This is a genomic window from Algoriphagus resistens, from assembly GCF_001442615.1.
Taxonomy (GTDB): Bacteria; Bacteroidota; Bacteroidia; order Cytophagales; family Cyclobacteriaceae; genus Algoriphagus; species Algoriphagus resistens.
Window position 1 is genome coordinate 230,687 of sequence record NZ_LMXN01000005.1, and the last position, 57,671, is coordinate 288,357.

Consider the following 57,671-nt stretch of genomic DNA (forward strand, 5'->3'; position numbering starts at 1 on the left):
TAATACTATTTGTTTAGTGAGCCGGTTTTTTTTCCGGAGGCGGTTTCTTCCAAATAAATGAGTAACTGTTCTATTTTTCCGGATAGGGACCTGGAATATATCTTTGTCCATTTGCCTGATTGTAACTCTAGATTTACTGAGTATAATTTACCCCACCAAAGCATATTTATCCGTTGTATATTCCAACTTTTGAGATCCGATTCAAGATTTATCACTTCTTTTTTTAAGGGATGCCGTATCGTTAACTTATCTGCTTTGATATGGATGTTATTGCTGCTTTTAGAGTTTGACAGCAGCACCATAACAAGAATAAAAATGATAAGAACTGAAAGAAAAAGTAGGATAAGATAATTCATAGTAAGCGTGATTTAGCGGACGGATTTAATTTAAAATCCAAAAACAATGCCACCTGTAGACTGGTTATTAGAACTTGGGAGCTAGTTCAATTTGTTCCTACTAGCAGTTGATAGGTTTCATCTTTTCCTTCTCAATTTGCCTGTCTCCCCATTCCCGTAAGTGATTGATGAAAGGGATAAGCTCCTCAGCGGAAGCGGTCAGTGAATATTCTACCTTGGGCGGTACTTCATGGTATACTTTGCGTACTACCAGGCTGTCCTCTTCCAGTTCACGCAGTGTTTGCGTGAGCATTTTGGGTGTAATATCCGTCAGTGTTTTACGGAGCTCCCCGTACCTCATTATTTTATGGCTGTGTAGGTACCAAATTATCCTCCCTTTATATTTTCCGCCAATCCGTCTAAAGGCGTAATCCACTGAGCATACAGGCTCTGTAGCAAATTTTTTCATATTTATTCAAGATTTTATTGGTGATAATCAGGATAGTATCATTTTGGTCTGTAAGGTACAAAAAAGTATATACTTGATATATGGATACCATGAAGATACTTTTGAACCTGAATCATGAATAAAATCTACCTTATGAAATCGAGCATGACGAAAACGTCACACACCGAGATGATTATAAAGTATGCGAGATTACATATGGCCTTTAAAAGACAAATTATAAACAGATGAAATCAATTCGCTTAAACGGGGGGTATGGCCTTGAAAATATCCACGTAGAAAACATAGAGGTGCCAACCCTCTCGGCGGGCCAGGTACTGGTCAAAGTGCAGGCAGTTTCCCTTAACCGGCTGGATCTAATGATCGCACAAGGTGCGTTCCGTACCTCTCTCCCCCATACCTTGGGCTCAGATGCGACCGGTGAAGTCGTAGCGATAGGTAGCGGGGTTACCCATTTGACTGTCGGTGACCGCGTTGTCACGCATTTTATTCAGGATTGGCAAGCAGGCCAACTGCAGGACAGCTATTTAAAAAACCGACTGGGGACAGACGTACAGGGAGTGTTTTCAGAATACGTTGCACTAGCTGAACGTGCATTGGTAAAAGTGCCTTCAAATCTTACCTCGGCGCAGGTGGCTACACTCCCAATAGCCGGTGTATCTGCATGGGAAGCGTTGATCAATATAGGTAAGTTGCAATCCGGACAGACAGTATTGCTTCAGGGTACCGGAGGGGGTTCCATTCTTGCTTTGCAGTTTGCCAAAGCAATTGGGGCCAAAGTTATTATTACCTCAGGTAAAGATGAAAAACTAGAAAAAGCCAAAGCGCTGGGAGCTGACCAGACAATCAATTACCTAGCCTACCCAAAATGGCAAGAAAAAGTTTTGCAATTGACAGAGGGGAAGGGGGTTGACTTAGCGCTGGAGATGTCATGGGCAAGCCTTGAAAAAACGGTAGAAGCAATGAGGTTGGGGGGTAAGATAATTGTGGTAGGCCTACTGGGTGGTGCCGACACCACACTTTCGGTATTTGGCATAATGCAAAAAGCGCTTTCTATCCATGGCATGCAGGTAGGGTCAAAAGCATCTTTTCAATCAATGAACCACGCGATTGCCTTACATGCTATTTCCCCCGTGGTGGACAGGGTGTTTAGGCTTGATCAGGTCTCAGAAGCATTCAACTACTTAGATAAGGGAGAACATTTTGGAAAGGTGGTGATTACTTTTTAATCCCGAAATCGGCAGCTATCTATACTATCACGGCAGACATCTGACACCTGCCGTGATAAATGTTTTATTTCAGGTAATTTGAGCAAGGGCAAAACAGGGAAGTGTCGCTGTAAACCACCCAGAAAATATGAATTCCTGCTGAGGGTGCCTGTGCTCAGATTTTAAGATTTCTAGTTGCCGGATCACTTGTATGTTGTGAATTTTGAAACTACCACTATCTGAAAGCCGCCCGATTGGATGAATTTCCTTCAGTCTTTTAGACTCTCCCTTTGCATAACTGCAGGATACAACTAAAAAAAATTAACGCCAGCTTCCAGACTAGCTGTGAATGCCTCAGCAATATCTTGTTCGGTATTTTTTTTAACGTAGCCAACGCTTTCTTTTGCCAAGGCCAGTGTTCCTATACCCATGGCAGGGAACCAGCGCAGATATACTTTCCTTACGGCTTTCATACATCCAAAAAAAATCACAAAAATTTGCGCAGTTGATTGACTGCATTATATTTGCAGTCAATCAACTGCATAAAATGGAAGCACGTAGAGATATATTTCAGGCAATAGCAGATCCGACACGTAGGGCAATAATTGGTTTGCTGGCGCTTCAGGCAATGACACCAGGGACAATTGCAGAGAATTTTGATTCTTCAAGACAAACAATTTCAAAGCATATTCAGATTTTGACAGAATGCCAGCTTGTAAGACAAGAGCAAAAAGGACGTGAAATTTACTATCACTTCAATCCGCAAAAAATGAGAGAAGTGTCAGACTGGGTAGACCAATACCGGAAATTCTGGGACAACAAATTTGACTCATTGGAAAACTATCTGGCAAGCATCCAAGAAAAGAAAATCTAGAACGATGAGCAGCTACAATACATTCAGACAAGAAGGTAACACCCTTATTCATACCAGGATTTTTGATGCCCCTAGAGAATTGGTTTGGGAGGTGTGGACAACCCCTGAACATATAAGAGAGTGGTGGGGGCCAGACGGTTTTTCGCTGACTACTAAATCAATGACTGTAGAATCCGGTAAGACATGGGATTTTATAATGCACGGTATGGGACGGGATTGGGATAACAGAATAGAGTATGTAGAGGTTAAAAAACCTTCGCTGTTGACCTATAGACATTCTGGTGCAGAAAGCGAAGAGTATAATTTCACAGTCTCAGTTTTTTTTGAAGAAGTCGAAGGAAAAACATTAGTGACAATGAAGTCAGTATTTAAATCAAAAGCAATTATAGACGAATTAAACAGGAAGGTAAATGCCATTGAAGGTGGTAAGCAGACTTTAAACCGACTTGAAAAATATCTTAAAAATAGTAGTTGGCAGTAAACATTAGACACTATACAAAATAGAAAAGCATGAGAAAAATAATTTCATTTATGCACGTTTCCCTTGACGGGTTTGTAGCTGGGCCGAGCGGAGAAATGGACTGGATTAAAGTTGACCAGGAAATTTTTGATTATGTAGCTCAGCGTATCAACAAAGGTGACACCGCGTTATATGGACGGAGGACTTATCAGATGATGGAAAGTTACTGGCCTACTGCTGGAGACAAGCCGACAGCAACCAAACACGACATTGAGCATTCTAAGTGGTATAACAACGTCCACAAAATTGTTTTATCTAAGACAATTGATCCTGATAGCTATCGGGAAACCAACACCACAATTATCAGTGACAATCTTCCCGACAGCCTTAATGAAATAAAGCAGCAGACGGGCGAGGACATCCTGCTTTTTGGCAGTCCGACGGCAACACACTCACTGATTCGGCAAAACTTAATCGACGGCTACTGGTTATTTGTAAATCCTGTTATTCTTGGACAAGGCATTCCGTTGTTTGTAGACATTAAAGACAAAATTAAACTTAAGCTTTTGCCTGCTACGCAACAATTTACCGCTGGGGTAACTGCATTGAATTATGTAGTGGACAGAAAATAACTCAAGAGTTTCAGCCCGGCTTCAACTTTGCTGCAACCTGCTAGGGACGTACCGGGCGATTGGCCGTTAATCTTACACTCATTGCCAGGGACGGCTGAAAAAAACGGACAAAAGTTAACTATTAAATAAAATGACAAAAATCATCGCAAGTCCCAACTGCGGGAACTCACCCAAAATGGCTTTTCTAAAAGAATTCAACATTGCATTTGCCAAGGGAGACGTGAAATTCCTTGTCGATAGTGTGACCGAAGATATTGTCTGGAATATTGTAGGTGATAGGAAAATTACGGGAAAGGAAAATTTTGCGGATGAATTGGAGAAAATGAAAACAAAGAAAGCGACTGAACTAGCGTTTGACCAGATCTTATCCCACGGAAAAGAAGGAGCCGTAAATGGAACAATGAAAATGCAGACTGGGAAAAAATACGCGTTTTCAGACTTTTACCAGTTCAACGGGGCAAAAGGTGCGAAAATCAAAGCAATTACATCCTATGTGATTGAAATAGAATAACTATCAGGTATGCGTGAAATAGCAACAATAAAAAATAAAAAACTGCTTCCTGGATGGTAAACACCGGTGTGCCGGTGCTTCACCTCTTATCGACCACTGGCTTCCAAACAGATAAACAAAAAAATAAGGCTACTGGAAAAGTAGCGGGTAATCCTATTAAAAATCCATAACTATGAGAAAAGCAAAAGTTACAAGCGGATTGACCGTATCTCTTGACGGGTACGGTGCCGGTACTAATCAAAGCTTTGAAAAGCCATTTGGAGATAATTTCGATGCAAATTTGTTGGATCGTTGGATGTTTTCTGAGCCGGAAAAGCATAAACATAAAAAAGAAATAGATGCCATTCTTGATGCTGGAGCATATATCATGGGCAGTAACATGTTTGGTCCCAAAGACAAAAGAGGGATGTCCGAATGGAAAGGATGGTGGGGAAACAATCCTCCCTACCATGCGCCGGTTTTTGTACTATCCCACCATGAACGCGCGCCAGTGGAAATGGAAGGAGGGACAGTATTTCATTTTGTGACTGATGGTATTCACTCAGCATTTAAAAAGGCAGAGGAGGCTGCGGGAAACAGGAATATAAAGATCATGGGAGGAGCAAACACAATCAATCAGTATTTAAGTGCTGGTCTCATTGATGAATTGTGGCTACATATCGTCCCTGTTACTATCGGTTCTGGCTCAAAGCTTTTTGAAGGGGTGAAAGATCTAAAACTCAAACCGGTTCAGATAAGCGGATCCAGCGTAGTGACACACATTAAATACGAGGTTTTGAAATAAAATAAACCGTCCAAAGGGAATCCGTCACAGGCTTTACTGTCATCTTTTCCGGACTGTATTGCAGCAATTCCACCACCGCCTGTTCCCAAATCGCACAGTCTTTTGTTCCGCCTGAAATTCTGGATAACTTTGTGATATTTAGGAGCACCCTAAGATCGACTGTTAAGAAAATGTCCTGTAGGGCTAATCCTTTCGTGGGCACAGGTAGCCATGAAGAGTGTGCCTGGGGGATGAGTTTTTCAGGTTAGGGTAAAATTCTTTTGAGTGCCATGATTGGTAATAAGGTATATAGTTATAGAAAAACATGATGAAGGAAATTGAAGAATTTTTTAGTGCATACAAAAATGCAGTCTGGCAAAAAAATGCATCCGCTTTACTGAAGCTTTATGATGCTGAGGTAGTTCAATTCGATATGTGGGACAGGGGCTACTATAGTACCTTACAGGAATGGGCACCAGAAATTGGGAACTGGTTAGGCTCTTTGGGGGAGGAAAAAGTGAAAGTTGATTTTGAAATGATAAAAATTCGACAATCTGATTCAATTGGATTTGCAAGCGGATTGATAAAATTTCAGGCAATTTCCTCTCAAGGTACGATACTCAGAAGTATGAAAAATAGGATTACAATCGGATTTTCAAGGTTTGAGGAGGGGTGGAAAGTGGTTCATCAACATATATCGGCCCCGGTGGCTTCTGAGAACCTTACTGCTATACTGGATTTGTAAGAAGACGTTCAAAAGGAAGTAATAAATTATAGTTTAAGGTAAGGTGAAGGGAAAGCAAAAAGTCAGTTTGGTCCTGATATTGTAAAAATAATACCTGGAAATCCAGAAATGCACCAGTTCCGTGTTTCTCCAGAATCTCCCTGCCATCGGCGTTTCTGGTGGGTAGGAGGATATCCTTTTCTGCATTCAGCAGATCCTCCAGAGGCTTAGCATTAACCGATGAATTTGTGAGGAATTTCAAGACAGACAAATCTGAAAATTATACTGGCAAAACAAAATGGATGAAATATAGCCATCGCTTATTACCCAGACTGGTGACAAAAATTTCTATACCCTCTAGTTGAATCATTCCTTGAATTTGTTATTCTGTTTTGGCTTCTCCGCGCATCATCGGCATGTAGTTCACCGACAGTAATTCCTTACTTGCTGTTATTTAATTGTCCTGCTAAAATATTTCCAGAAATTGTTTTTTTATGGAGTGTACTCCATTCTTAATTTTATCACGACAGAAGATATCATGGTAATTAATCCAATACTAAGTATTGAATTATCAACACCAAAAAAGTCAGCTATTAAGCCCGTCAAAATTGCACCTATTGCATAACCCAAATCCCGCCACAATCTGAACACACCGATGCTATTGGCCCGTTGCTCGGGGTGGGTATTATCTGCAATTGCTGCAAGAAATGTTGGATAGACCACCGCTGTACCTATCCCTAATAGTGTACTCAAAATTGCGAATTGGCTAAATGTGGTAGCAAATACCATGGTGATAATGGCTATACCTTGGATTAGCATACCCCAAAACAGCATGGATTTTTTTGCCAAAATATCAGCTAGCTTACCGGTGACCAGTTGGCCTAGGCCCCAGATTACCGGATAAATAGCTGCCATTTTTCCAATTTCAGCCATACTAAAACCTTTACTTGCCAGGAGTATCGGGAAAAGCCCCCAGATCATCCCATCATTCAGATTGTTGACTAATCCCGCCTGAGTAATAGAACCAAGATTCGGATTTGACCAAGTGGTTTCACGAAATACATTTTTTAGCTTTTTGACATGGCTTGATTTGGTCTCCGAATTGACATGATGTACCGTGTCCGTTACAAGAAAATAGCTCGCCAAAAGACCTGTCACTGCAAACCCAATCCCCAAGTAAAACGGATAGGGGCGAATCCCATATTCTGAGGCTATCCACCCAGTGAGAAAAGCAACGATACCCACGGCCAAGTAACCTGCTGATTCATTCAATCCCATGGCCAGACCCCTGTTCCTATCACCCACCAAGTCGATTTTCATCACTACTGTACTTGACCATGTCAATCCCTGGTTGATTCCCAATAAAATATTTGCCGCTATGATCCAGTTCCAGTTTGTAGCATAGATCAGGATAAGCGGAACCGGAAGTCCAATCAGCCAACCAATCACCAATAGGTTCTTTCGCCCAATCCTATTGGCAAAAGCGCCAGTGTAATAGTTGGTAATGGCTTTGGATATTCCGAATACCACAATAAAGGACAGGATTGCAGATTTGCCAGCTATGCCAAAATCGGCTTCTGCAATCTGTGGCAGAATGGTTCGCTCCAAGCCTATCATACCGCCAACGAAGCCATTGATGACGACCAGTAATGTGAACTGCTTCCAGTTCTCTTTTAACCCTAATCTAGCTTCCATGGCCTCTTATGATATGGCACAACGATTGGCCCCTGCTTCAAGATCAACAGGATTTACATCTGTAAAATCTCCTGTTATGTTCTTCTCCACAATCTTCAGGTAGTTTTCGGGTGGGTTAGGAATCCTTTTCAGCAAAGACTGGACGAACTCTTGCTCACTTTCTTTGAGCAATGGTGTGTTTTTCACCACCTCTCTCAGTACGGATTGTATTGGTTGATGATCAAAAGCTATCGGTTGGCTGCTGTGGCCTGGCATTACAATGATTGATTGGTCTAAACGTATAAGTTTTTGAATGGAATGAAAAAGTAAAGATGCTTTCTTCTTTGCTTCTTCCTTGTCCGCTTTCAGATCAGGTCTTCCTACACCGTCGGTAAATAAGGTGTCTCCCGTTAAGATTACTTTGTCATCAATCAAGTAACCGGTGCTCTCCAATGTGTGGCCTGGGGTATGAATGGCTTTAACCTTTATGCCCCCTATCCTAAATTCCTGTCCATCAGCAATAGGGGTGAAGGGGAAACGCTGCTTGTCATTGGATGGAAAAGAAGGTTTTATTCCATATTTTCCGGCCAGTTCTTTTGTTCTACTCAGATGATCTGCATGAATATGTGTGTCTGCGACATAGCTGAGGGAAAGCCCTTTCTGATTTAGAAATTCTTTATAAACCTCTATAGGCAAAGAAGCGTCAATAACCATTGCTTCCTGATCTGAAATGACCATATAGGAAAGACAGCCCTTTCCGGTACGTCTAAATTGGATAATTTCAAAATCCTCAAAAGCTAAGGAAGCTGTGTTCCAGGCAAGGCTCCAACTTTTCATTCCTCCTTGCAGGTTGTAAGTTTCATATCCAGAGGCCTGAAGCATTTCGGCTGCTATGGAACTGGTTTTTCCCCCTGCACAGACAGTGACTACAGGAATGGTTTTATCAAAGTTTACTGACTTTAAAGCATCAGGATTGTTCTTTTTCAGGTCAGTATAAGCGTCTATATGGATGCTGCCCGGGATTTTCCATTCCTCTCTTTCACTGGTTGTCCTGACGTCCAGGACAGTCACTTTTTTGCCTGCATCCAGCCAAGCTCTTAATGTATTGGTATTGATCTCTTGTTGTGCCATTGTATTGTCAATTCCATACAAAGGACGGAGTACCCAAAGCCAATCTCTTTTACATTTGTTAAATAATCAGGAGATTGCCGCTCTGATTCGGCTTAGGCTAACCTGGGTTATTCCCAGATAGGAAGCGATATGCTTTAAGGGGATTTCCCGGACTACTGCAGGTGATTTTTTAATGAGGGCCTGGTATCTTTCTTCTGCAGTATGAAATTGCAGACTTTCAAGTCTGTTGATGGCATCAACATAAGATCGTTCCACTATTTTTCTAAACAGTCTTTCTACCTCATGATGCTTCTCAAATAATTCAAAAAGTGGGGTGGCCGGTATGGCAATAAAAGTTGTATCGCTTATAGCCTGAATGGCTTTGTGGCTTGGTCTCCCTGTAAAGAGACTCTCAGCTCTGATAATCATATCGTTTTCGAAGGCAAAGTACTCAGTGACATCCTTATCTTCTTTAAAATAATTTATTCTTGCAGTTCCTTCTACCACAAAGTAGATAGTCCGGCAAGTCTGACCTATGGATTGAAGATTGTTGTTTTTTTTGATGTGGAGCGTTGAGCACAAATTCTTTATAGCCTCCTTTGCTTTTTCAGAAATAGGGGAGATGGCAGATAAGTAGTTTAGAAATTTATTGAGCTGTTCCATCGGTATAATTTGAAATTACCAAGCATCCGTAATGCTCTTTAAATCTTGGTCCCCTGTCTTTGCTGATGTCTTCTTCTTCTTCTTCTTCAATTCATATCAATTCAAAATAACCATCATACTTATGGGGCTTAGTTCGCTTGATGACTTCCTTAAATTTAGAAAATTCTAAGAGTTGATCCGCCCCCAGTTTATCCTTAACTGCGATTTCATTCAGCCCCATTTTGATTGTTTTGAGGAAAAGATTATAGGTGCAACTTTACAATTTCTTTTTTAATAACAGTGAAGTTTTCCTCATCAATCTAAAATTTTCATGTTGATAAAGGAATAGGTTCTTTCCATAAATCTTGCCTCCTTAGTTGATTTATCTATTTTGGCAGACAGGCAAGCATACATACTTAGCTGTATGATTAGATTGTATAGGGTTGCCTTATCCAGTTATAAAGGAGAATGAAAAATGCGGAGTTTTTTAAAGATGATGATTTGAACAATTCCTGGCAATCAGGTAAAATCCTTTCTGAAAAGACACCCAAAAATTTCGTGTATAATCTTATGGACAGCTAAAGCATATTCTATAAAAAGGGGTTGTTGGTCAAGTTAATTCCCTTGCTGCGGCTCGTATGGAATAGCTGGTTGGCGTATAGTCAAATAGATCTTTTTTCCGTAACCCATTTTTTAATTTTAAAGGGAGCGGTGCTTTTGATTTCACTTTTAAAGAACCTGGCTACCGGGCATTTTCAATTCTATTGATTTTCAAAAAGACCAAAATTCGTTTTTCAAGCAGATTGAAGACAAGTCCTCCCATAATAAAAACAGAAGCCCAAAGTTTCCAGGCTGACAATTCCTCCCCCAAGAAAAACGCTGAACTGATAAAGCCAACAACAGGGATCAGTAATGTAAAAGGAACTACTATCGAAGTTGAATAGGATTTTAGAAGGTAACCCCAGATCCCATATCCAAGATGCGTAGAGAAATAAACTACGTAAGCAATAGCTCCGACAGTTGCCCAGGAAATGTTCTGGGCCGAGCTTACAATCACCGAAGGGCCATCTATTAAAAGGGAAGCTACAGCCATAAAAGGCAGCGCAACGAGATTACCCCACACGACAAGGGCGAGGGGTGATTGGGCGGCCACTTTTTTGGTAAACATATTACCTGAAGCCCAGGCTAAAGCCGCTAACAATGTCAGAATTAAGCCAATAAAAGTAGCATTGCCATTTACATTGCTAACAACAATACCAATACCCATAAAGGAAATCAAGGAGCCGAGAATTTTACCTAAACTGGGTTTTTCCTGAAAGAAAAGGAACGCCAACCCAATTGAGAAAAATACTTGAATCTGGAGAAGGAGTGAGGATAATCCTGGTGATATTCCAAGGTAAATACCACTAAATAGTAATCCAAACTGCAACGCAAAGTTAAAAATGCCAAAACCGATAATATGCTTTAAAGGAGACCTAGGTCTGGGAAGAAGAAAAACAAAAGGAAATGCTGAGAGCGCAAAGCGGATAGTGCAAAAGAGGAATGGAGGAAGATCCTTCAATCCTACATAGATGGCGATGAAATTTAGTCCCCAGACCACAACGGTCAGGAGTGTTAAAAGGAGGTGTTTAAAAGAAAGGCTTTGTGAGATATTCATTCACTGGTGATTGAAAGACGTAGTATTGGTTTTCTAATCAGATTTTCCACTGATTTTTGACGTGCCGGTGGCCCGGTTTGTCGGTTTTGATTTCAGGTAGCAACATAGCAGCTATTGTCATCGTTCCTTCTGCCAAGCCGTAAAGGGTAAACTTCATTATTCAGGACTAAGGCTGCAAATGTCGCAATAATTGGTTCTGAACGGTATGTATTCGCAACTTTAATTAATTCGAAATTTTACCTTTGCCAGCTTAACAGCTGGCCAGGCTATCTCAATTGCGCACAGTTTTTCTTTGATTATATTTTCTTTTTGCCATAATAATCCTAAACCTAAAATCATCGAAAAATAAACTTACCATTAAAACTATAGCTGGAATAATCAATGTATTTAGTTTAAGTCCCATTCTTGAATATAAAAATCCACCAACTAATCCACCAAGAAAGAAGAATGAAATTATGATAATCCTCAGTTTTATAGTAGCTTTAATTTTATCTTTATCCTTGTATGTTTTTGGGAAAAATAGTTGGGATAACTCAATTCCAAGATCGGTGAATAAACCAGTTAAATGTGTTGTTCTAACGATCGCATTAGATATTTTTGTCACAAGCGAATTTTGAAGTCCCATTGCAAATAACAGGGCACTAACAATCAGATTAGGAGATTCTATTTGAAATATGTAAACCGCAATTGGAATTGAAATGAGTATTAGGAACTCAATTATAGTTGGCAGGACGAAAACATTTAATTTTTTATTTTCTTTGAATTTTTCAATTAAAAAACTCGATAAAAATGAGCCAAGGAGAAACGAAAAAATATAAAGAAAATAAATTGTTCCTTTCCAAACATCAAATTCGGCAACATCATTTATAAAGAGTGCAAAATGTCCTGTTACGTTAGTTGTCAGTTGTTTAAATTCCAAAAAACCTGAAACATTCACAATTCCTGCTACAAAGGATAAGATTGTGGCGATGCGCAAATTATGGTTAAATGTTCTGCTTTTCCCTTGATGTCGAAACATTTATTCTCATTTAGAGGTCTTTGAAAAATGCACACAATCACAACGTGAGCCTTCAATGGCGAAGATAAGGTAAAGCGATGGCCGTTCCAACGCGTGAAATGCGAAGCATTCATGAATTCGGTTTGTTGCTAGAATTCTTTTTATGATAAAGCCAATTAAATGCAGGGGTAAGTTACCCGTAAACAGGAATGCCCAAGCAAGGGAGGGTTCATGGAATGCTGTGGCATTTTGTGACCTTCCAGTTTTAAAATGTCGGCGTGCATGCACCTTTGCCGACCAACCAAAAGTAGTCAATGGAAAATACCACTCTTAGGAATCAACCTTTTTTAAAACAGTTCCATGATTGGTTTTTATCCGACAAAGTGCATCTTAATTGTCAAGTAAAAAACATGATTTGATCTAAAAACAGAAAAGTCACTGTAAAAAATCAGGCTTTGGTCGGAGTGGCATCGTTTGAATCTAAGTATTTAATTTGCTGATATACAATAATATATCTTTTGTATTTTTCTTTAGATAATCCTATAGGGAGAAATTAGCTGCAAATGATGTAGCTAATTTATTTTACAGTAATTTAATGATGTTGTCTGGCTTTTTTAGCAATGAAATCAAAAATAGACCAAAACCATTATGTTTATAAGAGTTCTTGAAACAGGGCTGATTTCGAATTTCAATACTAGGGAAAACAAGCACTGGTTTTTTCAATTAAACAAAAGCAAGGCAACCTATTTTAAAGGCGATTTCACTGGGCCCCTAGGTGCTTTATAAATATAATTATAGCCGAAATGCTGTACCTACCTTAAAATGAGAATGCCCAGTTGTGTGTTATTACGCAATCGTTAGGAGTCTTAAAGATTCTTATAGCATTAATTGTACATTATTCTTTCTCTAAGTAAGAAAATAACAGAGGTGTTTGCTATAAACACCCCCGTCTTGTATGAAATCAAGTAGATTGCGATAGTTGATTGATTACCTGTTCAGCGTCATAGTTGGCCGCCGGTGTTGCAAAAGCTATGTTAAGACGATTGGCAACATTAATAAATCCTACGGAAAGAGCTAAATCCAACAGTTCGGTTTCTGAAAAATGTTTAGCAGCTTCATCGTAAACGCTATCGGGAACGTTGTTTTCATGCAGCAAGGTCAACGCTTCCGCCCATGCTAATGCAGCTCTTTCCTTCGCTGAAAAAAGCGGCGTTTCCCGCCAAGCATTCAAAAGGAACAGACGCTGTGAAGACTCACCCTGCGAAATCAGCTCTTTACTGTGCATATCCAGACAAACTGCGCAACCATTAATTTGTGATACCCGGAAGGAAACAAGTTCAATAAGCTCCTTTTTTAGCGGGGATTGGTCTAGATGCTTTTTTACACCAAAAAGTGGCTTCATCATACTGCTTCCCTTTTCAATAAGATTCAATCGTTTTTTCATGTTGATTCGTTTAAAGGTTTTTACTATTTTGATGTATAGGCAAATGAGTGTGCCTGAAGGTGACAGAATAATGGATTTTTTTTGAATAAATTTTCCGTCAGGTTCATGTGCGGCTTTCCTGTAGAAGAGCTTTTATTAATAGAACCTCCCAGATAAGCTTTAGTCGGCGGTAAAAAAACCTAAAGCATTGGATTAGCGTAGTATCGCCGGGACCCGTGTCTGAACGGCATTAATTATTTTAAATAAATGGACATCCTTCAGAATTACCAAAAGAAGCTTTTTCCATTCGCCTATAATATACTTGGCAGTGTGGATGATGCGTTTGACGTAATACAGGACGTTGTCGTGAATTTTTTGGAGGGTAATCGGGATCATATTTCCAATGAGTCGGCCTATCTGATAAAAGGCGTGATAAATAAATCCATAAACCTGAAAAAAAGATCCAGGAAAACAGTGGGTGACTTTAACTGGTTGCCCGAGCCCATAGGCACCGAAAATACAGATCATTCGATTGCCACGAAAGAAATTATCTCATATTCAATGCTGGTACTACTTGAGTATCTTAGCCCAAGGGAAAGGGCGGTCTTTATCTTAAAAAATGTATTCGACTACTCCCACAAGGAAATTGCGGAAGTGTTTTCAATTTCCGTTGACAACTCAAAACAACTGTTACATCGTGCAAAGAAGACGTTGAACAATCAGGGCGGTGATCTAAGCCTGAAAGGTTTTACATCGAATGATTTGTTGTCAAAATATGTCGAAGTGATTAAGAGCGGTGATGTCAAAAAACTTGAGGAAATGTTGTCGGAGAATATTATCACTCATGGCGAAGGTGGTGGAAAACCAGGACAGGCGCTTATATCAATCTTTGGGGCTAGCGACGTTGCCGCCCTGCTAATCCAAACCTTTGAACTGCACCTTAGGAAATTCCGTAATCAGTTTAGTGATGTAAATAATTCACCTGCCATTCTTTATTATGCAGGTTCGAAACTGATAGCCTGCCAGATTTTTGAAATAGAACAAGAGTCAGGTAAAATTACAAACATGTATTTCGTCGCCGGTAGGAAAAAGTTAAAGGGAATATTGGGTAGCGGACATTTGCATGCCGGTGGTAAACCGGTACAAGAATAGAAGGTTGAAAGACCTTTAGTAGGCCAGGTATTTATATTGACAAATTGGGGCTAAACTTCAGTGCCGTTCAATGGTTCAACCATTGAATCTGTATTCTTCTGGCAATTTGATTGGAGGGAGAGGTAAAAGGGAAACATTCCTCTGGAAATTTATTGCTCTCGGATGATTAGAAAATGGAACTATTTGAGTTCTTCATTAACCATTTCGCCAAGTCTTTTAACTTGACTGACATTGCTAAAACAGCACCCGAATGATTTTAAGGAGAATTTGAAGCTTTTGGGGAGGTTATTTAAATCTCGTTAAGGCCTGATTTCACAATGGTTCCGTAAGGATCCGCAATTCATGCTTGGGTGATGGCCGCAGATGACTTATGTATAGCCTAACTATTTGGTGAACCCTAAAAGGAGAATTCAAGGTAATTATCTTATTGAATTCAAACATTTAAAGTGGCTGGTTTAATAGATGGAAGCAATTTGCAGGATAACACCTGAGAGCGGGCGGAGATCGTTGCCCTTCAGGAACTGAATATGGTCAGTTTCAGTCTGGATAGGAACCGTTTGCCAAATTGAGAGGAATGTATATTGCTTTTTAGTAAAGGGATAGATTACATGGGCGAGTATCAATCTGCTATCGAAGTCATTGATCCTTGGGGTATCAATTCGCGGGATAAAACTTAGTGCGTTATAACTATAAAGGCTAGCCCGCAACTGGCTAGCCTTTACTATTTCAGGGTTACGTAGCGTTGTTGAACGCTACGTAACCGGTGAATTTACTTTAAAGTAATCAGTAGGGTTGGACATTTATCGTGGCAGGTTGGCCGGCAACAGTTCCTGAAAGGCCTTGACCACCAGTGGCCCCTTTACCTCCCCCTGCTCCTGTACTTCCATCGCCATTGTGTTTACCTCCGGATCCTTTACCTCCTCCGCTTCCTCCATTTCCTCCAGGACCGCCATTTCCTCCTGAACCGGCAGGGGCTTGAAGCTTTTGGGGGAAAACTTTGGAAATATCTCCTGAAGGAACCAATACAGTAATATTAGCAGCTGCATCTACAGCGTTTCCTCCCTGACCACCCTGGCCGCCCGGTCCTCCCTGTCCACCGGAATTTCCATTGCCTGCTCCCGAGCCCGTACATCCGCAGGTTGCCCCGTTTCCGCCTTTACCTCCGTTTCCACCAGTTCCCCCTTTTCCTCCAATGCCCCCTTGACCTCCGGTGCCCGAACGGGTTAATATGGTTAGGGAAGCAGCATTAAGGGCGGTAGTTATGGTGATTTCTGCCATTTGACTTGGTAGTCCCTGTGATCCCGTATAACCTGTACCGCCAGTACCTCCTTTATTGCCCGGACTTCCATTTTGTCCGGAATCCCCCGCTATTCCGGCGCTGGAACAATTGCCGTTTTTTCCTCCGGAGCCATTTCCTCCGGTTGTTCCTGTTTCCCCTGTATTCCCTACACCACCGGTGGCTCCGAGGATATTGAAGTCTCCATAACCTGAGGGTGCAGAACCATTTCTGACCAAGGTATCACAGGTGAACTGAAGTGGGGTATTCTGTATGGTGATGTAGGCCTGGTCATTCATCGTTACCGTACCATAGTTCAAAATCACGGGACTTTGTGAGGTGCCTAGATCATTTCTTCCGTTAAACGTATGATCCTCAGCTGATACCGCAGTTAATTCCATAGGGAATGCCTGGCTGAGCAAAGCTGTATCCCCCTCATTTAATGGGGTGTCGCCGAATAAGTAATTGTTTACACGTTGTAAAAAATCATCGTTGGCATTCCCTTTCGCTGCTTTCCCAAACAGATTCTGTGTCCTGGAAAGCTTTTCCTCCGGCGTGCCGCCGTTGTCAAAAATTTCTTTTAGACGTTCTATGGAAGGAACGCTTATTTTTGAAGCAATGGACTCACCTTTTTTCAAGGCTGTTGCTGAGTGCCCGAGTTTTTCAGAGCGGGCAAAGAAATCGAGTTTTTTCATTTGTACTTTGTTTAGAGTTAAAAGATTTAATAAAACAATTTTAAACCGGTTGATAATTAATAGTTTCGTTTATAGGGCTGAGATGATTTGATTCCCGTACAGCGGTCCAAATAGGTTTTTCATTGAGAAATACCCATGGCGCATCCCGTTGTTTTCCCGGGCGTCCGTCAGAACCGGCAATACCATTCTTTCCTGAAAGAGGCTGACTTTCGGGATTGCTGAATCTTCCTGGTTTTCCCCCTTCTCCGCCCAGCCCAAAGCGGCCGCCTGTCCCTTTTTTTCCTGGGGGAGAAGGCAGGGAAGTTATTGTACACTGTTTTTCCTGATGAGGCGGTAATGTGATATAAATATTGGATGAAAGTCCGCCATTTGCCCCGTTGCCTCCATGGCCTCCATTGCCACCATTTCCAGGATTCCCTCCTTTGCCACCTTCCAAAACTCCCGTTAACAGTTTATTTCCATCGCTTCCGTTCCCCCCGTTGCCGCCATTTCCGCCATTTCCGCCGTCACCTCCATCTCCGCCTTTGCCTGCCTGGCTGAACAGCTGTAGATTTCCCTCCAGATGTCCTATGGTGATTTCTGCAATCTTTGACATTCCGCCGTTTCTTCCATGGCCTCCATTTTTACCATCAGCACCATTACGGCCATCTTCACCGTCCATTTGATCAGGGGCTATCGGCCCTGCCAGATATAATCCTAACAGGCTGCTCTGGACTATAGGGGATAGGCCGTCTTTCCCGGAATTCCCTGTCGTTCCGGGTTTTCCCTTTTGCCCGTTTTCCAGACCTCTGCGCGTGTCCAGTGAAAAAGGGGTAGGCAGTATTCCAATTTGGTAATCTTCTACCGACTCAGACGCGCTGTTATTGCTGATTACCCGCTCACAAACCAATGAAAATACATTGCCCCTTACCACTATTTTTGCCCCGGGTTCCAGGATCAGTTCACCTACATTGACCGAGGTATAAAGTTCCTCTGATTCATCAATGCCCCAAGTTTCGGCAGTCACTGTGACATCCCATTCCTGACCTGATTTAATGGTTTTCCGGAGTACGCTCATTAACTTGCCATGGGCGGGAAAATGATTACTTAACCCCTGACTGTCGCTTTGATGAACAGGTTCGTCAGCAAATACAAAAGCTTCTCCTCGGTCGTGGATTCCCTGGCCCAATCTGGAGCGTTTTGCTATGGGAGGATTGAAAAATGTCTTCTGTCGCTGTTTTCGTTGCGCTTCAGTTGCTACCGAGAGATGTTTTCGTACATCCTGGATAGTATCAAATAGTACATAGCTTACTAGTTCTTCTCCTTTCTGAAGTGCAGATATGTCATGGTTGAAGAGGGAAGCCCGTCGGAAAAAATCGTGAAATCGGTCCATAGTTTAACCTGTTAAAGTCACACAATAATGTCAGTGAAAGTTTTTGCCCAGATCCGGTTAAGATGTCTGGAAATCATGACTCCTGACTGTTGATGTGGTTTCTTGTGTATAGTTCTGAATTCGTGAAAAAGGTCTTTTGGATGTAACCTTCCAATAGTTCTGGATTTGATCTTCCCTGCTTAGGGTATGGTGGTTGTTCCCACTGACATCATTGTACACATAAAGGATGTCATCGTAAAATCTCACTTTGGCAAAGCCGGCCAGATCAATCAGTGGAAACATGATGGCAGCATCCACTGCGGATTGCAACCAATCCCCCTTTTCATCCTTTAAGCATAGGTATTCCCTGTCAACATTGCCTATGTACTGAAATAGCCCTGCCCTGAATGTTTTTAGGTGTGAGCTTCTCCAATGAGACCGTTGGACCAATAGGTCTTTCGGTGAAGCAAAAGGCTCACAAAAACCCCTGGTGCCATCTTCATATTGGAATTGGCTGTACATTACCCAGCACTCATGCGCATTATAATAGGAATTAACTTTAGCGAGCACCTCATTATCAGGGAGCCAGTCATCCCCGTCTACCAGAAGTACGATGTCTTCAGGCTTGCAATAGGTGGTTATCGCATGATGGATGTTATAGGCACTACCGCATTTTGCCTTGTTTTGGATGACCATGACCTGATCATTGTCATCGGGAAGTATATGCGCACTTCCGTCCTCTGACGCATCATCGATATAAATGATCCTGTAGTTTGAATAGCTTTGATTGACAAGACTTTGAAGATTTCTTTTTAGATAATCTCCAGCGTTGCGAAATGCTGTTATCACGACCAACCTGTTTGAGGTTAGCCCAGGACGGGAAACAGGGGGATAAAGATCATGGGTTGCCATGCTCAGCCCTCTTTGTGCCGAATCTCTGGCAGCCGCGGAGACAGCCGGCTGCTTAAGGACAGCCGTGAATGCCCTGATAGCTTCGGAAATCCTTCCGGTTCCATAGGCACATATGCCATACTCCAGTTGGAGTTGGTAGTCGTAAATTGTCCTTTCTATAAAGAGCGTATCTTCAGTAGGATAATTAATACCGTTACTGACGAATGCGCAGTAGGTGTAGGCAGCCTGAAGCTGTCCGTTTTCTCTGAGGCATCTTACCAATAAATAAAGGGGTTCGTATCTCCAGGGTCGGCTTTCATAGGCATTCAACAGGTCATTTCTTACCTCATCCCAGCCATAATTTGACAAAAGCTTCATCCTTGCAGCCTGAAAGCTGGCATACCAGCGTTCCTCTTCCCAAGCTTCTGATAGCTGCGCCCTTTTGGTGTACCAGATCAGGGCTTCTTCATAGCAGTCAAGATCTTTATAGCTCTGGGCCATATAGAATATAGATCTCGGATTAGCAGGGTCATCTTTTAATGCATCAGAAAGCAATTTAATATCGCGTTCGAATTTATCGCCACGCATGCCGCCATCTTCCAAATGGGTGAGCGAAATCTCAGGGAGCCAGTCCCTGTACTGGAAAGTATCTGCCTGGATATATTCATGGGTCATTCCCACATACTTCCATTCATGTTTTGACGAAACCAGCATCCATTGATAATAATCCAAGTCTCCTTCGTACCTGATTTCATAGGCATCGGCATTCAGTTTATGACGAAATGGATTATATACATTCAATACCATATCCGCATCCATAAGCAGTAGGTAATCGGCACGTGATCTTGCATATGCTATTGCTTCACCGCGGTTATGACCAAAATTCTTCCAGGGTCGGTGGATTAATTCACCAGGGACATCCTGCATGACTTCAGTAATAATTTGAGGCGTATCGTCTGTGGAGCCTGTATCACAGATCACCCAGTGCTGGATCCATGGCTTAGCAGATTCCAATGCCCGCCGGATCACGTGATGTTCATTTTTTACAATCATGCACAGACATAGCGTTTTTTCCCTACCCATATCAATTCACATCTTTTACATACCTGACCGAACACATGTAGTTGTTTGGATTTGAGGCTACTACGGAAACTGTGGATGAATTGGGACTAAAGCCTGCATAGATGGTGTCAGTGGCTGATTTTGGCGTAGAGGTCCAATAAAATCCATAGGTAGAAAGTTGAGTGGATGTCCCCGAATTGTTGATATTGCCTCCCAGCTGGGCATTAAATCCGCTTTCCCCACCCTGGATTAACTTGGCGTAAGCTTCTTGCGGTGTACTTCCGGATGCGCTGATTAGGTTGTTCCAGTCCTCCTGGGTCGGCAGTCTCCAACCGATGGGTATATTGGTTTGGGCACTTTGTAAATCATAGAGGCGACCATACTGCTCTTCATATCCGCTGTTGCCGGCATAGAAGCCTGAACCGGTGGGCGCATTGTAATCCAGATTGGCTGCCATCCATAGTTGATTGCCTGCCTGTATTACAGGATAAACTTTATTGTCCCGGGTATCATAAAAGAAATTTGCCTGGATAAATGCCGTAAACTGTAAGCTGTTCAGGTAAGACCCATTGCCATCGAACGCTTGGATTGTACAGAAAATCCCTGTGCTGTTCGTTGGCCCGGGTATCGTGATTTCGGCAGTGTCATAGGAAAGAGGTTCCGGGTTGGGATAGTTTTTGACTAGCGCGCCCATGCCGGGAAAGTTGGTGATCAGGTGAATGCTGTCCACATCAAACATTCCCCAACGCAAAGGAATTTCAATGTTTTCAGCAGGATCATTAATGATGATTATTGGTTGCTCACCAAAGAAATTGATCATGCCCCGAGTTGGCGGTGGATTTTGTTTAACAATGTCCACTGTAAATACATGATCGTCATAGGCAGTGGAATCGTCCTTCATAAAACCAGTGAACTGAACCGTTAGCTGGGTATGGCCGGGTGGGGTCTGGGATACGATGTGGCTAAAATCAAACGTTACATTTGCGTTTGCCCCGGTTCCCAAGAGAGCCTGGTTGGTAGTTGAGGGCCTAATCAACCATTTGGGATGTGGGTCTACTCCGGTAATTGACGGGTTTGTGATTTGCCATCCCGAAGTTTGATCAATGTATAGGCTTCCCAATATGTTCCAGGCAGAACCAGTGACGGGGGCATTTTTGTCATTGTCGGGAGCGAGTGCACCGCTGGTACTTCCATAGATGAAGGTGACCACTACCTGAGGGCTTCCACTCCACATGGAGGTACCCGTGTATAGATTGGTTGGTCCTGTGTTTTTTATATTGAGGAAAAGTGAGTTCTGAAGGGGGTCGTTGGGTTCTGAAATAAATATGCTTCCTTGATTGTCCAGGGAGATCTGAAGAACATCTTCCAACGATGCATTCCCGGGGACTGGCGGGTTTGACAGACTCAAAGGTACCTGAACCTGTAAAGGGATATTGCTTCCGCTTAAATTACTGAAATTCACTTGTATCGAATCAGTCGTAGGACTAGCCTGTGACAGCACATTTGTAATCTGAAATTTGATATCGGTGCCTTCAGGCCAGGCTGCCCCTGGTCCGTTGTACATAAGCTTAAGGCTCTCTCCGTCAGAACTAAAACTCCAATTGGTCAGCGCAATCTGCATACTCTGAAGTTCCGAAGCTGTGAAATAGAAGGGCATGAAGATTAAAAATGTAGCTGGGTTGCTTCCTGCTTCCAATCCTATACTTCCTCCTGTCCTATTGGTGAGTGTGATTTCAAGCGTCGCATTTTCATTCACATAAATTGTGCTTTCCCCTGTAGTCTGGTTTACTGCAGCCAGATTTATGGTATTACTGTTAGTCGGCATAGCGATAATTGTTATGAAATTAAAGGAATGGTTTTAGTTTTCAGAAGGATCTTTAGCATCGGCAAGTAATTGTATCCAGCCTTCCAGTACGGTTTGGGGGGAATAGGAATAAATAGCATATTCATTTCCGGCATTGGACTTCAATGGGGTAAATAGGCCGTTTCCCGGGGATATCCACGACCAATTGTACCCTGTTTGCATGGGAAGTGGCATGTTTAATTCTGGGTTGGTTTTAAGTACAGGGTGGATACTGAACATCATGGACAATGAATTCATGGCTGTTTGATATTGGTCAGCAGGGATTTGCAGCTCCATAACCGGCAAAATACCTGTGGTCGCATGAACAGGCGCCCTTGGATCTATCAGCAGGGTGTAACTAAGCGGTTGTGCATTCAGTGTCAGCTGTATGTTAGTACTATCCGGCTTTTGCAAGTAATCATTCCCGGATCCCACTACCGCTGGAGAATAGAAGTTACTGTATGGATTAGAACCGGAAGCTTCTGGTAAATAGCCCACCAGCCCATCATTGATAGTTGCAAGATCCCCCAGTCTTACGGGGAATTTTACAGTGCTGAGCTGGGCACTGCTTGATTTTACCCTTTCCGAATATTCGTACCTGTTATTGTTTACATCCTGAGGGAAGGGATCATTTGCACTGGTATCAGCCTGGTTGATTGGCAAAACATTTCCGGAAGTCTCCATGCTAAGTATTGCACGGGTGATTGCAAGTGGCCTTCCCACCAGCACGGCAAGGGAATTATCCTGGGGATAACTGGCCGGGTTGATGTACTGACTGGAATTCTCAATGGTTGCCATAAGGTCACCAAGGAATAAAGCGTCCATCCCGTTCAGGTACCACATGAGATTGGCAGTGTGTTGGTTGACTGTAGGCTGGCCTGGTTCCCCTATATCAAATTGCAGGCTGTCAGTCTGATTGGCTATATTTCCGGGACGCGTCCTGTAGGCCAGGGAATTATGTTCGATTCCAAAGGAACCGATGGGAATTCCATCAGAATCGTAAAAAAACAAAAGTCCATCCAGGTGATTTGGAAGAATCCACCCACAGATGGGGGAAGTGGCCGGATGGCTGTTCATTTCCACAAAGTCGGAGGAATAGCCGGGCACACTGTTGTCAAAATCTGCTGACAACCATTTGAACCACAGTCGGGTAGGGGTTAGGAGTCTTGGGGGTAAAAATATTTTTTCCTTGTTGGCTTGGTCCTCGCTCATCGGTAACAAGGGGATGGATGGCGTAATCCGGAGCGAGCCGCCTTTGTTGAGCGTTGCGGTTGAAAGGGCCATCTGCTGTCCGAATACATCGACAATTCCCAGACTCTCCACTTCCATAAAACCAGACCTTAAAGGGCCAAAATTATTTTGGGATAAAGGGCCTGTGGCAATAGGTGATTGGCTGTTGAAACCAAAGTCATACCAGTTGTCCTGTCCATTTTGATTGGCTGCATTGTTTAGTGCAAGGGTAATGGTATCTCTGCTGCCCTTGGTGAGGTCTTCAACTTCCATCTGGGGCAGGTAGGTGCGAAGAGTCTGCTCTAAATTGAATCCGCTGACGGCTTGTGAAAGGATTTTCCGGTTGTTATAAATTTCTTTGATGGATTCAAGAATAGGATCATTAGGGTCAGAAGGATAGTTCTGGATATAGGTATCGATTTGCTGGGTAAGGCTATAGGTCGATTTGGTGGATAGGATCACAGAGCTATCGTAAGGCAAATTTATTCCTTTGGTAAAATCCGGATTATTGTTGTTTATAAGGTATTCATAATCAATTGCATCTGTATTTAGGGTAAAGTAGTCCGTTAAATTTCCCCCATTGTAATCAGCTCCATTGTTCCTTTTTAAAGGATCCAGTTGGACGCTCCAAAGCATGAACGTTGGAAGAAAGGGATCATATCGGTCTGCGCTGAGTTCCGGATAGGCCTGTTGTACACACCAGGCGACTGGATTGGGAAGCCAGCCATTGTTCTGGCCATTGGTGAAAGTAAAACTGATCGCCATGGGGGTGGTCAGCTGAATCTGCGCGTTTGGCTCCGGTAGGTAATTTTTAGCATGAACCAGGCTGAAAACCCCTGCGGAGGTGTCGGACTCCAACGGGCTTAATCCGCCCTGGGCTTCCTGTAGTGTCCGCTCAAAATCGCCGATAGATTCCACTGCCGGATTACCGGATCCTAGTTTGTTTTTTAAGGCAGTTGATACGGTATTGACCAGAGATGGAAAAATAAAATACACCTCATATACGAGATTTTGGACATCAGATTGCATTGGTGTGGCCGCGGTAATCGTGGGCACATTCAAAAGGTTATTGGGGTAAACCGAAAAGCTGCTGCCGTTATATTCCAAGAGTATTCCGAGTATTAATTCAGTGCTTACCCTTACCGGGATACTGCCGTCCTTGGTGTTCCGTACTACAGGTTCAATTTTGTCACCTTCCATGATAATGACAGGATCGGTAGGCATCCAAAAGGAAGGGGCAGGAATACATTGCATTTTCCATTCAGGATAATCTTTCATAGCATTTACGAGCACCTGATAGCTGTTCCAGACTCCGAAGGCAAGGGAATCTGGAGCAGATTGTGAGGGTTCCAGCAGAGCAATGACCTGACCGCTGACCTGATCTTGCCTGTAAAATAAAATTCCGGTCTGGTTTCCTGCATTGATCACCGAATTGATCTCTCCCCCAGTGTTGGTCAAAAGAAAAGAAGCTAGGGTGTTGAGTTCAACGTAGGGGTCTACCACTTCTCCGGTGTACCCTTTGATATAATGAAGCCAATCCATAAATACCTGCTTCCGGCTGGCGTCAAGTGCTGCCCTGGCCTGGTCATAGGTCTTCTGTGCCTGATTGAGATTGTGAAGTAATTCTGCCACCTGAAGAGGCAGGGTTACTTCCTCTTCAGGATTTTGCGGTTGGTTGGGATTTTGTTCTTTTTCTTCTATAATCCAGAGTTTTCCACCGTTAAATTGGGAGAACCCTTGGGTATGAAGGGCTTCTTCCAACGTTATTAGCTTATCAGTTTCATTGTCAATAGAATTCAATAACCCCATTTGCAGCGCGTCCAGTAAGTATTCATAGCTGGTAAGCACCTCTGGATCATTCTCTATCTGACTCATATCATCTTTCAGCAATGCCGAAAGAGCTTCGATTACCGTATTTCCGGCCGCAAGTTTTACAGTAGCGTTCCATAGCGATGGGTTGGAAATGTTTTCTTCGTTTTTAAGGAAATAGCTTGTACCGGGATTGCTGAGCATGTTCCAGACTAGCTCTTGCAGGCTACCTGAGCAAAGGGTCGATCCGGGTGCATTCAGGGTGGCCAGGGTTTTATCCTGATTCAGGGTGTAGGTTATTTCACGGGTATCAAATAGCCATCGGAACTGCTCCTGGCTAACAGCATCAAAAGTATCGGCAGGTGTTTTCTTTATCTCAACCTGTTCCTGTATACACTGGCTTACATACGCATTGTATTGTTCGGCTACCTTAGACGATATATTTTTCAGGGGATCTTTAAGTTGGTCGTTGATCCATCCTGTGACCTGGTAACTGACCTTGAACTGCAGGGGCAGGTTTTCATTGATCGCTTCATACACGTCAGCTGTGTCCTTAAAATGATCCCAAAATCCAAAGACGCTGCAGCAGTCCGGATAATAGGCAGAAAATCCAGGGCCTACAAATCCTATGGAATTCAGGTATAGGGGCTGCCCGTCTTCACCGGAAAATGCAGGAAGGTATTCGCCCGGATTTTCTGCTGTAGGATCCCAGCTGTCATAGTTCAGCACACGCCCCATGTACATAAAAGGCTGCTCGTTGTAGGAGGGAACGGTGGGTAGCGGTACAGAAACAGCGGGGCGTCTGATCCCATATGCATCAGGTTGTATCTCTGCGGATACATAGTCACTTTCAACAATAAAGCTTTTTGGGGTTACATCGCCATAACGTTGGGATGTACTGTCATATATGCTTAGGTAACGCGTTATCAGCCAGCGGTTTGGGGCCTGTGGAAATACTAGGTTGCCTCCCTGGGAAGGTTGGATCCCTCGTTTGAAATAATCAGGCAAGGCCCAATGTAAATGAACGCCGGCTCCCAGTGGGTTGGCCGGAGAAGCGTTGCTGTCCAGTGGCTGTACTAGGGCATCACCTGTGCTGGAGCCCTGGCCGGTGCTTCCATAAGGTAATTTTTCAAAAACAGCAGTTCTGCCCTTGAATTTACCCACGATATTGGTCTGGTCATTTTTGTTGACCCGCAGGGCCGTAATATTAAGAGGAACAATCGCATTCATAGGTTATGGGTTTTTTTTGATAAAACTTACCATTCCTACCCCTTCGGTCATTTCGAATCCCATCTGGGCAGAATCGATAGATTGAACGTTGTTTTCTGATGCTATCTGTTCGGCTAAACCAGTCATTTTTACAACCCTTGGGGAATTGCTTCTGAACATGTTGTCCATGGCCATGATTACGGTGTTTCCACTTAAGGAAACCTGGCTTCCGGAGACCGTAAAGGTGTGAAGTACTTTTGTAGCGGAAACTTTTTGGGAATCTGCGGTATAGGAATAGCTGTCTATCCCGTAGTGTAGCACTTCAGGGGCTTCATGCACGTCTATCCGCTGGCAGTCCCCGTCTATCAGGCATATCATGGTGTCTGAGTTGGGGCCGAGCGCCTCCAACCGTAAGATGTCAAGCAGCTGTATGTTCCCTTCACCGGGTGCTCCGCCGGCAGGGTAGGCATTTACACCCAATCCAGGATATTCTATAACTAATTTTGACCTGAGTAAAAACCCTGTGACTACCTTTAAATCAGAAGCAGGGGCCATCGTACCCAATGCAGCTGATCTGAGGGAATGAGCGGATGATTTTACCTGCTTTTGGGACTTTGGAAGGGCAATTCTATCAAGATTCATACTCAGGGCGTTTTCATTTATAGAAAGATTCCTGCCTATGCTAAAGGCACCGTCGAGTAACGTGTCAACCCAGTTCATGTCCAGATAAAAAAAACGGATGGACTCAGGCGGAAGCATTTTTTCATCCGGGACTAGGTAATTGAATGGAACCCCTTTAAGTAGTAACAGCCTGTTAATCCAGCTGCGTAGGTTCTCGGGGAGGCTTGCATCTCCCATGTTTTCCTCAAGTCTTGCGGCATCGTTCTGGACATCAAACAGCACGTTTTGAAAGGTATTCCTTGAATATAGAGTAGCCATGGTTACTTTTTAAGTTGAATCAATGATTGAATGGTTTTGTGAAGGAGCTTCGCCGACGGCTTGGTAATGGCATTGTTTTTAAGCGCTGCCGGGTCCGTTCCTCTGGATAACATTGCTCCAAAATTTTCAGTGATTATGCTTTCCTCCACGGATTCTATCACTGACTGGGAAACTCCTTTTTTCCAGTTATACAGATCAGTGGAAAATGATTTGTCCTGTAAGGCTACCAGTCGTCCTATTGTCCATGCAGAAGCATAGGAAACATCAAACATACCTGTGGTAGGGTCAAAGATGGTGGCTTGGTCCGGAGATGCTATTGGTAGATTTATACCGGGAGAATCTATACGATAAGGGACCAGGGGACCTCTGTACCAGGAAACCGTTTTTCCTGCTGTGCGCAAATCCTCATTTAGGGGAACGAAACCCATGTCCAGCCCATCGGAAACCACTTGGTTGGAGCCGGAATAGGGGAGTCTAAGATTGGTGTTTAGGGCATCTTTAGTACTGTCTGCAGACCTTTCGTTAAGCTCAAGTAGTTGATTTACAAACGTTGCTGATTGGCCAGTCGAATAAAAAGCCCATTGCTTCAATGCGGCCAACCGGATAAACTTACTTCCGTCAAATGTATTCCCGGAGGGTGCACCGCCATTTTCAGCATCCGGTAAAAAAGGCTCGAGTTCTTCCAGAGACACCAAAAACGCAAATGATTTTTTTTGTGTCTGAGGTAGACGGTTTCCAAACACGATGGAGAATTTTCCCAGGGGTTCGCCCATATCTGATATCCCTGCCATGGTAGGTTTATCGACTAGACTGACCTCCCTTACATGTGCCATAAGCTTTAAGTCATCAACTGTTGGGGCAGTTTTCCAGAAAAGATCCAGCGGGATGTCCACGATCTGTATGATATCCTCCAGTGTTTGTCCTGCATCTAACCGGGTGCTATCAGCGCTGTTGAAGTAAGAATAGTTGTTCCCCAGACTACTTTCGGGCAATAGGGAGGAAGGGAAAAGATCTGCAATTGTGGCATTGACCGGAGTGAGGCTGAGCGAGGGGTATTCAGCCATGTCGTCCTGATCAAATAAAAGGATGGTGAGCCATGTCGGAACATCTTCATCCGTGTCAGAGCCGGGTTGAAGCCCCGTCACGGGTGGATTGGTTGTGGGGTAACGGGACCAGGGTAAGCTGGACTTGGTAAATACCGCATGGGGGAGGACGTTGCTATATTCCCCTGAGGAATTATCTGCGGGGAAAATGGAATATAGGGTTTCAGCCGGTTTGGCGAGGCTGAACCGGTCGCCGGTTACAGCAAATGTATAGGAATTCATAAGTGTGCCGTCGCTTATGGTCTGGCCAGAATTATCCTTGACAGTCTGGGAAATGTCCAGTTGGTACTCCCCATCATCTAGTCCGGGAAGGTCATGCTGTATAAATGTTACCTGTTCATTTGCCGGTGAACTAGCTAGCTGTTTTTTTTGCATAGTGATAGACTTTAAAAATAAAATCAGGGAGCTTATGCCGCATTGCTTCCGAGCATCCCTACGTTGGGCCAGTCGGTCAGGGCTTTTTCGGTAGCCATTGCCGCCACATCCACCTGGTCTGAAGTATAAGTTGAAAATCCATTAGCCGTTAAGTCATCCAGCAGGCTTGCCCGTTGCGAGCTTACCCAACTATCATTTAGAGAGCTGAGGATAAAGTTTTGGTTGGTGAGTGTTTCACTGTGGCTGCCACCAACCGAAATGATCAGTTCCTCCCGGTCATTGATCTGGGAAGAAACAGTATAAGCAGGGTTGACGCTGGCTTTCTGAAACGTGAAGCCGGTCGAAAATCCTTCGGAAAAAATCAGTTGTAACAGTGGCACATCGTTTACCGTGGACGGCTTTCTCAAAACTGGTTTAAGCAGCAGGCCGACTAAGGTAGCGTGAACCATGTTCGGATCATTGGCAGATTTCTGGGGCTTGTTTTTGGCCCACAATGCCGTACATGATCCTGAGAGGAGCGGCTGAACCGATACTTCGGTAATAAAACTGTCGAAGTCTCCGGAACCTGATCGTTTTTTCAGGCTTACCTGATGATATGACTGTATATTATCCTGGTCCATCGGGCCAATATTCAGCTCAGGGTTCCACACCTGAGAGCCACTAAATGGCTGCACAGTTGCAGGAAGACTTAAGTATGGGGAGCTGGAATAATCAGTTTCTGCAGGATTGTATGCATCTACGCTGTTGGGAAGATCTACCAGGGATGATGTACTCAGACCCCATTGAGCATTATTAGCTGGGATGGTACTGTTGGTGGTGAGCTCGAAACGGTTCGGATCCACAACCCAGTCCAATCCGCTCACATCGGTACTTTGTAATCCCCTGGATACACTGGCCTTGATGATATTTGTCACTGGCCCAGCATTCGCCTGAAGAGCAGCTGCATTCATTGCCTGCTGGCCTGCGGGTACTGAATTCTGTGGTAAAAAGTTGGTTTTAAATGATTCCCATCCAACAGGGGCCACCGGGGTTTGTGAAGCTCCGAATTCAATGGTGAATGATACAACGTCGAGATCAACATGCGCCTGGCCCCCAAACTCAGGTCCCCACACATACAGATCAGCTCCCACATGGACATTCAGCGTAACTAAGCCCAAGTCTACCGAGCAGCCGATATTCACATAGGCACTTGCCTCATAATGGAAAGGTGCCCAGGCCAGCAAAAAGTCTATACCGGCATTCATCCATGCTTTAATGGGACCTGAATCCCATACCGCGCTCATGGAGATGCCGGCCATCATCATTGCCGGGGTAAGCGCAAAATATGCCTGACCAGTGACCTGGAACGGTCCCAGTCCGAATGCCATTCCCAGACGTGGGACGCTTGGATAATAGTCCGGTTTGGAAAAAGCCGGGTGGTATCCTCCAATGGTCACTACAAACTGTCCTGCATGCTCACCGCTGAACCAGATGTAAAAAGCAAAACCCCCGGAGAGTTTACAGAATCCGCCATAGATAAAGGAGGCCGGTGATAGTTTGCCCGCAACTGCAAGCAGCCCGGTGGACGGGGTAAAGGAAGCTACCATATCAATCTCCACGTATGCCACTGGGTAAGGGGAGCCTTTTGGGAAAGTCATGGCACAGGAGCCCAATATGCCTACCTGCAGATCTACGCCGAAGGAGACCACCACCAGGGCAAATGCCTCGATCATTTCAAAGGAAGTGAACTGTATCCCCGCAGCTACCCAATATTCTCCGGGCTGGTATACAAATATGCTTTGAAGCTGGGGCAATACATTGTTGATTGTGGAGAGGGCTGATCCTTGTTCTGGTGGTGCATTCCTGGGAAGTAATAAATATCCAGGCAGGGTTTCGATGGTGGGCAGTTTCAGCGAGTTGTTTATTCCGAATCCTCCTGCCAATCCTGTAATGAACAGGTAAGGTGGGCCGCCTATGGGGACATTGATGTTCATATATAGGAAAAAGGAAGCCGGATCTGCATCGGTGTATCCCCCAAGGGCTTTGAAGCCAAAGTTGGAAAACTTTAAAATTGCCTGTCCATAGTAATTGGTAAGGTTATCCTGCACAACCTTCATAAATGCCCCGCCTATTTCAAAATTGCCTTTATGGTAATCCAGCGCCATACCCTGAAGGTCAAAACTCACCTGGTTGCCTGCCGGCTGTCCCGGCAGGGGCAACGGGAAAGTTATGGTGAGCCCATCGAGTTCCATAGCGAACCCTCCAACAGTAAAACCGGCCGTAAAACCAAAGGTGGCTTCTCCCTCGCTATAGTTGAGGCCTATTTTTTTTAGGTCCACCGGCCCGAATGTTTTGTTGATGTCTACCCAATGTACTGGCCCCGAGGGCGGACTGGTCTTGCCCGGAGAATAGCTTGCCGGAGGTGTGTTTTCAGTTGGAGGAGTGGTAGAGGGCAAAGAGAGGGGCAGTGCCCAGTTGTCCAATACTTCCCCTGAACTCTTCTTGTTGAATCCGGCAGTGAGTGCAAACCCTTTGCTGTTTAATTTGAAGGACTGCTGGTTTCCGCTCTTAACGATTTGGTATGATTTACTGCTTTTTGCGTCTGGTTCATCCCGGGTGTAGAGTGGGTTGGCGGAAGTTGCGACAGTAGGTATGGTAAAAGGCGTTTTTCCATTATCATTGGTATATGAAAATCCGACATTTGTAAGGGTAAGGTCATTAAATCCAGGGATTTTTCCCACCAGTGGAAGTTTGGCAAAATCCAGATTGAGCGCTATCGAAGCGCCAACAACATATGGGTTTCCGGTTTCAGGTGATCCGCCTCCGATAAGGGTGTCTGCATAGAAGTTAAAGACATAACTGTCATTTTTCCCCAGTACCAACTCAAATTGTGCGGCAATCCCCATTTCGGTAGTTGCACTGCCAGATGAGGGTTTGGTATATGTGACCTGTCCCACTACGTAGTTTACAAGGGCTTCCAGATCAATCTCCGGGGGAAGCTGTACATCAATGAGGAACTGCTGGCCTACGTAGCTGAAAAATTTGCCCAACGGAATTACTGCATCCTGAACACATCCGTTGAATGTGTAGACAGTTTTGTCTGCCATCTGGCTTGTAGCCACTTTCAGCGAAACAGGCACAGAACCTATTTCCATGTTTAGGCCAATTTGCAAATCTACATCAGTTGCCATAAATACTGCTTCTTTGGTTAAGACTCTGATCGGGTGGAGGCACTAAAAGCTATTCCCAGATCCTTGATTTTTATCCAGTTGTTCAACTCCGCTGGGAGAGCTATAAGTCCTGCTTCGGGATCGCTTCCCTGGATGTCGATATTGAAGGAGAACAACTTTTCCCTGTCTGAGGAGTTGATGGTGAATTCCCGGATCAGAACCTGGGTAGTGTTGGAGGAATTGAAGGTGGAAGGACTTACCTGACCTGGAAATGCCTGGGTCAGCTCGGCCATACCGGGGTTGGTGGAAAGGTTTCCGCCATCAAGTGCTGTTTCTATAAAATTGATGATTGCCCCCAGGTCAATTTGCACAGGATCATCCCCCGGTTCGTAGTCCAGTGTAAAAATGAACCCGTTGGTAATTCCGTCCTCGGAAGCTTCGTTGCCAAAGACCAATTCTGATTTAATCGGTATAATCTCTTCCCTTATACGTACTCTCGCTGAGAATCTGATAGCTGTACTGCCCATGATACTTTTTTTAATCTCCTGAATAAGTCACTCCTATGGATATTTTTTCCAGATCAAAGGTTGAAAGAATCCCAAACCCGCCGGACATTTCTATTGAGGTGGAGAAATCAGTAATTTCTCCGGTAGTCACATTGGCTGTTGAATCTAGTTCAAACGATTCGATCACAAGCTCGGAACTTAACCCTACACTTGTACCTGCACCCAAAAGATCCTGAAGCATCAGATTGACAGGTTTTCCATCTGGATTGTCCAGATAGCCTGAAAATGAAAAGTTGGGCTGGGATGGAGGATAGGGGAAGCCCATGTCGAAATTGAATGTGAAGTCAGGATTGTCCAGACCGGTTACCCCCTGATTGTTATAGTTGAGCAGTTTCACCTCACCTGAAATACCCCAGGCCACCTGTGCATTGTGGATCGGGTCGCTGACGGTTACCCAGACACCAAGCGGATCCAAGTACATTTTAGTTTCATAAATTGGCAACTGGCTTATTCCCACCATGACTGTAACAGAACTTATGGCAATGCTAAATGCAGGGCTGAATACGATGTATCCTGTTACAGAGAGACTAAGTAGTCCATACGAAGGGCTGCCTTCGTTGTATGGCCCCAGTTGTTGGCTGGGAAACCATGCATCCCCTTCTGCCAGACTGCCCATTAAAAAATTGAGGTCGGATAATTGGATGCCCACCCCGGAAAATTCTCCGATAAGTGTAAAGAAACCGCCGTTCATAGGGACGCTGCTGGTGATGTCTACGGAAGCACTTCCTATGGTAAGGGTCACTTTAAGTGTGAACTCATCTTTGGTGGGATCGTCTTCTGCAGTCTGGGATTTGTCGGTTACTGTTCGCACTGAAGCTGAGGCCTGCGTGACAGCGTTTCCGATAAGTGGTATATTGGCTTTTATTCCATCCAGAAATGACTGGGATTCATTGGACTGAAAAGTTACCGTGAGTGTATTGTTGTCTTCAGTGATTGTGCCACCGACCGTAATACTTTGCAGGCCCACCAACTGTCCAAGCGTGTCTAGTGCAACACCTGTGGCATTAACGTCCATCGTTCCGGTAAAATTGGAACCTTCAATTTCATGTTCAGAAAATACCAATAGACTTAAGATGGAGTTTTCAAGTGCGGGGTAGCTGCTCAGGTAGTCGTCTGTGAATTTCCAATTGGCCATATTTTTTTTGGTTATAGGTGTAGAGTCACTGTTCCAACAACAATTCCGGTGATGTGGTACAGTGGTACTGCCTTGAGTTGATTTTTACCTTCCCGGTTTTCCACTTGCTTTTATTAATACATGCTCAGTGGAAGGTGGTCACTTACTTTGTTGTAATTTCTTAATACCACATTGAGGTTGGTAGGCCCATTTGGATTAATGGTAATATTCCTGGCATTTCCAATGGTATCCAACACTACCTGTATTGTGCCTGGAGGATTGATATTTCTGAGTAGATTATCATAGGGGCCACTAAGATAATTGGCGGGTGGAGGTTGGGTGTTGGCGACTTTTTGCCTTACACTTGTCAGTGTACCGTTAGGAATGGAGGTATTATAGCCTGCAAAATTCCATCCTATGTTACCTGCGCCACTGTTATATACTGAGTTGGTAGAGCAGTTATAGTCTCCCATAATTAAGGTGTCGGGCAGTGCCAACTCCGGTACAGTGGCTACTTTATTCGCAAATTGAATAGGAGGGCGGTATTTGACATTGGTGCCTCCTTTGGGAGGGGGAGCATGGATTCCGATAACATTCAGATTGTTTCCGCCAACAACAGTGGTAAATCCTACGTAATTTGGTGTCCGGGGATTTATCAATCTTAGGTTATTGTCTCGCAATACCCCTGTGGTCACAAAATTTAAAGCGTGGGTATTGAAAATCACACCTACCGCCTCATGTCTACCTACAATCAGCGGGTTTACGAAATTGTAATTATAATTTCCGATAAAAGCCGGTGTGTTGGCCACTACCAGGTTCATTGCAGCAGTGATGGCCTGTAAGGTAGGGCTTGCGGGGCCCGGAGGAAGATATCCCTTGGCGTGTCCACCGCATTTTAGTTCGATGATCACAAAAATATCCGCAGGCACCAGTGTGTTGATGTTGTTCCAGGCATTATTACCCATCACTACATTCATCATATAATCAAGCACATTATTACCCAATCCATAAGCTTGGAATGCTGCGGTAAAGCCATTTGCCAGTTTGTTGATACCAATATTTTTAAGATTCCAAGATATGATTTTCATGGTGTAAATAGTTGAAATTCAAAATATTAGTTTACTCTTTCGAGATTACATGTTGTCAATTCAACAAATACTGTATGATTCAATCCTTTTAGCTGAATTCCAAATCTTGACTTGCCGTTTTGCGTAGTCAGTATTCCCACGAAACCTGAAAAAGGGCCATCGTTTATCCTTACTTTTTCACCTACAATCAGCTCAGGTTCAAGAGTCAATTCGCTTCCTTTTGTGGTTATTTCGCGTATCTGCGCTATTTCGTCCTCTGAAATAGTAGAGGGTTTACTTCCAATTCTCAGATAGGTCAAGACTTTTGGGATATGGGTTATTTTGTATAATTCCTTTTCCAGCGTTTTGGCAAACACATAGCTCGAAAACAGTGGCCTCTCTATCATTTTTTTTTGGCGGTTTTTCCAGATGCTTAAAGATCTGGAGATGGGAAGGTAGGCTTTATACTGCCGTTCGAGTAAGTACTTATAAACTACTTTTTCGGCACGCGGGGCAGTATATAATACAAACCATTTTTCCTCAGACAACGGTGAGTTGTCATTAACAGTGGGAATATTCATCTGAATTGGACGGTTAAAAATTAAAAGCCAGGTTGGCTTTTGAAAAAACATGAAAATCTATTGGGATCTGACAGCAGTATACACCTCCGGTCAGTCAGTTAGCAAAAAAAAATGCTTTCTGAATAGTAGAATAATTTAAAGGTATTTGAAAATTTAGTTGGATGCAAGCAAATCCTAAAAAATAGTGTTGATTTTAAAAAAGAATTTAATGCTTTTAAAACCCCGTTTTATTCTCACTTTTAACTATTCTTTGATCCACTGTAAATATACCAGTAAATTTCCCATTTTAGCCTGATCCTTTCACATGGGTAAAGTGACTAAGGCATAAGGACTATACATTTGCCTTTCCGGTTACTACGATCACTTATACCGAACAGCCATGCTGACAGGTACACTCCTTAAGGAAAAATTAATTTGTATGAAGCAGCTGGGGTCAAGCTGAGTTATAGTGCGATAGTGAAACCTTAGTTGCGGACATGTGTCCAGTGTTCAGACAGGTAAATGTAGTATTAACCAAGCCTGGGATCAGGATAGGGCTTGGGGAAGATTTCAAGGTATTGCTCCTTTCCATAGCCGATAGGGTGCTGGGAACCGAAAGCATCAGCTCAGGCGGGACCGCAGCCCTGGATATTCCGGTTCCATCCCACCTGATTATGTTAGTTGAATTATATTTTTCCTTTGCGGACTCAGGGGGCTATAGGTTTTTTTGGTTATTATTGATTAAATTAAGGAGCAAATCTAATCTAGACTACCGTAACTCTTAATCCGGTTGAGGAATTCGCGATACTGCCTCCAAGTTCTACTATTTTTGGAAGTGTTGACGGATACCAAGTCGGAAAGATATCCCTGAAGGATAAAACAGTGATTTTTAGTAAAACTGAATAAGTCAATAATGGACGGAAAGTTAATTTGTCAAAACCTAAACAGTAAAAAGAAACAGCTGGCAGGACTGCCAACACCACATGATAGAAGCATAGCACGGGGAAAACGCTAAATTGAATTGGACATTCCTAACATAAGATTAAACCAGATGTGAGGTGCCCCAGATTTCTCATTATGTTTAAACCTGTCACTTAGGCAACAACAAAACAATATCATAAACTAAAAGGCATAATGATATGAAATTGAGTGTTATTATTTTAGGATTGGCTTATTTATTTCTTGCTGGTGGGTGCGCGCAACATCCGAAAGATTTAAAACCGGAAGAAGCGCAGGAAATTGCCAAGGAGGCGTACCTATATGGGTTTCCGTTGGTGATGAACTATAAAACGCTATATGCAAATGCTATCGATAAAAACTCGGGTGATTACAAGGGGGAGTTCAATCAAAAGTCTTGTGATGCACGGCTTTTTACCCCCGATGATAAAGCAATTGTAACCCCTAATTCGGACACACCTTATTGTATGTTCTGGAGTGATATCAGAAATGAACCTATAGTTTTCTCCGTTCCTGCGGTTGACTCTGGCCGTTACTACAGTTTCCAATTGATAGACTTATTTACACACAATTTTTTCTATATCGGCTCTTTGACAACCGGTAACAAAGCCGGAAATTATCTGATTGCGTTAGAAAGCTGGGACGGAGAAATACCGGAAGGAATCACCCAGGTTGTCCGAAGTGAAACAGACCTTTTTTTCACGATTGTACGGACCCAGCTTTTCGATCCAGATGATTTGAATAATGTGGCTAATTTACAAAGCGAATATGAGGTTAAAACGCTAAGTGAATTTAAAGGAGAGGGACCCATAAAGAAGGATGTAGCTGGCGACTTCCCTAAGTGGGTAGAAGGGGCACAATACACAGAAGCGTCATTTACATACCTTGATGCGGTATTACAGTTTATCAGTCCCAATGGAAAAGATGAGATGCTATTGGGAAAATTCAAAAAATTAGGTGTTGGAAGAGAAGGTTTTGATATTACCAAATTTGATGAAGAAATACAACGGGCAATTAAAGATGGTGTAAAAGAAGGGGTTGCGGAAATGGAAGCTTTTATCAAAGAACAGTCTTCTGACCCATTGGGAAGTACGAAGGTATTTGGAACAAGGAAATTTTTAGAACAGAGTGCCAAAGAGAATTATGGTTTTGAAAATGCCCATTTAATACGGGCTGTAGGGGCTTATCTGGGGATTTATGGCAATTCTGCAGGAGAGGCTACTTACCCTATGTACTTAACCGATATAAACGGACAAGCTCTTGATGCCTCGGGAAATAAGTACACCCTGACTTTTGAATCTGCTCAAATGCCACCTGTAAGGGCATTTTGGTCTATTACCATGTATGATGGTAAAACCCAATTATTAGTTGATAACCCACTGGACAAATATTTGGTAAATTCTACCACCACAGATGATTTCGTGAAAAATCCAGACGGTTCCACGACCATCTATATCCAAAAAGATTCACCGGGTAAAGATTTGGAAGCCAATTGGCTGCCTGCTCCGGATGGGCCCTTTTACAGTGTTATGAGACTATATGGACCTAAGGAAGCTGTATTACAAGGTGAGTGGAAAAACCCTGCGATGATTAAAACGACCAAAAAATAAACCAAATATGAAATCGAGCATGACTCAAGGGTCACACACTGGGAGGATTAAAATTCATGCGAGATTCCATGTGACCTATAAAAGCCAAAATTTAAACACATGAAACAGCTTATTTTTCTTATCGCAGCAAGTTTGAATTTGTTTCTTTTCTCCTGCAATTCAAACAGACAAGCTCAGCTAACATCAGATCCCAGTGAGGCCAAAGAAATTGCCAGGGAGGCCTATATTTATTCTTATCCTCTCCTAATGGGGTACCAGGCACAATATTTTACTACAATGCCCGGAAGCCCGGGATATCGTGGTCCCTTGAATGAAATAACAAATGATACTGTGCCTGCGGATCATACCCGTAAAGATGTGGTTTCTATGAATGGAGACACACCCTACTCGGCATTTGGCATAGATTTAAGGGCCGAACCTTTGGTTCTCTCTATTCCGGAAATAAAAGACAGGTATTACGTTTTTCAATGCATAGATCTTTTTACCCACAATTTTGCTTTTATCGGAACCCGCACCACAGGGACTGAAGCGGGAGATTATCTTTTTGTAGGCCCTGGCTATGAAGGAGAAATACCAGAACAAAAGTTCACAAAGGTTTTTCACAGCGAAAGTCAGTTCGTGACTATTGTGGGAAGAACCCAGCTAAAAGGCAAAGCTGACCTGCCGAATGTCTTGACTGTACAAAAAAAATATAAACTACAGCCCTTAAGCGAATTTGAAGGTGAAAAACCAAAATCAGCACCGGATCCCAACTGGATACCATTAAACCCTAAGGAATTTGAAAATGCCAATTTCATTAAGTACGTCAATTTTTACCTTTCAATGATCGAGCCTTTTCATCCACAGGATACGTCCGCCCTAAAGAGATTCGGAAAAATCGGTATTATGTCCGGTAAAACCTTCGATTCTACCAGCTATACACCAGAAGTTTTGGAAGCTATCAATGAAGGTATCAAAGAGGCTCAAACGGAAATAAAAAATAAGGCTGAAAATATTGCAGAGCGTGTGAATGGCTGGAATATGCTAAATGCCTTTGGCTCCCGTGAGTTCTATAATAAGGATTGGTTACTCCGTGCCGCGGCTGTTATGGTAGGAATCTATGGGAATGATAAAAGTGAGGCTTTTTACCCGGTTGCCTATGTGGATATGGATAACGAAGATTTAGACGGTAGTAAACACCGATATAAAATTGAATTTACCAAAGAAGAAATTCCCCCGGCCAAATATTTTTGGTCCATTACAATGTATAATAAACATGCAGATGGAGTAGGGGGATATATGAATGAGAATGAGATTAACCGTTATCTGATAAACTCAACTACTGAAGGATTAAAATATAATGTGGATGGCGGATTTACGGTGTACATCCAACATGATTCACCTTCCAGTGAAGATGAAAAAGCAAATTGGTTACCGGCGCCGGATGAACCTTTTTATCTGATGTTACGGGTATATGGCCCCGAACCTTCAGCCCTGGATGGCTCATGGGAACCTCCGGGGGTTGCTAAAAATGATCCAAACGAATAAGCATGAAAATGATCAGGTTGTGTTCCCATGTATATAAGAAATGGCAGGATTATTATAAACTTAAGGGCAATTTTGGCTAACGTAGTTTTGAATATTTGAATTTGGAGTAGAAATGGTTGGTTGGGGAATGATTTATATTTTTCTTTAAAAAAACAATCTCCCATCATGCGTTCTCAGTCTAATCTAAATAGAACCTTTAGTAGTAAGCGTATTACAAACAAAGAGGAGGATGAGAACCAATTTAATTCTGATTCATCTATTTGGATAGACTTTTTGCAAGGAAGTGAACAGGCCTTAACCAAATTGTTCGAGAAGTATGCCAACCGGCTTTTTAATTATGGGAAGCAATTTACCGATGACGACGGAATTATCAATGATGCAGTTCAGGATGTGTTTTACCAACTGATCAAAAACAAAGAGAACCTTGGGGTAGCCCAATCTGTGAAATTTTATATTTTTTCAAGTTTTAGGAGGAGGTTGCTCAGGCTCTTAAAACAACATAAAAAGTTGGTCTTTGATGAGGGCTTAGGTTTGACAGGCAATTTTCAATTAAGCATTTCTCCCGATTACCATGGGATACATTCATTCCTTAAACTGGATCAAAAGCAGATTTTGGAAGAAGCTTGTAATAAACTACCGGTCAGACAACGGGAAATAATAGGGCTTTATTTTTTTGAAGGATTGACCTACGTGGAAATCGCAGAGGTAATGGGATTTTCACAGGTCAAATCTGCACGTAAACTCTTGTATAGAGCTTTGGGAAGTCTTGGGGATTTACTTAAAAAACACAGAGATATACTTAGAGTTCTCCAAGTTTTTGTCGGGTAAACCAGTATTCGTTCTCTCTAAGGAAAACCAATTATTTTTCTTCTAATACTTCTAATTAAGGGTATTTCATTTCCCTTATTAAAGAATTTGTAAAATAAATGTGGCTTCCATGGGGTCATAGTAAGGCCACCTGTCTCTATATAGGTTGTAATTGGTAACTAAGCCATCTAATGATCTTCCTGTGACTATGAATTTTAATCCTTTGGATGAAACTGATTTTTTGAAAAATCCACTTTTTATGAAATGGGTGGTAAATCCTAATACAGAGCTTGATCGCTATTGGCAGGAATGGGCGAGAGACAATGAGGGAAAGAAAGAGACCATGTTTAAAGCGATTGAGTTAGCCAATTCCATCGGTTGGAAAAGCCAGTATAGTATGGAGGAGGACGACTTCAATAAAATGCGAAATAGGATCTTGGAATTCCATTCAAAATTTGAAAACCAGAGCCGCATCAATTTATACTCTGAACGATATAAAAAGAGTTTTGCATGGATCTGGCCGGTTGCAGCATCCATTTTAATTGCGGGATTCTTACTCTTCAATTATATGGAATCCAATGAGCAGAAACAGGAAAACATCACAGTGACACAAGGCTGGCTTACTAAGTCAGTTCCAAAAGGGATGAAGAAAATCTTCGAATTACCTGACGGATCTACAGTCATGCTTAATTCTGATAGTGAGATAAGATATCCTTCTTCATTTGAAAATGAGCGAGTAGTAGAGTTGGTTGGCCAGGCATTTTTTGAGGTGGAAAGAAATGAAAAACTGCCATTTACTGTACTCAGTGGTGAATTAAGAACTACAGTACTGGGAACCTCATTTGATGTGAATGCTTATCCAGGAGAATCGAGAATGCATGTTGCCGTTGTTACAGGAAAAGTCCAGGTCAACACAGCTTCAGGGGTTTCTACGACCATTTTTCCGGAGGAAGCTTCTTTCTACGACACAGACACAAAGTCGCTGAAAAAAGGAGGGTATGACTACAATTCTTTGGTAGGCTGGCGACATAGAATTCTAAAGTTTCAGGAAGAGAGCTATGAACAAGTTTTTGAAAGACTATCTAAATGGTATAACGTGACCTTTGAGTTTTCAAATGGTGAAGCACCAATCGGCAAATACAGTGGGGAGTTTCAGAATGAAAGTTTGGAAAATGTACTCAACGGTATGAAATATTCCTTAGGGATCTCCTATGAAATTCAACAAGGGACAGTCAAAATAAGAAATAAATAACCGGTCTTAAGACCACACATAATAAACCTAAACAATCCCAAAATAATGAAACACAAATTACTACCGAAGAAGGGGAAACTTTTTGTACGGTATCTACTCTGCTTATTTTTTATGGCAGGGGGATTTTCTGGAGGGGTCCAGACTTCAGCCGGGCAAGAAAATGACCTGAAAAATGTCATACTAAGCATCAATCTAAAAGATGCGGGTGTAGAGAGGTTCCTGAAAATAATTGAATCTAAAACGGAGTTTAGATTTGCTTATGATCATGGCCTTATCCAAGGTAGCCCTCGGGTTACGATGGATATGCAGGATCAAAGCCTCCTGTCCATATTGCAGGAACTTTCCTCTAAATCCAGTTTATCGTTTAAACAGATTAATAGCACCATCCATGTGACCAAATCGTTAGTTGCTGTGGTGCAGCCTGCAGAGGAGATAGCTCCTGTGGTGATTCAGGTGACCGGAGTGGTAAAAGATGAAGAAGGAGTCCCACTTCCTGGGGCCTCGGTGATGATTGAAGGGCAATCAGGAATAGGTACTGTAACAGATTTAGATGGTAATTACGCTATTGAAGCAGTAGAAGGGGACATCTTGGTTTTTTCCTTCATGGGCTATGAAACCCAAAAAATCACCATTGGTACGCAGAGTATCATCAATGTCACCATGGGTGTAAATCTTTCTACTCTGGAAGAGGTGATTGTAGTAGGTTATGGTACACGTAAGAAAGTCAGCTTGGTGGGAGCTGTAGATCAGGTAGGGAAGGAGGCACTGGAGGGTAGGCCTGTAGCAACCATGAGTCAGGCCTTGCAGGGTGTATCTGCAAACCTGATCGTACAGCAGCGAAATTCTGAACCTGGAGCTGGTGTCAATTTAAACATCAGAGGTATCAGTACACTAGGTGATAATTCTCCCTTAGTTGTAATTGACGGGGTAATAGGTGGTGACATAAATCTGCTTAACCCTTCTGATATTGAGAGTGTCTCTGTTTTGAAGGATGCGGGAAGTGCCGCTATATACGGTTCGAGGGCTAACAACGGTGTGGTTTTAATTACCACCAAGCAAGGACAGAGGAATTCCAGACCAGTTGTAACCTACAATGGTCTAGTAGGGGTAAACACGCCGCAATTCTTTACCGCACCGGTGCATGGATACCAAAATGCAATGCTGCGAAATGAATCTGCTTTTAATGCAGGAAGAAGTGAAGCGGTTTTCAGCCCTGAAGAAATTCGTCAGATTCAGGAAAATGGGGATACGGAATGGTTTGCCAGGGAAATCTTTGACAATGCCGTTCAGCAAAATCATAATCTTACCGTTTCCGGAGGTGGAGAAAACAGTACTTATTTAGTTTCAGCAGGTTATACCGATCAACAAAGTAATTATGTTGGTCCCGCTAAGGGGTACAAGCGATTCAATTACAGAATGAACCTGACCAACGAATTTGGAAGATTTAAACTGAGTTCCCGGCTTGCTTATACCAGAAGACTGATCACAGACCATTCCTCTTCAAGTGGGACATTAATGGCGGATGCTAACCGTGTTCCACTTTATTACACTCAGAAGGACTCACTTGGAAGATATCTGACAAACGATGTTTTACAGGAATTTAACCCATTGGGAATCTTGGAACAAGGTGGTTTCCGTGAGCACATTGATGATAATGTTTTTGGAAACCTGAGCGGGGAATTTAGGCTTACTGATCATTTAAAAGTGAGAGGAGTATTTGGTTTTAATATGTTTGCCAACAGTCAATACGGTAGGGTAATGCAGGTGGATTTCTATCCAAGAGGCATATATGGCGGAAATAGAAATACCAATGATGAGAACAGAAAAGGAATGGATCTCAACACCCAAGTGATGTTGGATTATAATAAAGTGTTTTCCGATGTGCACGACCTAAGCTTCCTTTTTGGGGTATCAAATGAAAATCATTCGGATCGGGGGATCGGCATTTATAAGACTTTTACTGATCCTGATTTAGGTACTCCTGTGACCGAAACTGTGATCAACCCTGATTCTTACAACTCTAATCAGAGTTCTTCAGAAAACAGCCTTTATTCCGCATTTGGTGGGGTCTATTATGATTATAACAAAAAGTATTTTGCTGAATTCAGCTTCAGGTACGACGGTTCTTCCAAATTCCGGGAAGGAGAACGATGGGGCTTTTTCCCATCGGCCTCTATTGGATATAGACTTTCTGAAGAATCCTTTATGAGTGGATACCGGGATAGATTCGGAGATTTAAAGATCAGGTCTTCTTATGGTGTTCTTGGAAATCAGAATGTGGGCAATTATCAATATCAGACCACCTTTTTCACCTTCCAGAATGCCTATGGATTCAATAATGCCGCAGTAGGTGGCACAGGGTTCAATTATGCCAACCCAAACATCCAATGGGAAAGGGCAGCTACATTCAATATTGGTGCAGACCTTGACTTTATGGACGGAGCCTTGACGTTAAGTCTGGATTATTTCAACAAGGTAACTTCCGATATTCTTGTTCCACCGGCGGTGCCTGGGGTATTTGGTACTTCATTACCGGATTTCAACAGCGGAAAAGTAGGCAATACAGGATGGGAAGTGACTACCACTTATAGACATAGAGGCAGGCTATTTAATCATTCATTTACATTCAACCTTGGAGATTCTAAGAATGAGGTGCTGGATTTCCAGGGTAATGAACGTCTGACAGGACTAGAAGAGCTTCAAGTGCTTCTCAAAGAGGGATATCCATTTAATTCGTATGTGGGTTTAAAGCGCGATGGATATTTCCAAAACTTAGAAGAAGTAGAGACCGGACCAAAACCGGAAGGATTGAACGTACAGCCTGGGGATAACAGGTATGTGGATGTGGACGGAAACGGCATTATAAACGATGACGATAAATTCGTTTTTGGCAACCCATTCCCAAGAATGACTTTCGGTCTGAGCTACAATGTAAAAGTGAAAGGATTTGATCTGAATGTGTTCGCGCAGGGTGTAGGCCGCAGAACCATGATGATCCGCGGAGAAATAGTTGAGCCCTTTCATTTCAATTATGGCATGACAATGTATACCCATCAGCTGGATTATTGGACGCCACAAAATCCAGGTGCGCGGTATCCCATTTTGGCGGAGAATGGCAGCCAGTCCAATACGAATAACTTCCGGAGAGGTTCTGATATGTATCTTTTTGACGGAGCGTACCTACGTCTGAAAAATATACAGTTGGGTTATACTTTACCTAAATCCTTGGCTGAGAGAATCGGTATGGAAAACTGCCGTGCTTACGTATCGGGCCAGAATTTGTTTACGCTGTCCAAAGTGGATTTTGTGGATCCTGAATTGTCCGAATTCGACAATAGTCTGAGAAGTGGCGGCGCCAATAGTGCCAGAGCATATCCTACCATGGTGTATTATGGATTTGGCCTGGACATCACCTTTTAATCTCTCTTCCAAATGAAAAAACTTAAACTTTATACCATTATACTCGCTGCATTGAGTGCACTTTGCTGGACTGGATGCAAGGAATTGGATTTGGCTCCTGAAAATACCTTTACGGATCTTACCTATTGGGATTCAGAGGCTAAGGCGCAAAGTGTATTGAATACTGCTTATTCCCAGATGTTTGACAGCAACCGTTTCTTTTACAATGAAGCGGCATCTGACAATGCATACAATGGACGCGGCGATACCGAAGGTGCAGCGTCCTTGGCAGCAGGTACTTATGACCCTTCATTGGGGCGTCTTCAAGGGCAATGGAACAGTAATTACACAGGTATAAAAACCTGTAATATTCTTCTGGAGAATATCGACAAGGTTCCAAATATGGATGAAGCGAATAAAACCAGGATGATGGCTGAAGCCCGGTTCATAAGAGCATTTTTGCATTTTCAGCTAATGACCTGGTTCGGTGACGTCCCGCTTTTGTCCAAAGATGTAACACTGGAAGAATCCCAAGAAATCGCACGCACGCCAAAAGCAGAGGTTTTGGGATTTATCCTGGGTGAATTAACAGAGGTAAGCATGGTGTTGCCTACTAAGCAGGATCTTTCGGATTCAGAAAGGGGAAGGATTACTGCAGGAGCAGCAATGGCACTGAAAGCTAGAGTTCATTTATATGAAGGGCAATGGCAAGAGGTTGTTCAGACTACTGAGGAATTAATTGTAGGTGATGGCTATGGGAGCTATGATTTGTTCCCTAGCTACGAAGGACTGTTTCTTCCCCAAAATGAATACAATCAGGAAGATATCCTCAGTTTGCAGTATGTTCCGCAATTTCGGACTTGGGGCCAGTTTTTTGACATGGCTCCGCTATCAGCTGGTGCAAGACTGAATGCGCTTGCTCCTACTCAGGAGCTGGTGGACAGCTACCTGACTGAAAATGGATTGACTATTGATCATCCAGATGCTGAATATGATGAAGAAAATCCCTATGTGAACAGGGATCCACGGCTTACAGCTACTATTGTGTACCACTTATATGAGTGGGAAGACAATGGATCTACCCATCCGATCTATATTAAACCCGGATCTGATCCTGATCCTGCTGCACCTGATGAATATGTCCCAGGATCCTCTAGTACCACTACGGGATATTATACACGTAAATATTTTGACCCTACGCACCTTACGCAGTTTGCCTCAGGGCTAAACCTTATGCTGATCCGCTATGCAGATGTACTTTTAATGTATGCTGAAGCCAAAAATGAACTGGGGCAATTGGATGAAAATACTTGGAACAACACTATAAAAGCACTAAGAGAACGTGCCGGTTTCGAGACAGCTGGGGCTTTGCAATTCAACGCAAGCCTTTCTCAGGAAGATTACCGCGAAATCATCAGGAATGAACGTAGGGTTGAGCTTGCAATGGAAGGCTTACGGATATTTGACATCAGAAGATGGAGAATTGCTGAAGAGGTACTGAATGGCTGGGCCCATGGGGCGAAATTTGGACCTCCTTCCGAAGACGATGGGTATTTACGTGTCAATTTAAGATCATTTGACCCATCCAGGCATTACTTATGGCCAATACCGCGCGACGAGCGTAATCTAAATCCAAATTTGACCCAAAATCCAGGTTGGGATTAATCCTAAACCCTTCTGAAACCTAAATTCTATAAAAAATGAAAAATTCCCTATATAAAACACTTGGCGTTTTCACCGTTTTGATTTCCTTGTTTGCCTGTCAGGAGGATGCGGAACTGCACACAGAAGTCACTCCTGTGAATGCCCTTTATTCACCGGAAAACAATGCTTACATGAATCTTGGGGCACAGAGCTCTGCGATATTCGAATGGGAGGCCGCAAAAGCAGCCGACAATGGTGTAGTGCTATATGATGTGGTGTTTGATACCGAGGACGGTGATTTCTCTGATCCACTTTACCTTCTTCCATCTGATGGAAGAGGATTGCAGCGCAGGCTTACCCTTCCTTTTTCAGAATTGAACAAAATCGCCCAAATGGCAGGGATTCAACCAGAGGGAGTAGGAAAACTCCAATGGTCTGTACAGTCTTCAAAAGGCGTGAATGTGCAGCCCCTGATTGATATCCGGACAATTGAGGTGGCAAGACCTGCCGGGTTTCCAGCTCCAGATGAGCTTTATCTGTTAGGATCAGCCACCGAAGCTGGAGATGCACTTTCAGATGCTATTCTGATGAAGAAAACCAGCGCCAATACGTTTGAGGCCTATACTTCACTAAGTGAAGGAGCGTATCATTTTGCTTCTAGAAATTCAGGGGAACCAGACACCTTTTTTATAGAGGGAGACAAGTTGAGAGCTGATGGGGAAACTGAATATATTGGTGATCAAAAGGTATGGAGAATACGTGTTGATTTTTCAAATGGAACTACAGAAATCAGTGAGATAAGTAAAGTTGAATTATGGTTTGCGCCGAACGATGTTTTCCTAACCGATCTTCCGTATGAAGCGAATGGTACTTGGTCCATTTCAGACTTTCCTATTGAATTCAGGCAGGAGAGTTGGGGCCGTGACGAGCGATATAAGTTTAGGTTTACTACCAAAGATGCTGATGGGGCTGAAATGGAAGAGTGGTTTGGTAGCACAAACGGAGATAACCAACGCCCAACCGAATCCACCGGACCCGCATACTGGTACATGGTACCTGTGTCAAATGACAGATGGAACAACAGCTATAAATTTGCCACAGAAGTAGATAATGCAGAGGCAGACATCAGTGTTATCTTTAATGCTGAGGTGTCGAATTATACACATACGGTTTCAGTAGATTAGAATATTAAGCAGATACCATGAAAAATTTTCTTATAGTAGGTAGTTTGTTTTCTGGAATGGCGCTTACTTCTTGTGTAGACAAGGATCTGGGGCCTTTGAGAAACAACTTTGAAGAGGTTGAAGATATTGTATATGATTGGGGGGCAACAGCAGATTCTATGCAGTCATCCACCTATTCTCTTTATATCGCTGGGGACGGATCTTTTAATTTCAGTCCCGGCGGTTCTTTTGGGGGGTACTGGCCCAATGCCCATGCATTGCATGTATATGTAGATGCCTATACCCGCACCGGTAACGGAATGTATCTGGATAGAATGAAAAAACTTCTCAATGGCATCAGATCCAACAATGGTGATACCTTCACAAACGTATTTAATGATGATATGCTATGGTTAGGCAATTCCTGTGTCCGTGCTTATGAGGCAACCGGAGATGGGGAATACCTCGAGGTAGCCGAATATCTCTGGCATGATGTTCTGGAAAGTTATAGTGAAGTTTTCGGGGGTGGAATTACATGGAAAAAGGATACACCTAATCTAAAAAATGCAGTTTCCAATGGACCGACAATTGTGCTGGCAACAAGGCTTTACAATGTAACTAAGAATGAATATTATTTGGATTGGGCGAAGGATTTATATGCTTGGCAAAAGGCGAATTTGGTAGATCCTGAAACTGGTTTGGTATGGGACAATATAGAATTGATTGAAGGTGTGCCCACAGTGAAAAAGGATTGGGTATTTACTTACAATGCAGGAACCTGGATAGGATCTGGGCTTCGATTATTTCAGATAACCGGGGAGAACGGTTATCTATTGGATGCGATCCAAACTGCCAAATCCTCCATGACCCGTTCGGAGATATCGACTGAAGGCATTCTGAAAAATGAGGGGCAAGGAGACGGTGGTTTGTTTAAAGGTATATTCGTCCGCTACTTCACAGAGCTTATTCAGGAGCAAGCGCTTAGTGAAACAGACCGGGATACCATGGTTGAATTTCTCCAATTTAATGCCACCACATTCTATAAGGCAGGATTGAAAAGACCGGATATGCTTTCTGGACCTTACTGGAGGGAAATGCCAGAGGAGCAAACAGACCTGACCACTCAACTTTCAGCAATGATGCTGATAGAGGCGGCTGCTTTATTACAGGAAGAAGGATTTTTCGACTAGATTTAAAATTATGGCAGTCTTTCATGAATGTGAATCTGTACAACCATGAAAGACTGCTGGTCCTTTTTCAACCTAGTACAACCAACTAATTTAAAGTAGTATAATTTGTATAGTTAACTAAGAATCTGATGCGAAAAGTCCATCTATTATTAACCTTGTCGGTAATCCTTTTATTTTCTTTTTGCGGGACTAAGAGTGATTCAAAACAGGGTCAAAATTCAAACCAAGACGCTGCGCTGAAAGAAATTAAACAAGCAAAGAAAGACCACGCCTATTGGGAAAATTTAGCGGAGGGAATGAGCCGCTCATTAATTAAGCATTTCTGGGGAGCCAATTTTGAGGGGCATGAAGGGAGGTATTACTTTAATTATGGAAGTGACCTGTCCAATATGACTACAAATCATTATTGGCCGCAGGCACATGCCATGGATGTGGTGGTGGATGCTTATCAACGAACTTCTGACCAATTTTATCTCGACTATTATCCCCTATGGTGGGAAGGGGCACCTAAATATAATTTCTCAGGCAGGGATGAGGATCCGTGGTGGAATGTGTTTGTGGATGATATGGAATGGATTGTTTTGGCACAGCTTCGGATGTTTGAATCCACAGGAGATGAACAGTACTTTACCAAAGCTACCCAAATGTACAACGATTGGATTTGGACCAACTGGGGACCCGAAAATGAAGCTCCCTGGTATGGTGGGATCACATGGAAAACCGATGTGGAAAAAACAAAAAATGCCTGTTCCAATGGCCCAGGAGCCCTAGTAGCGGTGAGAATTTATAGCATGTATGACAAAGTTAGCGAACCTGGCAACAAGGCTAAAGAGGCCTATCTGGATGAAGCTGTGAAAATATATTCTTGGTTGAAAGCTAATCTATATGATCCTGTTGAAGGAAAAGTTTACGATAATATGGATAAGAATGGGGGTATAAACCAAGCCATTTACACCTATAATCAAGGGACATTTATAGGTGCAGCGCACGAACTGTACAAGATCACCGGCGAGAGACAATATTTGGAAGATGCCATAATGGCTTCTAATTATGTAATCGATCATATGTCCACAAACAATGGGGTTCTTGCTAACTCCAACTCTGGGGATGGAGGGTTATTCAACGGGATTTTCTTCCGTTACTTTGTCCGCTTAGTGAACGAGCCTGACCTTGATTCTTCCACTCACGGAAAATTCCATAATTACATCACCAAGTCTGCTACTGTGATGGCGGAAAATGGGGTCAATCAGAAGACTATGCTTTATGGCGGGGATTGGTGGAATGCACCTGCAGATGATGATCCTGTAGCGTTGACACCAATGCTCACAGGCTGTATGCTAGCGGAAGCCATGTGCGTTTTGAAACCATTACGTAACTAAATGAAAACTATTATTCATCTCTAAATCATTAAAGTATCAACAAATGCAAATAGCAAAAACAATTCCTTAAACAAGAGTAATTAAAATGATTGCCAGAACCTAGGTTCACTTCAGAAATGAAGCTGTTGAGAATTTTAAGTTGATGCTACTATCCAGAACAAACTGGGAATTATTTGAAAGTTTCTCTATTTGATTTTGAAGAATGCGGGGAGGGCATTTATTTGGGGAGTTAAAGGAATGCTTATGCCAAAAGCCACCTATTCCAAAGATCCTATCAATTCAATGAAAATTCCATCAGGATCCAGCACTAAGACAAAATGTAAATTTGCATTTAAGGGCGTTGGTGTGCTTCACAATAGCTTTACATTTTTTTCTTTTAATTTTTTAATCACCGGATTCAGCGCTTTTACATTTATGGTAATATACTGAACACCCGTTCCATCCTGGATAAAGTCCGGGTTAGGATGCGTTTCCTCTTTGTCAAAGCTCATTAACTTCCATTCATTTGCATCTCGGCTATTGTCTAATTTTAGAACGGTTACCTCGACGGGGAGTCCGTTCGAAAGACCCGAACGTTTGGAAAAATCTTCATTGATGGTGAAGCTATATGCCTTAAACGTACCAACTCCAACTACATAAAAGGCTAAGGAGCGGTCAATTCCTGGTACTAAAGTTTATTGGTTGAGGACCTCGGATCTAATATGGGTAGGGGGACTACCGTGCCATTTTTTGAAGGCGTGGATAAAGGATGCAGGTTCCGCATAGCCAAGCAAATAGGCGACATCAGTTACAGAGTACCCTTCATGGCGTAGAAGTACAACCCCCAGTTGCTTTTTGAGTCCATCCAATAGTTTCCTGAAGGTGAGCTGCTCTTTGGCGAGCATCCTTTGCATCGTACGGGGAGTTAAATGGAATACATCTGCGATTTCCTGCAACCCCGGCAATGCAGGCTGTGCCAGTTGGAGCGCGGCGATTTTCACTTTACTCTGAAAATCTTTTTCAGTTTTTAGTCCTTCAATAAACTTTAAATAAGCCGGGATGAGATAGGCAAGCTGTTCCTGTTCAAATCGCTTAATAGAAGCTTTTAGATTTAGGTTGGAGAATATTACCTGAAAAGTATTTCCATAAATGAAACAAGATGGGTATGAGCAATCGTGATGGGGTGAGGATGCCTGAATGGATAGATCCCGATCTCCCATCATGCTGAGTTCCCGCATGATAATTACCTGTAGACACTCTAGAATGATCCGGTTCAGTATGGTTTTTTCATTGGGGATACTGAGTTGTAAAACATGTGAGTCCGCCTCTGAATGTTGCTCCAACCTGATCAGCGGAAAGGTGGCGCTAAGGAAGTCTTTGAGATAGAATATAGCCTCTTCAATGGTTGTTGTCTGGATGGAAATCTGATAAATCAACCCCAGCGCATTCAGATTCAGGAAATTGCCCACACGCCAACCTACTTGCTGATCCTGAAGTGAACGATGCATTGTGTCTAATACACTGTAAAAATCAGTGAAGGTCACCATGGCTTGTGGATCACTCAAGTCTTCAGGAGGAAAATGCATGTTTGCTAAAAGCGTTGATTCGTTGATGCCCCTGATATGGGCGAATTCAAGGAAAGAACGGAGGTGTAGGGCAAGGATTTTCATTTTGTCGCAAAATATCAAATGTATAAAGGAAGGCACATCTACTTTTGGATAAACCTAAACATATATGAAAATGATCACACTCAAAAACGTACTTCTACTTAATGCAATAAGTTCTGGCGCAACCGGTCTTATCCTTGCAGCTTTACCCAGTACGGTAGCCTCTCTTTTTGAAGTAACCCAAACATTTCCCTTTGTGGCAGTAGGACTGTTTCTGGTTTTCTTTGCCGGGCTAGTATTTTATGCTGCTACCAGACAAGTGGTGAATAGACCCTTGATCAGGTTCATTGTGCTGCTTGATTTTCTATGGGTGGTGTCCAGCATTCTGATAGTGTCGCTTCAACCGCTCGTTATATCCTTTCTGGGATATTCACTTATATCCGCAGTGGCGGCCTGGGTGGCGCTTATGGCTTTTCTTCAGTATTCAGGTCTTCGGAAAGTATTGCCGGATTCTCCTGTAAAGAGGTTCGCTTGAGTAGAAAGCCATAGTTAAGGCTAAAGGACGACTTGGAGCGTCCTTTTCTTTATACTGCTCATCGCTATTCAGGCGACAATTAAGGGCAGATCTTCAATCATTTTAAGGTAAAACCAATATTCACAGAGTAGTGGCACCAACTACTAGTTAATCTAAAGTGTTGTATGCAAAATCAAGAAAATAAAACCAGGGATGTTATTACAATGCTGTTTGAATCGATGAGTCAAAGGAATTTAACCAGGCTTTCAGAATTGTTTGCCGATCAAGTTGACTGGGAAATACCGGGTGATGTACAGAGGGCACCATGGGTAGGCAAAAGAGAAAATAAAACGGAGGTATGTGCCTTTTACCGTCTGTTATGGAAAAATACAGAACCTATAAGTGCCTCTGTAGAAACTGTGATGGTAGATGGTCATCAAGGTATAGTAATTGGGGAATTTACTACAAAAATGCTTTTAACTGATAAAATCATCAGTTCATTCTTTTGTATTCATATTGCATTAAAAAACAATCTGATTTACAGATATCGGTTATATGAAAACACCTTGACGGTATCTGAATCACTGGCGATACCTGCAGAATAAAACACTTCTTGGTTCAGGGTTCATACTCGATTAACATTGGTCGATTATGAATTGGGTCTTGTTTTCCATTCCTTCATCCGCCGATTTAACCTGATCTGTAGCTGTTTGCTGAACTCAGTTGGGTAAGACCACAGGATTTAAGGACAGCTACTGTCGCTTGTTGATTTGCTCTTTTCATGAGCTTGTTTTTGATGCAAACCAATCTGATGAACCGGATTAAGGATATAAGTATTTGGGGAAGAGAATACCGAAAGACCCGGAGAGGAACCTGATTGAAGGAAAGTTAGGTCAGGCAAAAACGCAACCGGGGATGAACCGGATGAGGGGAAGATTGAAACACAGAAGCTAAACGTGGAGCCTCTCCACCATACTGGCGTTTAACCTTGTCAAATTGGACGGAATGGCACTGGAGTGCTTGGGTTTTTCAGCATGCTGAAGATAACATGAAGCAGGAGACCGAAAGGAATTACCATCAGAAAAAATGCAGGCATTATGAAGGCATTGAAAACTAAATGGAATGTATCAAGAATACCCCGAACATATTGCATTTGATATAGTAAGATCAATAGTTATACTAGTCCTTTCAGAGCTCAAAGCAATAAATATCAAGAGGTTTTTAAAAGTAGTTTTACGTCTTTAAATAAACTTCAATTCTGTCGCCTTATGTATTAGCGATGCGGTATTCGAAACTCCAAACTTCTGAATCAGATTTCGCCTGTGGGTTTCTATTGTCAATGGACTAACAAATATTTTTTCAGCAATCTCAGGTGAGGTCATTCCTTTTGCAAGCAAGTGAAGGATTTCGTTTTCCCGTCGGGTTACTTTAGGTACATCACCATCTTTGTTCGACTTTAAAATTTCATTTACTTCTTGGCTTATTGCCGGCAGACCTACCGCAGCATAATGAATACATTGGATCAATTCCCCGGCTGAAGCATTTTTCAGGATATATCCACAAGCTCCGGATTGTAACATCCGTTGGATAATGGAATTTTCATTGTTATTACTGATAGCAATTACCTTACACCCCGGATTTTTCTTTGTTATCATTTCACATGCATCAATTCCATTGATTTCTGGCATGTTGATATCCAGTAATACCACATCAATGTGATTAGTAGCAAGGAAGCCTATGCCTTCTTTGGCATCCACGAAAGTAGAAACCAATTCGATGTCATTTTCATTACGTAAGATATTTGCGAAACCCTGCAGTACGATAGGATGATCATCGATAATAATTACTTGAATGTTATTTTTCATTCAACAAAATTTCAATGTTACAGGTAGTACCTTCACCTAGTTTGGATGATATTTCAAAAGTTCCCTGAAGCACCTGCACCCGATTTTTGATATTGCTTAAACCAATTCCTTGACTGTGATCATGTTGGCTGGGATCAAAGCCTTTACCGTCATCTTCTACTGTGATGTAGAGTGTATTTTCATTCTCACTGCACTGGACTAAAATATTTCGGGCCTCTGCGTGCTTCAGCGCATTGTTGAGAAGCTCCTGAACAATCCGGTAGATGCTGATCTGTAAAGATTGCTCGTGGTGATCCCCAAGGTTGTAGGCCTCAAAGGTGATGGAAGTTTTATCGCTAGTTAGGTAGTTACAAAGGTCTTGGAGGGCAGGCCTTAATCCCGTGTAAATCAGAGATTCAGGCATCATATTTCTGGCAATTCTTCTTAATTCGGCCACAGACTGATCCAGTTGATGAATTACTTTATAGATTTCCATATCCGGTTGGGTTAAATGGTAGCTTTCTTTAGATACAATTGATGATAATTTTAATTTGACACCTGAGAGCATCCCCCCAAGCCCATCGTGTAAATCCCGGGCAATCCGGTTTCGCTCTTGTTCCTGTCCTTGAAGCATGGCATTGTAGACTTTAAGTTGTTCCTTTTGCTTCAAGGATTTTAACTCCTGCTTGTGTAATAATTGATTTTGTTTGATCGTCCGTTGCTTCGATCTGTATAAGGTCAATCCAAAAAAGGTTGTCAATATCCCGATGAGCGTCACTGAAAGGAGCAGGACAATTGTGAATTTGTTTTTTTCAAGCTCTAATTCTTGCTGCTGGTTTTCACTTTTCAATTGCAGTATCTCATTGTCCTTCTCTATTGTTTTATATTTCTTTTCAAGTTCGAGGATCTTGATTTCACTGTCTTCTTCAAATGCACTGTCAGTTAGCATCACATACCGGTCAAGCCAATCAAATGCTTCCCGATAATTTCCGAGTTTAGAATCAGTGTATGCAAGTTCTCTTGTATGCAATCTTTGGTCGTGAAGGTTTGCCGTGTTCAAGTTAAATTTCTGAGCCTGGAGAAGCATTTCTTTTCCAGCTTTGAAATCGCCCATTTTCTTATAAACCAAGTACTTTTCAAATAGTATTGCAGACTCTGTTCTGAAGTCGCTTGATGCTTGTGCTAATTGAAGCCCTTTTTCCAAGTTAACCATGGCACTGTCCAATTTATCTTCATGGCGATAAAAAGTGCCTGCGGAGCTGTAATAAACCGGAGCATATAACGAATGGGGAATTAATGCCAGCTGGATTCTTGCCTGGTCTAAATAGATCTTAGCCTTTTCAAAATTTCTACTATAAATGGCATTTTTCGCCGCATTGACATATGCAGTCAGTTTTTCTTCATGGGCCAGATTGAACGACTCAAGTGACTCAATAGCTTTTTGATAGTACTCTGCTGCTTTTGAATAGTCTGTGGTATTCATTAATACCAATGCTATATTTTGATAGTCGTTGGCAACCATTATGCTATCTCCGGCTTTTTGAGCAAAAGGTATCGAATATTCCAAAAGGATTTCAATGTATTCCTCCTCTCTGTCCAGCCGTTGGAGAAGAGCACCGTAATTGTTCCATAACTTGGATCTATAGGTATAGGCTGTTTTTGAATGAATTCTTTTTAGGTATTTTTCCGCCTCCATATATTCCTCCATCCCCTTATTGATCTCTCTGTCAAAATAGATCCCCGCATTATAAAAGTGAAATAGTCCCTGGAAATACTCTGTATGTTTTGGAAAATGGTGTTTGGCTAATTTTAGATAAGAAAAGGCTTTTGAAGTGTCCCGCTCGGACCAAAAATCACTTAACTGAAAATAAAGTATAATTTTTGCAGAATCAGAATTCACTTTTTCTGCTTGGTTTAAAAGACTGTCTGTATAGAAAACCTCATAATTGCCTTGCCCAAAGGCATGAAATCCAAAAAGAAAATAGAGTGGGAAGAAAAGTAGTTTTTTCATTAATACAGCAATGAAATAGCCGATTCATATGCACAGCACAACGAATCGGCTTAATATAGCAAAATTGCATTGTAAGCCATTGTATAAACTTAGTTATGGATTACTTCCACCGTTAAGAATAAAACGAAGCCCCAGGCCAAATCTTGCTGCCAGGAATTCATTCTGTCCATCTGATATCAGGAATTTGGGTCTCCAATCCGCAAACAGCGAAATTGGTGCTGAGCTTATTTTGTAGTCAATTCCGGCAGCAGGAACTATTCCAAAATGGGTGTTTCCTGAATTGTTCGGAAAAAGTAAAGCTCCTCCAAGGCCTAAATACCATTGAAGTCCTTCTGCTCCTGAAATTGGTTGATGATATTGATACATTGCCTGTAAAACAGTGAGCCCACTTCCAAATTGCAAAGCCGCTTCACCGGCATGATTTGGTTGGAAGAAATGCTTTACATGAGGTCCCACTAATGTTCCTCCATCTCCTACATCAATCAGTAGACCCACTCCGGTTTTGTAAGTTTGCCCATTTACTGAGCCTGATCCAAATCCTATAGCCGCCAAAGAGAATAATACCTGCAGCGCAATTTTTAATTTGAAATTTTTCATCCGTTTGTCTTTTTAGTAGTTAAATTCTCCTGTTTATAATTTTCTAAAGAGCAAGGTCAGTGGTACATCCCCAGCTTTAATAGTTATCCTTAATCGTGTGTTATTTTCGCTTAAGGAAAAGTTGGCAGGTTGCCTACCATTATTTTCTATGGTGTAATAGGTTCCATTTTCATTTTCCCATCCGGATGAAAGCATTTCCGTTTGACAGGTTGCAGACCCTGACTCCACTGGTGCTGAAATGTTTAAAGACAGGATTTTCTCATCAACAATCAACTTACTGTCTTGGATACAGGGTTCTCCGTTGACATCAAAGATTTGTCCGTCTTGTTCAATTCCTTCGATACTCCAAGTTCCAATCAGTGGGTCAATGGCAGGTTCATTGTCTTCATTGTCAGAGCAAGCAAAACCTACAAACAGAATTATGAGAAGAAAGAAATGTTGGTTTTTCATAAAAAGTGGGTCTGTGAATTAAATTGTTTGTCTCCACAAAGTTAAATCCTCGGAAAAGGGAAGAACATACCCGAAAACCAGTATATTATTTCAATTTTCTTAGATTCAATCCCAGCTGAGTTGGCAATACGAACTTTAAAATTCAGAACTCCAGTAACTGGATACGGATTCTTGGGTTTTAGAAAATCTTCAGAATTTCACTTATATCAATGGCTTCCTGCGGGGCAGATGGAGAAGGTAAACTATGAGCGGATGTTGGAAGTCCGCGCCCTTCCTGGACTGTAGGATTTTATAGATCGGACACATGTCGCTCCTGAAAAGCTCTTAATTCTGATCAGTGCAGTGGCTTTGGGTTTATCGGCCTTGGTAAGAAACTGCTATGGTAGGTCAACTTCCTACAAAAAAGGCAACTCGAGAAGGAGGTGGATTCCCCTACTTTGTTTCGGAAGTCTGCCATGGATTTTGTCCTGCCCGATTTTCCGCTGGAAGATGCCATTGATATCGCTAATGTGCGGGGTTGTGCGCTGACTGACATGTTCCGATTATGTACCGACGAATGTAGGAGAAACGCGAGGGCAAAGGATTACTTTCTATGCCAGAGTTTAAGGACTAAATTAAGACCTCGAATAAGACACATTTTTTTTGATATTTGTTGATATGAACTAAAGTCTAAAAACAGAAAAGCCTGTAAATCAGTAGATTTACAGGCTTTTAAAATCCCTTGAAACAGGTTTTGTCGGGGTGGCAGGATTCGAACCTATGCGTGTAATGTACTGATATACAATATTTTATCCGTTGTATTTTTCTTTAGGTCACCTAATAAGGCAAAATTATTTTTAAGTGATGTAACTGATTAATTTACAGCAAGTTAATA

General features: G+C 42.6%; 44 protein-coding genes. 19 read left to right on the forward strand and 25 right to left on the reverse strand.

Going from position 1 to position 57,671, the window contains the following annotated elements; genetic code table 11:
- Window positions 1–456: 456 nt before the first annotated feature.
- Complete coding sequence (locus AS141_RS11560) at window positions 457–804, reverse strand: winged helix-turn-helix transcriptional regulator (protein ID WP_057937817.1); 348 nt, start codon at window positions 802–804, stop codon at window positions 457–459.
- A 224-nt stretch (window positions 805–1,028) separates the two neighbouring features.
- Here AS141_RS11560 and AS141_RS11565 point away from each other — a divergent pair, with 224 nt between their 5' ends.
- From AS141_RS11565 to AS141_RS11595, 7 genes are all read left to right on the forward strand, one after another.
- Entirely contained in the window at window positions 1,029–2,030 is a 1,002-nt protein-coding gene (locus AS141_RS11565) for a zinc-dependent alcohol dehydrogenase family protein (RefSeq protein ID WP_057937818.1), read from the forward strand.
- 526 nt (window positions 2,031–2,556) lie between these two features.
- Complete coding sequence (locus AS141_RS11570; protein WP_057937819.1) at window positions 2,557–2,883, forward strand: ArsR/SmtB family transcription factor; 327 nt, start codon at window positions 2,557–2,559, stop codon at window positions 2,881–2,883.
- A gap of 4 nt (window positions 2,884–2,887) precedes the next feature.
- The gene (locus tag AS141_RS11575) at window positions 2,888–3,364 is read left to right on the forward strand and encodes an SRPBCC domain-containing protein (RefSeq protein ID WP_057937820.1); all 477 of its coding nucleotides are present in this window, start codon (window positions 2,888–2,890) and stop codon (window positions 3,362–3,364) included.
- Window positions 3,365–3,393: 29 nt separating this feature from the next.
- A complete protein-coding gene (locus AS141_RS11580) occupies window positions 3,394–3,975 on the forward strand; it encodes a dihydrofolate reductase family protein (protein WP_057937821.1) in 582 nt (193 codons plus the stop codon).
- A gap of 130 nt (window positions 3,976–4,105) precedes the next feature.
- Entirely contained in the window at window positions 4,106–4,486 is a 381-nt protein-coding gene (locus tag AS141_RS11585; RefSeq protein WP_057937822.1) for a nuclear transport factor 2 family protein, read from the forward strand.
- Between the two features lie 172 nt (window positions 4,487–4,658).
- On the forward strand, window positions 4,659–5,270 hold the full coding sequence (locus AS141_RS11590) for a dihydrofolate reductase family protein (protein ID WP_057937823.1): 612 nt from the start codon (window positions 4,659–4,661) through the stop codon (window positions 5,268–5,270).
- 304 nt (window positions 5,271–5,574) lie between these two features.
- The gene (locus AS141_RS11595) at window positions 5,575–5,994 is read left to right on the forward strand and encodes a YybH family protein (protein ID WP_232424876.1); all 420 of its coding nucleotides are present in this window, start codon (window positions 5,575–5,577) and stop codon (window positions 5,992–5,994) included.
- Here the strand turns inward: AS141_RS11595 and AS141_RS11600 are convergent.
- The 7 genes from AS141_RS11600 to AS141_RS11630 all read right to left on the reverse strand — a co-directional run bounded on the left by AS141_RS11600 (window position 5,978) and on the right by AS141_RS11630 (window position 13,497).
- Entirely contained in the window at window positions 5,978–6,235 is a 258-nt protein-coding gene (locus AS141_RS11600; protein WP_157243443.1) for a hypothetical protein, read from the reverse strand. The two genes, AS141_RS11595 and AS141_RS11600, sit on opposite strands and share 17 nt — an antisense overlap.
- A 230-nt stretch (window positions 6,236–6,465) precedes the next feature.
- Complete coding sequence (locus AS141_RS11605; protein ID WP_057937825.1) at window positions 6,466–7,668, reverse strand: MFS transporter; 1,203 nt, start codon at window positions 7,666–7,668, stop codon at window positions 6,466–6,468.
- A 6-nt stretch (window positions 7,669–7,674) separates the two neighbouring features.
- Window positions 7,675–8,778 carry an MBL fold metallo-hydrolase gene (locus AS141_RS11610; RefSeq protein WP_057937826.1) on the reverse strand — a complete coding sequence of 368 codons (1,104 nt, stop codon included), beginning with the start codon at window positions 8,776–8,778 and terminating at the stop codon, window positions 7,675–7,677.
- A gap of 66 nt (window positions 8,779–8,844) precedes the next feature.
- Window positions 8,845–9,420 (reverse strand): Crp/Fnr family transcriptional regulator, encoded by a 576-nt coding sequence (locus AS141_RS11615; protein WP_057937827.1) that lies wholly within the window; start codon window positions 9,418–9,420, stop codon window positions 8,845–8,847.
- Window positions 9,421–10,141: 721 nt separating this feature from the next.
- The gene (locus AS141_RS11620) at window positions 10,142–11,056 is read right to left on the reverse strand and encodes an EamA family transporter (protein WP_057937828.1); all 915 of its coding nucleotides are present in this window, start codon (window positions 11,054–11,056) and stop codon (window positions 10,142–10,144) included.
- A gap of 271 nt (window positions 11,057–11,327) precedes the next feature.
- The gene (locus tag AS141_RS11625; RefSeq protein WP_057937829.1) at window positions 11,328–12,074 is read right to left on the reverse strand and encodes a YoaK family protein; all 747 of its coding nucleotides are present in this window, start codon (window positions 12,072–12,074) and stop codon (window positions 11,328–11,330) included.
- A 940-nt stretch (window positions 12,075–13,014) separates the two neighbouring features.
- A complete protein-coding gene (locus AS141_RS11630) occupies window positions 13,015–13,497 on the reverse strand; it encodes a carboxymuconolactone decarboxylase family protein (RefSeq protein ID WP_057937830.1) in 483 nt (160 codons plus the stop codon).
- 246 nt (window positions 13,498–13,743) lie between these two features.
- On the opposite strand from AS141_RS11630, the gene AS141_RS11635 reads away from it, so the two are divergent.
- Window positions 13,744–14,628: a sigma-70 family RNA polymerase sigma factor gene (locus tag AS141_RS11635; RefSeq protein ID WP_057937831.1), complete on the forward strand. Its 885-nt coding sequence runs from the start codon at window positions 13,744–13,746 to the stop codon at window positions 14,626–14,628.
- 783 nt (window positions 14,629–15,411) lie between these two features.
- Here the strand turns inward: AS141_RS11635 and AS141_RS11640 are convergent.
- The 12 genes from AS141_RS11640 to AS141_RS11695 all read right to left on the reverse strand — a co-directional run bounded on the left by AS141_RS11640 (window position 15,412) and on the right by AS141_RS11695 (window position 34,888).
- Window positions 15,412–16,599, reverse strand: a complete 1,188-nt coding sequence (locus AS141_RS11640) for a hypothetical protein (RefSeq protein ID WP_057937832.1) — start codon at window positions 16,597–16,599, stop codon at window positions 15,412–15,414.
- Window positions 16,600–16,639: 40 nt separating this feature from the next.
- Window positions 16,640–17,971 carry a hypothetical protein gene (locus AS141_RS27045; RefSeq protein WP_057937833.1) on the reverse strand — a complete coding sequence of 444 codons (1,332 nt, stop codon included), beginning with the start codon at window positions 17,969–17,971 and terminating at the stop codon, window positions 16,640–16,642.
- A 57-nt stretch (window positions 17,972–18,028) separates the two neighbouring features.
- Window positions 18,029–19,894: a glycosyltransferase gene (locus AS141_RS11650; RefSeq protein WP_057937834.1), complete on the reverse strand. Its 1,866-nt coding sequence runs from the start codon at window positions 19,892–19,894 to the stop codon at window positions 18,029–18,031.
- 31 nt (window positions 19,895–19,925) lie between these two features.
- Window positions 19,926–21,728, reverse strand: coding sequence for an FISUMP domain-containing protein (locus AS141_RS11655; RefSeq protein WP_057937835.1), 1,803 nt, complete (start codon window positions 21,726–21,728; stop codon window positions 19,926–19,928).
- Window positions 21,729–21,761: 33 nt separating this feature from the next.
- A complete protein-coding gene (locus AS141_RS11660; protein WP_057937836.1) occupies window positions 21,762–26,015 on the reverse strand; it encodes a hypothetical protein in 4,254 nt (1,417 codons plus the stop codon).
- A gap of 3 nt (window positions 26,016–26,018) precedes the next feature.
- The gene (locus AS141_RS11665; RefSeq protein ID WP_057937837.1) at window positions 26,019–26,933 is read right to left on the reverse strand and encodes a hypothetical protein; all 915 of its coding nucleotides are present in this window, start codon (window positions 26,931–26,933) and stop codon (window positions 26,019–26,021) included.
- A 2-nt stretch (window positions 26,934–26,935) separates the two neighbouring features.
- Complete coding sequence (locus tag AS141_RS11670) at window positions 26,936–28,411, reverse strand: hypothetical protein (RefSeq protein ID WP_057937838.1); 1,476 nt, start codon at window positions 28,409–28,411, stop codon at window positions 26,936–26,938.
- Window positions 28,412–28,443: 32 nt separating this feature from the next.
- The gene (locus AS141_RS11675; protein WP_057937839.1) at window positions 28,444–31,581 is read right to left on the reverse strand and encodes a DUF6603 domain-containing protein; all 3,138 of its coding nucleotides are present in this window, start codon (window positions 31,579–31,581) and stop codon (window positions 28,444–28,446) included.
- A 17-nt stretch (window positions 31,582–31,598) separates the two neighbouring features.
- Window positions 31,599–32,087 (reverse strand): hypothetical protein, encoded by a 489-nt coding sequence (locus AS141_RS11680; RefSeq protein WP_057937840.1) that lies wholly within the window; start codon window positions 32,085–32,087, stop codon window positions 31,599–31,601.
- 10 nt (window positions 32,088–32,097) lie between these two features.
- Window positions 32,098–33,261, reverse strand: a complete 1,164-nt coding sequence (locus AS141_RS11685; RefSeq protein ID WP_057937841.1) for a hypothetical protein — start codon at window positions 33,259–33,261, stop codon at window positions 32,098–32,100.
- Window positions 33,262–33,374: 113 nt separating this feature from the next.
- Complete coding sequence (locus tag AS141_RS11690) at window positions 33,375–34,328, reverse strand: exonuclease/endonuclease/phosphatase family protein (protein WP_057937842.1); 954 nt, start codon at window positions 34,326–34,328, stop codon at window positions 33,375–33,377.
- Between the two features lie 26 nt (window positions 34,329–34,354).
- Window positions 34,355–34,888: a UpxY family transcription antiterminator gene (locus AS141_RS11695; RefSeq protein ID WP_157243445.1), complete on the reverse strand. Its 534-nt coding sequence runs from the start codon at window positions 34,886–34,888 to the stop codon at window positions 34,355–34,357.
- A 1,118-nt stretch (window positions 34,889–36,006) separates the two neighbouring features.
- Between AS141_RS11695 and AS141_RS11705 the strand changes: the two genes are divergently transcribed.
- The 9 genes from AS141_RS11705 to AS141_RS11745 all read left to right on the forward strand — a co-directional run bounded on the left by AS141_RS11705 (window position 36,007) and on the right by AS141_RS11745 (window position 49,795).
- A complete protein-coding gene (locus tag AS141_RS11705; protein WP_082632272.1) occupies window positions 36,007–37,434 on the forward strand; it encodes a DUF1254 domain-containing protein in 1,428 nt (475 codons plus the stop codon).
- A gap of 99 nt (window positions 37,435–37,533) precedes the next feature.
- Window positions 37,534–38,961, forward strand: coding sequence for a DUF1254 domain-containing protein (locus AS141_RS11710; protein ID WP_232424879.1), 1,428 nt, complete (start codon window positions 37,534–37,536; stop codon window positions 38,959–38,961).
- Window positions 38,962–39,126: 165 nt separating this feature from the next.
- Window positions 39,127–39,789: an RNA polymerase sigma factor gene (locus AS141_RS11715; RefSeq protein ID WP_057937956.1), complete on the forward strand. Its 663-nt coding sequence runs from the start codon at window positions 39,127–39,129 to the stop codon at window positions 39,787–39,789.
- A 238-nt stretch (window positions 39,790–40,027) separates the two neighbouring features.
- Complete coding sequence (locus AS141_RS11720) at window positions 40,028–41,020, forward strand: FecR family protein (RefSeq protein ID WP_198293533.1); 993 nt, start codon at window positions 40,028–40,030, stop codon at window positions 41,018–41,020.
- A 45-nt stretch (window positions 41,021–41,065) separates the two neighbouring features.
- Entirely contained in the window at window positions 41,066–44,440 is a 3,375-nt protein-coding gene (locus tag AS141_RS11725) for a SusC/RagA family TonB-linked outer membrane protein (protein WP_057937847.1), read from the forward strand.
- A gap of 12 nt (window positions 44,441–44,452) precedes the next feature.
- Entirely contained in the window at window positions 44,453–46,084 is a 1,632-nt protein-coding gene (locus tag AS141_RS11730; RefSeq protein ID WP_057937848.1) for a RagB/SusD family nutrient uptake outer membrane protein, read from the forward strand.
- A gap of 35 nt (window positions 46,085–46,119) precedes the next feature.
- Window positions 46,120–47,247, forward strand: a complete 1,128-nt coding sequence (locus AS141_RS11735; RefSeq protein WP_057937849.1) for a SusE domain-containing protein — start codon at window positions 46,120–46,122, stop codon at window positions 47,245–47,247.
- Window positions 47,248–47,264: 17 nt separating this feature from the next.
- On the forward strand, window positions 47,265–48,416 hold the full coding sequence (locus AS141_RS11740) for a glycoside hydrolase family 76 protein (RefSeq protein WP_057937850.1): 1,152 nt from the start codon (window positions 47,265–47,267) through the stop codon (window positions 48,414–48,416).
- Window positions 48,417–48,712: 296 nt separating this feature from the next.
- On the forward strand, window positions 48,713–49,795 hold the full coding sequence (locus AS141_RS11745; RefSeq protein ID WP_198293534.1) for a glycoside hydrolase family 76 protein: 1,083 nt from the start codon (window positions 48,713–48,715) through the stop codon (window positions 49,793–49,795).
- Between the two features lie 674 nt (window positions 49,796–50,469).
- Here the strand turns inward: AS141_RS11745 and AS141_RS11755 are convergent.
- Window positions 50,470–51,444: an AraC family transcriptional regulator gene (locus AS141_RS11755; protein WP_057937852.1), complete on the reverse strand. Its 975-nt coding sequence runs from the start codon at window positions 51,442–51,444 to the stop codon at window positions 50,470–50,472.
- A gap of 70 nt (window positions 51,445–51,514) precedes the next feature.
- On the opposite strand from AS141_RS11755, the gene AS141_RS11760 reads away from it, so the two are divergent.
- Both AS141_RS11760 and AS141_RS11765 read left to right on the forward strand, forming a co-directional pair.
- Window positions 51,515–51,916 carry a hypothetical protein gene (locus AS141_RS11760; RefSeq protein WP_232424881.1) on the forward strand — a complete coding sequence of 134 codons (402 nt, stop codon included), beginning with the start codon at window positions 51,515–51,517 and terminating at the stop codon, window positions 51,914–51,916.
- 164 nt (window positions 51,917–52,080) lie between these two features.
- Window positions 52,081–52,500 (forward strand): nuclear transport factor 2 family protein, encoded by a 420-nt coding sequence (locus tag AS141_RS11765; protein WP_057937854.1) that lies wholly within the window; start codon window positions 52,081–52,083, stop codon window positions 52,498–52,500.
- Window positions 52,501–53,136: 636 nt separating this feature from the next.
- Here AS141_RS11765 and AS141_RS11770 read toward each other — a convergent pair.
- The 4 genes from AS141_RS11770 to AS141_RS11785 form a co-directional block, all read right to left on the reverse strand.
- Window positions 53,137–53,760: a response regulator transcription factor gene (locus tag AS141_RS11770; RefSeq protein WP_057937855.1), complete on the reverse strand. Its 624-nt coding sequence runs from the start codon at window positions 53,758–53,760 to the stop codon at window positions 53,137–53,139.
- Window positions 53,750–55,750, reverse strand: a complete 2,001-nt coding sequence (locus AS141_RS11775) for a tetratricopeptide repeat-containing sensor histidine kinase (RefSeq protein ID WP_057937856.1) — start codon at window positions 55,748–55,750, stop codon at window positions 53,750–53,752. Before AS141_RS11775 ends, AS141_RS11770 begins: the two co-directional genes overlap by 11 nt.
- 93 nt (window positions 55,751–55,843) lie before the next feature.
- Window positions 55,844–56,347 carry a hypothetical protein gene (locus tag AS141_RS11780; protein ID WP_057937857.1) on the reverse strand — a complete coding sequence of 168 codons (504 nt, stop codon included), beginning with the start codon at window positions 56,345–56,347 and terminating at the stop codon, window positions 55,844–55,846.
- Window positions 56,348–56,380: 33 nt separating this feature from the next.
- The gene (locus AS141_RS11785; RefSeq protein ID WP_057937858.1) at window positions 56,381–56,797 is read right to left on the reverse strand and encodes a hypothetical protein; all 417 of its coding nucleotides are present in this window, start codon (window positions 56,795–56,797) and stop codon (window positions 56,381–56,383) included.
- Between the last annotated feature and the right edge of the window lie 874 nt (window positions 56,798–57,671).

Coding starts and splice junctions, on each gene's coding strand:
- AS141_RS11660 (WP_057937836.1), bottom strand. CDS start 26,015: ATGAATGCGATTGTTCCTCTTAATATTACGGCCCTGCGGGTCAACAAA.
- AS141_RS11565 (WP_057937818.1), top strand. CDS start 1,029: ATGAAATCAATTCGCTTAAACGGGGGGTATGGCCTTGAAAATATCCAC.
- AS141_RS11730 (WP_057937848.1), top strand. CDS start 44,453: ATGAAAAAACTTAAACTTTATACCATTATACTCGCTGCATTGAGTGCA.
- AS141_RS11665 (WP_057937837.1), bottom strand. CDS start 26,933: ATGGCTACTCTATATTCAAGGAATACCTTTCAAAACGTGCTGTTTGAT.
- AS141_RS11625 (WP_057937829.1), bottom strand. CDS start 12,074: ATGTTTCGACATCAAGGGAAAAGCAGAACATTTAACCATAATTTGCGC.
- AS141_RS11745 (WP_198293534.1), top strand. CDS start 48,713: ATGAGCCGCTCATTAATTAAGCATTTCTGGGGAGCCAATTTTGAGGGG.
- AS141_RS11610 (WP_057937826.1), bottom strand. CDS start 8,778: ATGGCACAACAAGAGATCAATACCAATACATTAAGAGCTTGGCTGGAT.
- AS141_RS11770 (WP_057937855.1), bottom strand. CDS start 53,760: ATGAAAAATAACATTCAAGTAATTATTATCGATGATCATCCTATCGTA.
- AS141_RS11635 (WP_057937831.1), top strand. CDS start 13,744: ATGGACATCCTTCAGAATTACCAAAAGAAGCTTTTTCCATTCGCCTAT.
- AS141_RS11740 (WP_057937850.1), top strand. CDS start 47,265: ATGAAAAATTTTCTTATAGTAGGTAGTTTGTTTTCTGGAATGGCGCTT.
- AS141_RS11690 (WP_057937842.1), bottom strand. CDS start 34,328: ATGAAAATCATATCTTGGAATCTTAAAAATATTGGTATCAACAAACTG.
- AS141_RS11585 (WP_057937822.1), top strand. CDS start 4,106: ATGACAAAAATCATCGCAAGTCCCAACTGCGGGAACTCACCCAAAATG.
- AS141_RS11630 (WP_057937830.1), bottom strand. CDS start 13,497: ATGAAAAAACGATTGAATCTTATTGAAAAGGGAAGCAGTATGATGAAG.
- AS141_RS11760 (WP_232424881.1), top strand. CDS start 51,515: ATGATCACACTCAAAAACGTACTTCTACTTAATGCAATAAGTTCTGGC.
- AS141_RS11725 (WP_057937847.1), top strand. CDS start 41,066: ATGAAACACAAATTACTACCGAAGAAGGGGAAACTTTTTGTACGGTAT.
- AS141_RS11560 (WP_057937817.1), bottom strand. CDS start 804: ATGAAAAAATTTGCTACAGAGCCTGTATGCTCAGTGGATTACGCCTTT.
- AS141_RS11765 (WP_057937854.1), top strand. CDS start 52,081: ATGCAAAATCAAGAAAATAAAACCAGGGATGTTATTACAATGCTGTTT.
- AS141_RS11710 (WP_232424879.1), top strand. CDS start 37,534: ATGAAACAGCTTATTTTTCTTATCGCAGCAAGTTTGAATTTGTTTCTT.
- AS141_RS11720 (WP_198293533.1), top strand. CDS start 40,028: ATGAAATGGGTGGTAAATCCTAATACAGAGCTTGATCGCTATTGGCAG.
- AS141_RS11605 (WP_057937825.1), bottom strand. CDS start 7,668: ATGGAAGCTAGATTAGGGTTAAAAGAGAACTGGAAGCAGTTCACATTA.
- AS141_RS11570 (WP_057937819.1), top strand. CDS start 2,557: ATGGAAGCACGTAGAGATATATTTCAGGCAATAGCAGATCCGACACGT.
- AS141_RS11715 (WP_057937956.1), top strand. CDS start 39,127: ATGCGTTCTCAGTCTAATCTAAATAGAACCTTTAGTAGTAAGCGTATT.
- AS141_RS11695 (WP_157243445.1), bottom strand. CDS start 34,888: ATGAATATTCCCACTGTTAATGACAACTCACCGTTGTCTGAGGAAAAA.
- AS141_RS11655 (WP_057937835.1), bottom strand. CDS start 21,728: ATGCCGACTAACAGTAATACCATAAATCTGGCTGCAGTAAACCAGACT.
- AS141_RS11775 (WP_057937856.1), bottom strand. CDS start 55,750: ATGAAAAAACTACTTTTCTTCCCACTCTATTTTCTTTTTGGATTTCAT.
- AS141_RS11675 (WP_057937839.1), bottom strand. CDS start 31,581: ATGGCAACTGATGTAGATTTGCAAATTGGCCTAAACATGGAAATAGGT.
- AS141_RS11615 (WP_057937827.1), bottom strand. CDS start 9,420: ATGGAACAGCTCAATAAATTTCTAAACTACTTATCTGCCATCTCCCCT.
- AS141_RS27045 (WP_057937833.1), bottom strand. CDS start 17,971: ATGGACCGATTTCACGATTTTTTCCGACGGGCTTCCCTCTTCAACCAT.
- AS141_RS11780 (WP_057937857.1), bottom strand. CDS start 56,347: ATGAAAAATTTCAAATTAAAAATTGCGCTGCAGGTATTATTCTCTTTG.
- AS141_RS11640 (WP_057937832.1), bottom strand. CDS start 16,599: ATGAAAAAACTCGATTTCTTTGCCCGCTCTGAAAAACTCGGGCACTCA.
- AS141_RS11590 (WP_057937823.1), top strand. CDS start 4,659: ATGAGAAAAGCAAAAGTTACAAGCGGATTGACCGTATCTCTTGACGGG.
- AS141_RS11595 (WP_232424876.1), top strand. CDS start 5,575: ATGATGAAGGAAATTGAAGAATTTTTTAGTGCATACAAAAATGCAGTC.
- AS141_RS11680 (WP_057937840.1), bottom strand. CDS start 32,087: ATGGGCAGTACAGCTATCAGATTCTCAGCGAGAGTACGTATAAGGGAA.
- AS141_RS11685 (WP_057937841.1), bottom strand. CDS start 33,261: ATGGCCAATTGGAAATTCACAGACGACTACCTGAGCAGCTACCCCGCA.
- AS141_RS11670 (WP_057937838.1), bottom strand. CDS start 28,411: ATGCAAAAAAAACAGCTAGCTAGTTCACCGGCAAATGAACAGGTAACA.
- AS141_RS11785 (WP_057937858.1), bottom strand. CDS start 56,797: ATGAAAAACCAACATTTCTTTCTTCTCATAATTCTGTTTGTAGGTTTT.
- AS141_RS11705 (WP_082632272.1), top strand. CDS start 36,007: ATGAAATTGAGTGTTATTATTTTAGGATTGGCTTATTTATTTCTTGCT.
- AS141_RS11650 (WP_057937834.1), bottom strand. CDS start 19,894: ATGATTGTAAAAAATGAACATCACGTGATCCGGCGGGCATTGGAATCT.
- AS141_RS11620 (WP_057937828.1), bottom strand. CDS start 11,056: ATGAATATCTCACAAAGCCTTTCTTTTAAACACCTCCTTTTAACACTC.
- AS141_RS11735 (WP_057937849.1), top strand. CDS start 46,120: ATGAAAAATTCCCTATATAAAACACTTGGCGTTTTCACCGTTTTGATT.
- AS141_RS11755 (WP_057937852.1), bottom strand. CDS start 51,444: ATGAAAATCCTTGCCCTACACCTCCGTTCTTTCCTTGAATTCGCCCAT.
- AS141_RS11580 (WP_057937821.1), top strand. CDS start 3,394: ATGAGAAAAATAATTTCATTTATGCACGTTTCCCTTGACGGGTTTGTA.
- AS141_RS11575 (WP_057937820.1), top strand. CDS start 2,888: ATGAGCAGCTACAATACATTCAGACAAGAAGGTAACACCCTTATTCAT.